The sequence below is a fragment of the Streptomyces sp. NPDC029151 genome, from assembly GCF_055564315.1.
Map to the genome: position 1 here is coordinate 792150 of NZ_JBVHWQ010000001.1, position 54613 is coordinate 846762.

Genomic DNA, 54613 nt, shown 5'->3' on the forward strand with positions numbered 1-54613 from the left:
TTGACGAAGCCGTCCGTGTCGAGCTGTCCGTTGAAGAACTGCTGGACGGCCTGGTGGATCGGCGTCATGGCCGACGGCGGGAAGGCCTGGTCCCAGGAGAGCTGGAAGGACTTGGCCTTGGCGACGAGGTCGTACTGGAAGCGGGAGTACGCGGGGCTGGCCGAGGTGTCGAGGAACTTCGGGGTGTTGGTGGTGGTGGGCAGGTTGCCGATGGCCATCTGTGCCTTGACGAACTCGTCGGAGTACATCAGCTTCAGGAACTCGGCGACCGCCTCGGGGTGTTTGGTCTTCTTCAGCACCGAGTAGAAGTTGTTGGTGTTGCCGACGACGTCGGACGGGTCGCCCTTGCCGCCGGGGACCGTCGGGAACGTGCCGTAGCCGAGGCCCTTGGCGGCGAAGTCCTTGGCGTCCTGCTGCTGTTGCGCGTAGTACCAGGACCCCATCAGCTCGAAGCCCGCCTTGCCCTGGGCCACCAGTGCGGGCGAGGCGCCGTTGGTGTACTTCACCGAGTCGTAGTTCTTGCCGAAGGCACCGGCGTCGACCAGTTCCTTGAGCATGCCGAGCGCCTTCTTGCTGTCCGCGCTCGCCCAGGCGTCCTTGTCGCCGCTCAGGGCCTTCTGGAACAGCTCCGGGCCGGCGACGCGGTCGTAGACGTACTCGAACCACATCAGCGTCGGCCACTGGTCACCGCCGCCCAGGGCGATCGGTGTGACGCCCTGGGACTTGAGCTTCTCGACGGCGTCGAGCAGTTGGTCCCAGGTCGCCGGCTGCTTGACGCCCGCCTTGTCGAGCACCTCCTTGTTGTCGAACAGCAGCACCGGCTGGGTGCCGCGCATGGGGATGCCGTACGGCTTCCCGTCGACGACCGCGCTGTTGTAGACGCTGGGCAGGAACTTGTCGTCGAGGTTCGGGTCCTTCTTGACGAAGTCGTCCAGCGGCATCAGCAGCCCGGCCTTGACGAACGGCTGGATGCTGCCGCCACCCCAGTTGAAGAAGATGTCCGGCGCCTGCGGTGTGTTGATGATCGTCTGCAGCTTCTGCTGGTAGTCGGCGCCTGGAATGGTGTCGAGGACGGCTTTGACCTTCGACTTCCTGTTGAAGGTGTCGACGATCTGCTTCTCGACCTTGTTGCTCGCGTCCCCGTAGACCAGCACGTGGATCCTGCCGTCGTCCGAGGAACCTCCGCTTCCGTTCCCGCACGCGGCGAGACTCGCCGCCAGGGCGAGCGTCGCTCCGCAGGCGAGCACCCGGGGCATCCGTGTACGCATGGTCATCCAACCTTCCGAAAGTTTCGGATTCTTAGCCGAAAGTCCTGCGGCTGGACAGTAGGAGGCCGAAGAAGAAATGGTCAACGGTCGTGCGTGTACGCAGCCAAACCGTTACCCGCGTCGTGGCCTATGCTGCGCCCATGCGTGAAGAAGCCCAGGTCGGTCGCAGAGTTACCTTGGCAGCCGTGGCCAGAGAGGCCGGCGTCTCGCTTCCGACAGTTTCGAAGGTTCTCAACGGTCGTTCGGATGTCTCCCCCACGACCCGAGCCAAGGTGGAGCGTCTTCTGGAGAGGCACGGCTACCGCCGACGGACCGCCGGACCACCGCAGGCCCCCCTGATCGAGATCGTCTTCCACGAGCTGGAGAGCGTCTGGGCGATGGAACTGATCCGCGGTGTGGAGAACGTCGCCAAGCGGAACGACGCGACCGTCGCGCTCACCGAGAGCGGGACCCGGCAGGCTCCCGGGCCGGAGTGGATCGAGGGCGTGCTGCGCCGCCGGCCCCTCGGCGTGCTGCTGGTCTTCTCCACCGTGCCGGAGGAGGTGAAGAGGCAACTGCGGTCCCGGGCCATCCCGTTCGTGATCGTGGACCCGGCGGGCGACCCCGACCCCGACGTCCCCTCCGTCGGCTCCGCCAACTGGGCGGGAGGCGTGGCCGCCACCCGTCACCTCACCGACCAGGGACACGAGCGCGTCGCCATCATCACCGGCCCCGAGGACCTGATGTGCTCACTGGCCCGGCTGGACGGATACCGTTCGGCGATGGCGATGGCGGGCCACGAACCGGACCCGCGGCTGGTGCGTTTCGGCGACTTCCACGTCCAGGGCGGCTTCGAGCACGCCATGGACCTGCTGCGGCGCCCGGACCGCCCGACGGCGATCTTCGCCGGAAGCGACCTGCAGGCACTGGGCGTCCTCGAGGCGGCGCGGGTGCTGGGCCTGAACGTGCCCGGGCATCTGTCGGTGGTGGGGTACGACGACGTACCGCCGGCCCGGTGGTCGAGCCCGCCCCTGACCACCGTGCAGCAGCCGCTCCAGCGCATGGCCGAGGAGGCGGCACGGATGCTGCTGCGCCCCACCGACCCCAGGAAGACCGCGCTGCGCATCGAACTCGCCACGCACCTGGTGGTACGACAGAGCACCGCGCCGCCCGCCCTCGGCTGAACCCGCGTGCCGGGACCGGCGCGTCGCGAGCGCACGGCGTCGGCCGCACGGACCGGAGCGGCACAGTGCCTCACCCGCCGTCGACGGGCGTCGGCCCGCGGGCGGAAGGCGCGCCACCGGGATCGCTCCGGCGGTGCGAGGAGGGCGCACGGATCCGGCGGAGTCTCCTGCCGGACCCGTGCGCCGGGTCAGGCGTGCACGCGGGCGGGCGGCCGGAAGCAGGCGATGACGGTCTTGCCGTGCGGGCAGGGCCGGGCCTCCCAGCGGTCGGCCAGGGCGTCCATCAGCAGCATGCCGCGCCCGCCGGGCTGGAGCGCCCCGGGCTGCCGGGGCTCGGGCAGCGCCGAGGAGGTGTCGTGCACCGCGATGTGCAGGCAGTCGTTGTCCCAGGACATCACCAGCTGGGCGGTGCTGTGCGCGTGCACGTGCGCGTTGGTGACCAGTTCGGACACCACCAGCAGCACGTCGTCCACCGTCTCGGGGGCCGTGCGGGTCCAGCCGAGTTCGGCCAGGTGGGCCCGTGCCCAGTCGCGTGCCGTCTTGACCTGACTGTTGAGCGGCAGTGAGCGGGCCCAGCCCACCGCGCGAAGCGAACGTCCGTCCACGTTCCTCCTTCTGTGCCGACCGGACCGTTTCCGTCCTTCCGGCTACCCGCGCACGGCTCCGCTACTGCTGCGACTTCGTTCCCGGGCGGCCGCCCGTCGCTATCCGGCCGCTCCGGCCCGCGCCCGGCCCGCGAGCTCGGCCTGGAGAGCGCGGTACGCCGGCTTCGGGCGGTAGTCCTCGTCGAAGAGGTTGGCCGCGCCCTCACCGGGGAAGGTGTCCGGGACCCAGGAGTACCGGTCGGTGAAGCCCCACACGGTGAACGAGACGCAGCGGCGGGTGGCCAGACACGCGTCGAGCAGCCGCCGGTACCCCTCGGCCTGGGTGGCGAGCTTGCCGGGGTCGGCCGGCACCGGCATGCGGACGTCCGCCTCCGTCACCGCGGTGGCCAGACCGAGCCTGCCGAAGCGGGCGAAGTTGGCCGCCATGCCGGTGGGCAGGTCGTACCGGATGCTCAGGTGCCCCTGGAAGCCGACGCCGTCGACGGGTACGCCCTCGGCACGCAGGCGGCGGACCAGGTCGTAGACGGCATCGCTCTTCGGTCCGGTCCACTCGGTGTTGTAGTCGTTGTAGAAGAGCAGGGCGTGCGGGTCGGCCTCGTGCGCCCAGCGGAAGGCGTCGGCGATGTAACCGGGACCGAGCTTGCGCAGCCACAGGGTGTCGCGCAGCGTCCCGTCCTCGTTGAACGCCTCGTTGACGACGTCCCACTGCCAGATGCGGCCCCTGAAGTGCCGCACGGTGTCGGTGATGTGCCGGCGCAGGACGGCGCGCAGCTGATCGGCGTCGAGGTCGGCCGAGGTGAGCCAGGACGGCAACTGGTTGTGCCACACCAGGACATGGCCGCGTACCTTCTGCCCGTGCCGGTGCGCGAAGTCCACCAGACGGTCGGCGGCGGCCCAGTCGTACTCGCCCTGGCGGGGTTCGAGGGACTCCCACTTCATCACGTTCTCCGGGGTGACGGTGGAGAACTCGGCGCCCGTGAGCCGGCGGTAGTCGGCGTCGTCGGCGAGCGCGGAGACGTCGACGGCGGTACCGACGCGCAGGTGGTCGTCGGCGGCGAGCTGCCGCAGCGGGCGGTCGGGCACCGCGGGTCCGCCGGACGCGGCGGAGGGGCTCGCGGCGGCGAGCGGAAGGAGAGCGAGGCAGCAGGTCGCCGCGAGGAGGCGGGGCAGGTTCACGGGCACTCCCGAAGAGAGTCGAAAGTTTCGTCACGCATTACGAGCGTTGCGTCACGCTAGGCAGACGGCTCCCGCGCGTCAACCACCGCGTACCGAGCCCTTTCCCGGACCCGTTCGCCCCATGGCGAAAGTTTCGCCCTATCACCCGCGCAATAGCCGCCAAGTTTCGATGAAGTTTCGGAAACAGACGCATTGACCGTCGTTTCGGGGCGGCCGCATACTCTCCAGCAATCGAGCCCTCCCCCGTCGGGGACGATCCTCGTAGGCCGCATGACGCGATCATGCCAATTCGTGTCGAACGCTCTCGTCCAGGAGGACGCCATGGACAACGACCACGCCCTTTCCCGCCCGATGAGCCGCAGGGGCTTCATCAACCGTGCCGGCGCCCTGGCGCTGGCCACGTCCGCCTCCGGGCTGCTGCTGCCCGGCACCGCCCACGCCGCCACGACCATCACCACCAACCAGACCGGCACCAACAACGGCTTCTTCTACTCCTTCTGGACCGACGCACCGGGCACGGTGTCCATGACCCTGAACTCCGGCGGCGGCTACAGCACCTCGTGGCGCAACACCGGAAACTTCGTCGCCGGCAAGGGCTGGAGCAACGGCGGGCGCCGGACCGTTTCCTACTCGGGCGGTTTCAGCCCGTCCGGCAACGCCTACCTGGCCCTGTACGGGTGGACCTCGAACCCGCTGGTGGAGTACTACATCGTCGACAACTGGGGCACCTACCGGCCCACCGGCACCTACAAGGGCACGGTCACCAGCGACGGCGGCACGTACGACATCTACCAGACCACCCGGTACAACGCCCCGTCCGTCGAGGGCACCAGGACCTTCAACCAGTACTGGAGCGTCCGCCAGTCCAGGCGCACCGGCGGCACCATCACCACCGGCAACCACTTCGACGCCTGGGCCCGCGCCGGCATGCCCCTCGGCAGCTTCAGCTACTACATGATCCTGGCCACCGAGGGATACCAGAGCAGCGGCAGCTCCACCATCACCGTGAACGGGTGACCGTCCCGCCCCGTCCCATCGCGCCCCGGCGCGGCCACGCCCGCCCCCGAGGAGGACCCACCCGCATGCGCGCCGCACCCCGCTCCCTGCTGACCGGCCTGGCCGTCGCCGCGACAGCCCTGGCCGGCACCGTCACCTCCGCCGTCGACGCCGTCCCGGCACACGCGGCCGCCTGCACCGGCTACGTCGGCCTCACCTTCGACGACGGCCCCTCGGGCGACCACACCCCCGCCCTGCTCAACGCCCTGACGCAGAACGGTCTGCGGGCCACGATGTTCAACGAGGGCCAGTTCGCGGCGGCCTATCCGGCCCAGGTCCGGGCCGAGGTGAACGCCGGTATGTGGATCGGCAACCACAGCTACACCCATCCTCATCTGACCCAGCTGAGCCAGGCGCAGATCGACTCCGAGGTCTCCCGCACCCAGCAGGCGATCGCCGCGGCCGGCGGCGGTACGCCGCAGCTGTTCCGTCCGCCGTACGGCGAGACCAACGCCACCGTCCAGGCCGTGGAGGCCAAGTACGGGCTGAAACAGATCATCTGGGACGTCGACTCCCAGGACTGGAACGGCGCGAGCACCGACGCGATCGTGCAGGCCGTGTCCCGGCTGACCAACGGGCAGATCATCCTGATGCACGAATGGCCGGCCAACACCCTCGCCGCCGTCCCGCGCATCGCCCGGACACTGGCCGGCAAGGGCCTGTGCGCCGGCCGCATCTCCCCGCAGACCGGCCGTGCCGTGGCCCCCTGACGGTGCGCACCCGCCGGGGCGGGCGGAGCCGCCGTCCCCGGCGGTCCGCGCGAACGGGTCGGGGATGGTTCGCCGTTCCTGCGGAACCACCCCCGACCCGGGGCCGGTCCGTCACCGCACGGGGTGAGGACGGAAGGGCCTCAGTGCTCGCAGAGGGAGAACTCTCGTTCGTAGAGCTGCTCGTTGTGCTCGTCGACGAAGAACTGGCGTTCCCGCATGAGCTGTTCGCGGTAGTTCCTGGCCTCGTCGAGCGTCATGGTCGATGTTTCGGACCACGGCTGCTGCGGTGGCACATCGGACGTCGAGACGATCCTTTCCGACGGGTCGACGAGGAAGAACGCGAGGATCTTGCGATGCCCCGGGCGGGTGGGGTCCACGAGGCGGAACGAGTCGACGCGGTGCTGCAGGATGTTGGGGAACGCCAGGCAGCGGCCCGCGGGGGTCGGTACCGACCCCCACACCTGGTTGAGTGCGTCCTCGTCCTCCAGGCCGTAGACCTCACGCAGACCGTTGTCGTCGTTCTGTTCGTAGCGGGGGTCGTCGAGCGCCGCCCGGAAACCCAGCCGGCTTTCGGTGATGTTCTCGCTGTCCCAGTAGTAGATGCCGGTCGAGACGATCCGCTCGTTCAGCATCCCCTCGACATGCCAGGAACCGCCGGGGTACTCGGGCTTGTCCGGGGTGAGGTGAACGGTGGCGAGCTTGACGATGACCTGAAGACGGCGGCCGCGCAGGTCGACGCGGGCGGATGCGTCGGGCACCGTGGGCGGGGTGAAGGGAGGGGCGTCCGGGATGACCGGACGGCGGTTCTCCCACCAGTCGTCGTGGGCCTCCTCCCACGCGCGGACGGCTTCGGCGTAGGCCTCCTCGTCGCCGTGGGAGGCCCTGTCCGGATACTCCGGTTCCGAGTCGTACCACCCGAAGGGATCGGCCTCGATCCGCGGGGGCCGCGGATGGCGCAGATCGGTGAGGACGTTCTCCAGGAGCGGGCGCATGCGCGCGAACACGTCCGGCAGGACCGAGAGCAGTTCGCGGTGGGTCTCGGGGTGGAGGTTGTTGACGTACGAGCGGAAGGTGACCTCACCGTCGTCGCTGACGTCGACGTCCGTGGGCAGCCACTGGAACTTCTCCGAGAACTCGTACTTGGAATAGTGGTTCGTGGGGTTCTGCCAAGCCCGCTCGGGCGCGCCGCTCACGTCTCTCACCAAGCAGAACAGGGAGGGATGGACCAGGTCCAGCACCTGGCCGTCGGATCCGGGATGCCAGTCCCGTTCCGCTTCGGGGACCTGCTCCAGCACCCGGACCGCCTCGCGCAGCCGGGATCCGAGAGGGTCGTCGACCAGGGTGTCCGACTGCCACACCCCGTCGACGGCGGACACCTCGATGCCGGTTCGTCCGTCCCGCAGCGCGGCGTAGTACCCGAGTTCGGCGAGCACGTAACGCACCTGCGCCTCGGTGAGGCCCTGGGCGAGCGCTTCCCGCGTCCACCTGGCCACGATGTCGGCGTCGTTCATCTTGTCGAACCACCCCGGCTTCGCCCGGATGTGCGCGCTGCACCGCATCATCTGGAGTTCCCGCAGCGTTCGGGGTTTCGCGAAGGACAGGGAACGGGAAGCTTGAAAGGGCAGCGGAAAAGGGGACAGGCCGGTCAATTCTCTTGATCCTCCGCGTCGTTGTACTGCGGCCGGAAGGATAGCCGGGCACACTGACATCGCCCTCGTGGCCCCTGTCACCAGGTGAGTTCTCCGAAACCTCGCGTTCACGACGGCGGGCGCCGACGGCAACACCCGCTTCCTAGCGTGACCGGCCGTGGGATCGGAGTCGTGTACACGGCCGAACGGAACACACGAAGGTCCGTCGGCTCCCCGTCCTGCCGATGACGCCAAACGGGGCCTCCCCTCCCACCCAGGCACCCGCACCAGCATCTTCGGGAGGCGCGGCATGAGCACCACCGAGTCACGGACACCGACGGCAGACGCGCCGGAGGCCGCCGCCGATCAGGCGGTCAGGGAGACGTTGGAGGACTACACCCTCCGTTTCGCTCCCCGCAGCTACCGCCGCTGGACCCCCATGGTCGTGGCGACCACCGCGCTCGGCGGCATCGCGTACATGGCCGACTTCTCCATCGGTGCCGGCATCGGCCTGGCGCACGGCACCGGCAACGCCCTCGTCGCCATCGCGGTGGCCGCCGTGGTCATCTTCATCACCGGCTTCCCCCTCGCCTATTACGGCGCCCGCTACAACATCGACCTCGACCTCATCACCCGCGGCGCGGGCTTCGGTTACTACGGGTCGGTCCTCACCAGCGTCATCTTCGCCAGCTTCACCTTCATCTTCTTCGCCCTCGAAGGCTCGATCATGGCACAGGGCCTCAAACTCGGCTTGGGGCTGCCCCTGTGGCTGGGCTACCTGATCTCCACGCTCATGGTCATCCCCCTGGTGATCTACGGCATGAAGGCGCTCAGCAAGCTCCAGGTGTGGACCACCCCGGTCTGGCTGCTGCTGATGGTCGGCCCGCTGGTCTACCTGATCGCCACCGACCCCGGCACCGTCGACCGTTTCCTCGGCTACACCGGCACGGACGGCGACGGCGGCGTCGACACGGCCTCGGTCCTGCTCGGCGCCGGCGTCTGCCTCTCCCTCATCGCCCAGATAGGCGAGCAGATCGACTACCTGCGCTTCATGCCGCCCAAGACCGAGACCAACAAGCGCACCTGGTGGACGGCCGTGGTCATGGCGGGCCCCGGCTGGGTGGTGCTCGGCGCGCTGAAGCAGGCCATCGGCGTCTTCCTCGCGGTGTACGTCCTCGCCAAGGTCGGCCCCGCTGCCGCGACCGAGCCCATCCAGCAGTTCCGCGGCGCCTTCGACGCGATGATGCCCTCCTGGATGGTCATCCCGCTCGCCGTGGCACTGGTGGTCATCAGCCAGATCAAGATCAATGTCACGAACGCCTACTCCGGCTCTCTCGCCTGGACGAACTCCTTCACCCGGGTCACCCGGCACTACCCCGGCCGCATGGTCTTCGTTCTGATCAACCTGGGCTTCGCGCTCGCCCTGATGGAAGCCGACATGTTCAGCTTCCTCAACAGCATCCTGGGCTTCTACTCGAACTGCGCGATCGCCTGGGTGGTCACCGTCGCCACCGACATCGGCGTCAACAAGTACCTGCTGAGGCTCTCCCCGCTCCAGCCGGAGTTCCGCCGGGGCATGCTCCACCCCGTCAACCCGGTCGGCGTCGTGGCCTTCGTCGCCGCCTCCGGCCTGTCCATCGCCATGTACTTCCACCTGCTGGGCGACGCCCTCCAGCCCTACTCCCCCGTCGCCGCCGCCGTCATCGCCTTCGCCCTCACCCCGGTGACGGCGATCGCCACCCAGGGCAGGTACTACCTCCGCCGCACCGACGACGGCATCGACGAGCCCCTGCTGGACCCGGACGGCAACCCGAGCGCGGCCATCCTGGACTGCCACGTCTGCCACCAGCCCTACGAGCGCCCGGACCTGACCGCCTGCGCGACTCACGACGCGGCCGTCTGCTCCCTGTGCCTGAGCACGGACAAGATCGGCGACCACGTGCTGCCTTCCCCTGCTTAGCCGGCGGCCTGGCCGCGTGTGCGGGCAGCCGAGTGCAGGGCCGGGCCCCCGGGGTCCCCGCTTGGCGCTTCAGCGCGGCACCTCCTGACGGACATGGGCTGACAGACCACACAGCACCCGGCCTGCCCACCCGGCCGGGCAGGCCCCGTGTGCCGAGGCGGCGCGGAGAACCGCGCTTCCCCGGCACACGCCGGGGAGCCTCGGACACCGCAACGCGGCCGCAGCCTCGCGGGGGGCGCCGACCGGATGGCGTGGGCCGAATGAGTGCGGGCCCTGCCGCGCGAGCGGGCGACGGCCGCTCAGCTCCTCGCCCCAGCCCCATCGCTCCGGCCGCAGCGCTCGAGACGGTGGCCATGCCCTCGGAGCGTGCCGATGTGAGGCGACCGGCATGGGCGGCCGGACTCCTCGGCGGCGCTGCCTCCGCACGTGGCCGTCGTCCTACCGGGAGCTGTAGGGCAGGAGCGCCATCTCGCGTGCGTTCTTGACGGCCTGCGCAATCCGCCGCTGCTGCTGACGCGTCACGTGGGTTACCCGACGACTGCGGATCTTGCCGCGGTCGGAGATGAACTTCCGCAGCACGTCGGTGTCCTTGTAGTCGATGTAGGTGATGCCGGCGGCGTCCAGCGGGTTGATGCGCTGACGCTGGACGGTCTGACGCCGCATGCCTGTGCGTCGGGACATGGTGAGGTCGGTCCTCTCTCTTCAGGTCACGGGGTCGAGCAAGTCGTGGAAGGCGTGAGGGAGTTGCTTCCAGTGGTCACTGCCCGCCGCGTACTCGTCGTCGGTGAGCAGACATGAGTCGAGCAGGGCCTGTAGGCCGTCGCGGTCCAGGCCGGGCGAGGTGAAGGTGAGGTACTGGCAGCGGTCGCCGTGTGCGGGGTGCCAGTCCACGGAGGCGGCGAGACGGCGTTCGGCGGGCACCATCTCCCAGGCGGCGTCGGGCAGAGCCGCCAACCAGGGCCCGGCCGACTCCACGCACAGCGCGCCGCCGGCGGCGTCCCAGGACAGCAGGGTGTCGGGGCGGTCCGCCAGCCAGAACCGCCCCCGGCTGCGCGCGGCGGCGCAGGTGAGGTCCTCGAGCGCCGCGTACAGGCGCTGCGGATGGAAGGGCCGTTCACGCCGCCAGACGAAGGTGCCCACACCGTGCTCGTCGCACGACTGCGGCAGCAGCGCGCTCGCCGGATGCACCCGGGCGGCGGCCGCTGCCACGTCGAAGCCCGCCGACAGCGCTGCTCCCAGGGCACCGCCGCTCTCCACCCGTACGCTTCGTGCGCCCGGCGTCAGCTGGGCAAGCAGGGCGTGGTCGGTGTCGTCGGCGCCCTCCCCGCGGGAATCGTCGTGGCCGAGGGCGATCACCGTGGGGTACTCCAGCTGCCGGGCGAAGGTGTCGGCGACCGTGCGCTGGTCGGTCGGCGCGGCGGCGAGACCGACGTCGGCCAGGTCGTCGCCGTTGGCCAGGTACGGCAGGACGAGTGCAGGGTCGACCGCGGTGGCGACCCCGGTCAGGGCCAGCGGTGCGCCGGTGGCGGCGATGACTGCGGCCATGGCCTGGGGCTCGACGGAGTCCCACAGTTCCACGACGGCCAGCCGGTACCTTCCCTCCTGGGCGAGCCGCAGCAGTTCGGGAACGAGATCCTCGCGCAGCGCGCAGCACGCGCAGTCGTTCACCAGGGGCGCGTCGCCCCTGCCCAGCAGGCCGTGGGCATCGCGCACCGTCCGGTGCACCGCGCCGTCGACGGCGGACGTCAGGTCGTGGTGCAGTGCGACCGAGCCGGGGACCGTACGCAGGATCTGCTCCACGGCGGCCCGGCGGGCGTCGGCGTGCAACCCGGCGACGATCGCGACCGGCAGCCGTGCCTCGTCCCGGTTCACGGCTTGCTCCGTCCGCGTCCGTACCGCCGCTCGAAGCGCTCGACCCGCCCCGCGGTGTCCAGGACCCGCTGGGTGCCGGTGTAGAAGGGGTGACTCGCGGAGGAGATCTCGACGTCGACGACCGGGTAGGTGGCGCCGTCCTCCCATTCGATGGTCTTGTCGCTCGTTGCCGTGGACCGGGTGAGGAAGGCGTAGTCGGCGGCGCGGTCGCGGAAGACGACCGGGCGGTACTCGGGGTGGATTCCGGGCTTCACGGCTCTCAGCGCTCCTCACGGAAGTCGGCGTGGCGGCCGGCGACCGGGTCGTACTTGCGCAGGGTGAGCCGGTCCGGGTCGTTACGGCGGTTCTTGCGGGTCACATAGGTGTAGCCGGTGCCGGCGGTGGACCTCAGCTTGATGATCGGGCGCAGTTCGTTACGGGCCATGGACAGCACCATACATGAGATTGATTTTCATTTTCATCTGACGCTAGTGTGCTGCTCCAGCCACTCCAAGGAGGAACAGTCATGTCCGCCCACTGCCAACTCACCGGCCGACAGCCCGGCTTCGGCCACCGCATCTCCCACTCGCACCGGCGCAGCAAGCGCCGCTTCGACCCCAACATCCAGAGCAAGCGCTACTGGCTGCCGAGCGAAAGCCGCCACGTCCGGCTCACGCTCTCCGCCAAGGGCGTCAAGACCGTCGACGCGATCGGCGTCGAGGCCGCCGTGGCCCGTATCCGCGCCCGGGGAGGAAAGGTCTGATGGCGAAGAAGAGCAAGATCGCGAAGAACGACCAGCGGCGCCTCGTCGTGGTCCGATACGCCGCGCGCCGGGCCGCGTTGAAGGCGATCGTCTCGTTCCCCGGAAGCTCCGACGAGGACCGCGCAGCCGCCCGGCGGGAACTGCGCCGGCAGCCCCGCGACGCCAGCGCCACCCGCCTGCGCAACCGTGATGCCGTGGACGGGCGTCCCCGTGGCCATCTGCGCGCCTTCGGCCTGTCTCGCATCCGCGTGCGCGAGATGGCCCACGCGGGCGAGCTCCCCGGCGTGACCAAGAGCAGTTGGTAACCCGGCACCAGGGGCACAACGGGCGCGCCGGCGACGCGGCCTGACTCTGTGCACGAAGGAGGCGCTGCACCTCGTCGGGGACACCGGCCGCCAGGCCCCGGGCGAACTGGGCCGGTTGCTCGGTGCCCTGCGCGAGGCCGACGGTCCGCCGGCCGAGCCCACAGCCCGGTCTCACGGACATCGACGCGCCGTGCGAGGGAGCGCGCGCCGCCGGCCTGGAGGTCGTCTGCCGTACGGCCGGAGACATCGACGCCCTGGACAGCGGGGTGCAGTTCGCGAACTACCGCATCGTGCGGGAGGCCCTGACGAACACGGCGCACCGTCGGCGCACGTGAGCGTGCCGCGCTGCCCGCCGAGTCCGAGCGTTGTCACGCGCCGGCGCGGTCAAGGTCGCTGTGCACAACCGGTCCCGCGAAAACGATCAAGGGCTGGTCTCGGAATCCTCCGAAACCAGCCCTTGATCCACGACTCTCGCAAGTCGGGACGACAGGATTTGAACCTGCGACCCCTTGACCCCCAGTCAAGTGCGCTACCAAGCTGCGCCACGTCCCGTTGCTCTCACTCGCGGTGCCCCGCGTGATCGTGCGAACAGAACTTTACCCCACGCCCGGGGGTGCGCCGAAGAAGCCCGGGTGGGTCGGGGGACAATCGGCGGTATGACGAACGCGGGCGGATCGGATGCCAGGGACCGGGACCCCACCGGGCGGGCCCGCAACGCGCGGCCCCGGGACGGGCTGGGGCGCCCGCTGCCGTACGGCGCCGAGGGGGTCCCCCGGCAGCCGGAGGGCATTCTGCGGGCGCCGCAGGACACGGTCGCCGAGGCACAGGAGCTGCTGGCCGCGGGGCGGCCGTTCCACGCGCACGAGGTGTTCGAGGACGCGTGGAAGGCCGGCCCGGAGGACGAGCGCGCCCTGTGGCGGGGGCTGGCCCAGTTGGCGGTGGGGCTCACCCACGCGGCCCGCGGGAACGCCGTCGGCGGTGCGCGGCTGCTGCGGCGGGGTGCGGGCGCGGTCGAGGAGTGGGCGGTCGGGCGGGGCGAGGACCGGCCGTACGGGCTGGACCTGCCGGGCCTCGGCCGGTGGGCGCGGGAGCTGGCCGGGCGGGTGGAGCAGGGCTCGGGGCCGGTTGACCCGTGCGCGGAGGCACCCCGGCTGGGCCCCTGACCGGGCCCAGGCGGGTCCGGCACCCCCGGCCGGTGGCCGTCGCAGCGCGTGCGGAGGCGGTGGACGCGCTGTCAGTGGCATGCGGCAGACTCGGGGCGTGCGAACAATTCATGTCATCGGTATCGGCGCGGGCGACCCCGACCAGCTGACCCTCCAGGCGGTCAAGGCGCTGCGGAGCACGGATGTGTTCTTCCTGCTCGACAAGGGCGAGGTGAAGAGCGATCTCACCCAGCTCCGCCGGGACATGCTGGACACCCATCTGCCCGAGGGGTCGTACCGGGTGGTGGAGGCCCGGGACCCCGAGCGGGACCGGGCGGCGGGCGGGGCCGCCTACTCGCCGGCCGTCGGGGACTGGCGCAGTGCCCGCGCCGGGATCTACGAGCGGCTGATAGCCGACGAACTGGACGAGGACGGCACCGGCGCCTTCCTGGTGTGGGGGGATCCGGCGCTGTACGACAGCACGCTGGCGATCCTGGAGGAGGTGCTGGAGCGTGGGGCGGTGCGGTTCGAGTACGACGTGGTGCCCGGCATCAGCAGTGTCTCCGCGCTGGTCGCCCGGCATCGCACGGGACTGAACCGGGTCGCCCGGCCGGTGCAGATCACCACCGGGCGGCGACTGGCCGAGGGCTTCCCGGAGGGCGTGGACGACGTGGTCGTGATGCTGGACGCGCACCAGGCCTTCCGGCGGTACGCCGGGGAGGACATGGACATCTACTGGGGCGCGTACATCGGCACGCCGGACGAGATCCTGGTGTCGGGGCCGATCGCGGAGGCCGCTCCGCGCATCGAGCGGGTCCGGGCGGAGGCACGGGAGCGGAAGGGCTGGATCATGGACACCTATCTGCTGCGCCGGCGCCCCGAGCGGGACCGGCCCGCCCGGGAGGGCTGACCGGGAGGGCCGACCGGGCCGGTACCGCCCCGGTGCGGCCTGGGCGGCGGAGTGCGGTGGATGCGGTACCGAGGCGCGGTGGTCAGCGGTCGGGCCGGGCTTCCGGTGCCGCGGTCCCCGCGAAGCCCAGCCGGGCCAGCACGCTCGGCACGTCCGGCTCGGCCCGCACGCCCTCCGGGAGCGGGGGCCGACGGACCACGACCACGGGCAGACCGAGGTCGCGCGCGGCGGTCAGTTTCGCGGCCGTGGCCTCACCTCCGCTGTCCTTGGTGACCAGGACGTCGATGCGGTGGGCGCGCAGGAGTTCGGTCTCGTCGGCGACCGTGAACGGGCCGCGGGCCAGGAGGACGTCGGTGTCCGGCGGCAGGGGCGGCTCGGGCGGCTCCACCGACCGGACGAGGAAGTGCAGGCCGGTCGCCCCGGCGAAGGCGGCCAGGCCGAGGCGCCCGGTACTGAGGAACACCCGGCGGCCCAGTCCGGGCAGGGCCTCGGCGGCCCCGGCCAGGGACGGGACGTCGTACCAGCGGTCTCCGGGGCCCGGCCGCCAGCCGGGCCGGCGCAGGACGACGGCGGGGACGCCCACGGCGCGCGCCGCCAGGGCCGCGTGGGCCGTGATCGACGCGGCGAAGGGATGGGTGGCGTCCACCAGGGCGTCCACCCCGTGGGCGCGCAGCCAGTCGGCGAGCCCCTCCGGCCCGCCGAAACCGCCGGTCCGCACCTCGCCGGGCAGCGCCGCCGGCCGGGTGACCCGACCCGCGAGCGAGGTGGTGACGCGGACACCCGGTCGCGCGGCGAGGTCGGCGGCGAGACGACGGGCCTCGGTGGTGCCACCGAGGACGAGGACGTGCGTGGGCGCGGGCGCGGCGGGTGCGGGCGCGGTGGGTGCGGGTCCAGCGGGTACCGGGCCACCGGCCGGCACGGGAGCGGACGGCACCGAAACTGCGGGCGGCGGACCGTCGGCCGGTACCGGAGCGGACGGCACCGGGGCGGCGGGCGGCGGGCCCTCGGCCGGCGCGGGGGTGGCGGGCATGGATGTGAGCGTACGAGGTCGTGCGGGGCGGTGCGGTGCCCGGGTCGCCGCGGAGACGCACGAGCGGGCGAGCGGCGCCCCGGGCCATGTGGTGGTCCCCGTCGCGGACGTGCCGCGCCTGCCGGGCTAGCGGAGCAGCAGTTCCAGTCCGCCCACGACCGTCGCCGCGATCACGAGTTGTTCGAAGAGGCGCTGGTTGATCCGGTCCACGGCCCACTTGCCGAACAACGCACCGGGCACGACGAACACCACGAGCGCGGCGTCGAGGAGCAGGGAGCGTCCGTCGATCAGGCCCAGGCCCGCGCTGAACGGCACCTTCGAGACGTTCACGATGAGGAAGAAGAAGGCGGAGGTACCCAGGAAGCCGAGCTTCCGGAAGCCCGCGGAGAGCAGGTACATCGACATCACCGGGCCGCCCGCGTTGGCGACCATCGTCGTGAAACCGCCGAGCACCCCGTACGAGCGGGCCTTCATCCGGCCCGCTCGGGTGCCGACCGCGTCCGGTTCCTCCGGGGTCTCGGCAGTCCGCCGGCGCCACACCGTCACTCCGGCCATCAGCAGCAGGATCGCGCCGATCGAGGTCCGTACGATCCCGTCGTCGGCCCACACCAGGAACAGCGTGCCGGCCACCACACCCACCGCCACGGCCGGGAACAGCCGCCACAGCGTGGGCCAGTGCGCGTGCCGCCGGTAGGTGAGGACGGCGAGCACGTCACCGGCGATCAGCACGGGCAGCAGCACGCCGGTGGAGGCGCGGGCGGGCAGCACCGCGGCGAAGATCGCGAGGCTGACCGTGTTGGCCCCGCTGACCGCCGTCTTGGAGAAGCCGACGAGCAGGGCCGCGACGGCGAGCGCCGCGAACCCCCAGCCGGACATGTGCCAGAGCGTCATCGTGTTCATGGAGTGACCGATGCTATGCGCACGCATCCACATGACGTAAGCGGCGTCCCGCCGACCGGCCCCGGCGCGGCCACCCGCTCACCACCACCGGGCCATGCACCACCCACCGGCCCGTGGACCACCGAACCCGCCGGGCCGGCGCCCCCGTGGACCACCGAACCCGCCGGGCCGCCGCCCCCGTCGACCACCGAACCCGCCGGGCCGGCGCCCCCTAACGGCCCGTGTACCGCGCCCGCAGCTCCCGCTTCAGCACCTTCATGCTCGGCCCGAGCGGCAGCGCGTCCGTGAACTCCACGCGTCGCGGGTACTTGTGCTTGCCGAGGTGCTCCTTGCACCAGTCGGTGAGCGCGGCGGCGTCCGGCGTGGTGCCCTGTGCCGGGACGACGACGGCGCACACCTCCTCGCCGTGCAGGTCGTCGGGCAGGCCGATGACGGCGACCTGGGCGATCTCCGGGTGGCGCATCAGCACCTCCTCGACCTCGCGCGGGTAGACGTTGTAGCCGCCGCGGATGATGACGTCCTTCTTGCGGTCGACGATCCGCAGGAAGCCGTCGTCGTCCTTGGTGCCGAGGTCACCGGTGCGGAACCAGCCGTCCACCAGGGCCTCGGCGGTGGCCTCGGGGCGGCCGAGGTAGCCGGAGAAGACGTTGTGGCCGCGGATGACGACCTCGCCCAGTGCCCCGGGCGGCAGCAGCTCGATGCGGCCCTCCACGTCGGCGCGGGCGATCTCCACGTCGACGCCCCACAGGGGGTGGCCGATGGTGCCGGCCCTGGTGCCGAACACCGGCTGGTTGACGGTGGCGGTCGGCGAGGTCTCCGACAGCCCGTACCCCTCGTAGATCTTCGCGCCGAACGCGGCCTCGAACCGCTCCAGGACGGCGACCGGGAGCGAGGCCCCGCCGGAGATGCACACCCGCAGCGCGGGGAGCCGGGCGGCGTCGGCCGCGGCCGCCGCGAGCGCGACGAACATGGTCGGCACGCCGTGGAAGGTGTTGACGCCCTCCTTCACCATCAGCTCGATGGCCCGGGCCGCGTCGAAGCGGGGCAGCAGCACGAGCGTGGCGCCGGCCCGCCAGGTGGAGTTCAGCGACACCGTCTGGCCGAAGGCGTGGAACAGGGGCAGCGCGCCCAGGGCGATGTCGTCGGCGCGGATGTCGTTGGCGTCGAAGGCGTTGACGGTCGCGTTCATCACCAGGTTGAGGTGGCTGAGGACGGCGCCCTTGGGGACGCCGGTCGTACCGCTGGTGTAGAAGACGACCGCGGGGTCGTCGGCGGCCCGGGTGACGTACGACGGGAGGGGCTCGGCGTCGGCCGCCAGCTTCTCGAACTCGCCGCCCAGCGTGACGACGCGGACGCCGGCCGCCCCGGCCGCGGCACGGCCGGTCTCCGCCTGCCCCGGGTGGACGAGCAGCAGGGTGGCCCCGCTGTCCCGCAGGACGTGCTCGACCTCGCCGGACGACAGCAGCAGGTGCACGGGGACGACGACCCCGCCCGCCGCCGCGATCGCGTAGTAGGCGACCGGGAACTCGGCGGTGTTGGGCGCCATGAGGGCGACCCGGTCGCCGGGCCGGACGCCGAGGCCGGTGAGCGCACCCGCCTGGGCCAGCGCGCGCTGCCAGACCTCGGCGAAGGTGAGCCGCAGATCGCCTTCGACGAGGGCGGCCTTGCCGGGGCGGCGCCGGGCGTTCTCGGCGAGGATGGTGGCGACGGACAGGGTGGCCATGGAGTGCTGCTCCGTTTCCTTGCTGCTGCGGCTCGTGTTGCGGATTCCCTTGTCGAAAGCCCCCCGTCGGTGACGCTCTAGGGCCTCTCGACCAGCACCGCGGTCCCCTGCCCCACGCCGACGCACATGGTCGCGAGTCCGCGCTCCGCGCCCGTGCGCCGCATCCGGTGCAGCAGGGTGGTGAGGATACGGGCGCCGGAGCAGCCGAGGGGGTGGCCGAGGGCGATGGCGCCGCCGGTGGGGTTGACCAGGTCGGGGTCGATGCCGAGTTGGTCGACGCAGGCCAGTGCCTGGGCGGCGAACGCCTCGTTGAACTCGGCCTCCTGGAGGTCGCCGGTCTCCCAGCCGGCCCGGGCCAGCACCTTGCGGGTGGCGGGTACCGGGCCGAGGCCCATCACGTCGGGGTGGACGCCGGCGGAGGCGCCCGCGACGTAGCGTCCGAGGGACTCCAGGCCCAGCTCGTTCAGCGCGTCCTCGCTGACCAGGAGGAGGCCGGCCGCACCGTCGTTCATCGGCGAGGCGTTCCCGGCCGTCACGGTGCCCCCCGCACGGAAGACGGGCTTCAGCCGGGAGAGCTTCTCCAGCGAGGTGTCCTCGCGGACGCACTCGTCCTGCTCGACCACGATGCCGTCGGGGCGCTCGACGGGGAGCAGTTCGTCGTCGAAGTGGCCGTTCTTGCGGGCGGCGGCGGCGAGTCGGTGACTGCGCAGGGCGAACTCGTCCTGGCGGGCACGGGAGATGCCGTGCCGGGCGGCGACCTCCTCGGCGGTCTCCCCCATGGAGAGCAGGCCGTGCAGTTCCTTCATGGCGGGGTTGACCAGCCGCCAGCCGAGCCGGGTGTCGTGGGTCTCGATGCGCTGCGGCAGCGCCTCGTCGGGGCGGGGCAGCACGAAGGGGGCACGGCTCATCGACTCGGAGCCGCCGGCGATCACGATGTCGGCCTCGCCCGCGGCGATGGTGCGGGCGGCGGTGGTGACCGCCTCGAGTCCGGAGGCGCACAGCCGGTTGACGGTGGCGCCGGGCACGGAGTCGGGCAGTCCGGCGAGCAGGGCGGCCATGCGGGCGACGTTGCGGTTGTCCTCGCCCGCCTGGTTCGCGGCACCCCAGTAGACGTCGTCGATCCGGGCCGGGTCGAGCGCGGGCACGCCGGCCACCAGGTGGCGGATCACGGTCGCGGCCAGGTCGTCGGGGCGGACGGAGGAGAGGGCTCCGCGCAGCTTGCCGATGGGGGTGCGGCGGGCGGCCGCGAAGTGGACGGGACGCACGGCTGGGACTCCTGACCTACGACGCTGTGGATCGGACTGCCTGCACAGCACTCTTAATTAGCACTGCTAGTTTTGGACTATAGACCCCCGACCGCCCTGCTGGGAAGATCCCCCAGGACCTTCACCGAGGCAGCTGGAGGAGAGATGCCCCACGCCCGCGCGCACGTCCTCGACGGTACTCACGGCCCCCTCGCCGTCCACGAGTGGCCGCACCCGGCACCCCGCTTCCTGGCCGTCGTGGTGCACGGGTACGGCGAGCACGCCGGCCGGTACGCGGAGCTGGCCGGCGTGCTCACCGGGCACGGCGCCGCCGTGTACGCGCCGGACCACGCCGGCCACGGCCGCTCGGCCGGGGAGCGGGTGCTGATCGAGGACTTCGAGGACGTGGTCACGGACGTGCACGCCGTGGCGGAGCTGGCCCGGACCGCACACCCCGGCCTGCCGCTGGTCCTGGTCGGCCACTCGATGGGCGGACTCGTCACGGCCCGCTACGCCCAGCGGTACGGAGGCGAGCCGAGCGCGCTGGTCCTGTCCGGCCCGGTGATCGGCGCCTGGGAGCTGCCGGGGCGGCTGCTGGCCCTGGACGAGATCCCGCACACCCCCGTCAGTCCCGCGGCACTCTCCCGGGACCCGGCGGTGCGCGCCGCGTACGCGGCCGACCCGCTGGTCTGGCACGGGCCGATGAAGCGGCCGACGGTGGAGGCGTTCGCCCGGACCCTGGAGACCGTGGACCGGGGCGGTGACGTCGGCCGGCTGCCGCTGCTCTGGCTGCACGGCGACGACGACCGGCTGGTGCCGCTGCCCGGCAGCCGGACGGGGGTGGAGCGGCTGAGCGGCGGGGCGCTGACCGAGCGGATCTTCGCGGGAGCCCGGCACGAGGTGTTCCACGAGACGTGCAGGGCGGAGGTCTTCGCGGAGGTGCGGGCCTTCCTGGACCGGGTGCTGCCCCGCTGATCAGCCGGTTTGCTCCCCCCGCCCAACGGGCACCCGCCCTTTCGGACATGACCGTGGAGACATGACGAAAGGGGACACGCACACCATGACCGTGGTCAAGAGCACGCTGCCCGAGGAGGCGCTCGGTGTCACCGGGACCGCCCTGCAGGAGACCCTCATCGATCTGCTCGGGCTGTCGCTGATCGGCAAGCAGGCGCACTGGAACATCGTGGGCCCGCGGTTCCGGTCCATCCACCTCCAGCTGGACGAGGTGGTCGCCACGGCCCGGGCCCACTCGGACACGGTGGCCGAGCGGGCCGCCACGCTGGGCGTGCCGCCGGACGGCCGGCCGGAGACCATCGCGGCGACCTTCGCGCTGCCCGGCACCAAGGACGGCTGGCTGCGCGACACCGAGGTGGTGGAGCTGATGGTCTCCTCGCTGGAGACGGCCGTCGGACGGCTGCGCGAGCGGATCGAGGCGACCGAGAAGGCCGACCCGGTCACCCAGGACCTGCTGATCTCCGTCACCGCCGACCTGGAGAAGCAGCGCTGGATGTTCCAGGCCGAGAACCACCCGCGCGACGACGCCGCCAGCTGACACACCGGAGAGGGGAGACCCATGGCCGACTCCCGGGAGATCGAAGCACTCTGGGAGGACTTCCACCGCGTCGTGAACATGACCTCGGCGGAGCTCTCGGCCTGGCTGAAGGTCCGGGACGCGGACGAGGAGACGGAACCGCTGCCGGAGCAGGCGGGCACGCCCACCGGGCAGCACGTCCTCGCCATCCTGCAGAAGCGCCGCACCGACCTCACCGACGCCGACATCCGGGTCATGCACAAGGTCGTGGACACCGTCGGGGACCTGGCCGACCTGGAGAACGAGCCCCAGCCGGAGCGGACCGCGGAGGACACCCGCCGCCGGCACCGGCTGATGACGCTGGGCCACGACCCGCTCAAGCCCTAGCCGGAGCGCCACCGTGAACCGGGACGAACGGGTCGTGCACGCGCTGGTGTCCGAGTACGGGCGGACCTACGCCGAGGAGGCGGGCATCCGTCTGAAGGACACCCCGCAGCCGCTCTACCGGCTGCTGGTCCTGTCGCTGCTGCTGAGTGCCCGGATCCGGGCCTCGGTGGCGGTGGCCGCCGCCCGGGCGCTGCACGAGGAACGCCTGGACAGCCCCCGTCGGATGGCGGAGGCCGGCCGGCAGCAGCGGGTGGACGCGCTCGGCCGCGGCGGCTACCGCCGTTACGACGAGCGTACGGCCACCCAACTCGGCGACGGTGCCGAGCTGTTGGCCGAGCGCTGGGGCGGTGACCTGCGCCGGCTGCACCGGGAGGCGGAAGGCGACGTCGGCACGCTCAGGGAACTGCTCCAGGAGGAGCCGGGCATCGGGCCGGGCGGCGCCGACATCTTCCTGCGCGAGGCACAGCGGGTGTGGCCGGACGTCGCTCCCTACCTGGACGCCAAGGCCCTGTCCGGCGCGGAACGGCTCGGCCTGCCGAAGGACCCGGGCAAGCTGGCCGAGCTGGCCGGGGACACCCATCCGGCCGTGCTGGCCGCCGCGTTGGTGCGGGCGGCCCTCGACAAGGAGGTGGCCGAGGACTGCCTGCGCCGCGCCGCGTGATCGTGTCAGACTGCTCCCGCACGTCCCGGACCGACCACCGGGACCCCAGGCGGTGAGGAGCGGCGCGTGACGGGGACCGGCCCGGAGACCCAGGAGACCATCGACACGAGCCGGCCCCACCCGGCCCGGGTGTACGACTGGTTCCTCGGCGGCAAGGACAACTACCCGGTCGACGAGGAACTGGGCCGCAGGATCGCGGCGATCGACGGAGGCGCCCCGAAGGCCGCCCGCGCCAACCGGGCGTTCATGCGCCGGGCCACGCGGGCGCTCGCCGCGGAATCGGGGATCCGCCAGTTCCTGGACATCGGCACCGGCATACCGACCGAGCCGAACCTGCACCAGATCGCCCAGTCCGTGGCCCCGGACGCCCGCGTCGTCTACGTCGACAACGACCCCATCGTGCTGGCCCACGCGAACGCGCTGCTGCACGGCACCCCGGAGGGCGTGACGGAGTACGTGCAGGCCGACGCCCGCGATCCGCACGCCATCCTGCGACAGGCCGCCGGCGTCCTGGACTTCGGCCGCCCGGTGGCCCTCTCCCTCGTCGCCCTGCTCCACTTCGTCGCCGACGAGGACGGCGCGCACGACCTGGTGGACACCCTGGTCGGCGCGCTGGCACCGGGCAGCGCGCTGGTCCTGTCCACCATGACCGCGGACTTCGAGCCGGAGAACGTGCAGCGGGGGATCGCCGCCTACGCGGCGGGCGGGGTGACGCTGGTGGCGCGCTCGCACGCGGAAGTGGGCGCCTTCTTCCAGGGACTTCGGCTGCTGGAGCCCGGGATCGTCTCGGTGGCCGAGTGGCGGCCCGAGGACGAACCGGACGGACCGGTCTCGCTGTACGGCGGCGTCGCGATCAAGCCCTGACGCTCAAGCCCCGACCCCGTCGTACGGAAGGCCTAGCACCCGGGCCACGGTCCGCAGCACGCCGTCGTCGTTGTTGGACGGGGCCAGGTGGCGGGCCCTGCGGATCACCTCCGGGTGGGCGCCCGCCATCGCGAAGGACCACTCGGCGGCGTCGAGCATCTCCAGGTCGTTCAGGTAGTCGCCGAACACCATGGTCTGCGCGGGCGTGATGCCGAGCGCCCGCTGGAGCCCGCGCAGGGCGGTGCCCTTGTTGACGGTCCGGTTCATCACGTCCACCCAGTGCTCGCCGGTGACGACGACCTGGTGGGTGGCGGCGAACGCGGCGAGGGCCGGGGCGGTGGTGTGCTCGGCCGGACCGAAGTCGAAGAGCGCCACCTTGATCACGTCGTCCTCGACGGCGGTGACGTCCTGCACGACCCGGTGCTCGACGTAGTACTTGCGCACCTCCGCGAGGAACGCCTCGTCGGTCCGCTCCACGTACGCCGCCCGCTTGCCGCAGACCACGGCGCCGACGTCGGCGCCGCCCGCGACCAGCCGCCGTACGGTCCGGGCGACCCCCGCGGCGACGGCCCGGTCGAGCGGGTCCGAGCTGATCTCCACGCCGTCGCGGACCACGTACGTGCCGTTCTCGGCGATGAACACCATGCCCTCGGCGACCTCCGCGAACTGCCGGTGCAGCGTCGCGTACTGGCGGCCGCTCGCCGGGCTGAACAGCACCCCGCGGCGGCGCAGTTCGGCGAGCATCGGCCACAGCCCACCCGGAATCCGCTTGTCGTCGTCCAGCAGCGTGCCGTCCATGTCGGTGACGATCAGCCGGATGTCGGCGGGGCCGGCGGGCGGGCGGGAGGGGTCGAGGAGGGACGTCGGCATGACGGGCGTGTCCTGCTTCCGGTCGGGGGCGGGGGTACCGGCCCAGTGTTCCTCACCCGCTCCGCGCGCCCGGAACCGCCCAGCCTGCCCGTTTCCCGGGACAGCGCGATCACCGGAGGGCACAATGACGACGGAGCACCGCGTGCGAGAAGGCGAGAAGGGCGGACAGGTGAGCGAGGGTCATTCCCCGGCGGCCGGACCGGCCCGGCTGGACACCGGCGTGGCGCACAACGCGCGGGTCTGGAACCACTGGCTCGGCGGCAAGGACCACTACGAGGTGGACCGGCAGGTGGGCGAGCGGGTCGCCGGGATGTTCCCGGTGATCCGGGAGGTGGCCCGCGCGGACCGGGAGTTCCTGGGGCGGGCGGTGCGCCTGCTGGCCGCCGAGTGGGGGATCCGGCAGTTCCTGGACATCGGCACGGGCCTGCCGACCGCGGAGAACACGCACGAGATCGCGCAGCGGATCGCCCCCGAGTCCCGGATCGTGTACGTCGACAACGACCCGATCGTGCTCGCGCATGCCCGCGCCCTGCTCACCAGCTCCCCCGAGGGCGTCACGGACTACCTCGACGCCGACGTCCGCGACCCGGACCGCATCGTGCGGCGCGCCGCCGAGACCCTGGACCTGAGCCAGCCGGTCGCGGTGCTGCTGCTCGGCGTTCTCAACTTCGTACCGGACACCGCCGAGGCCGGCGAGATCGTACGGAGGCTGATGGCGGCGGTGCCCGCCGGGAGCCCTCTCGTCCTCACCCATCCGACGTACGACCCCGACGTGGGCGGCGAGGGGAACGTGGCGGCCATGGAGTTCTGGAACGCCCACGCCACCCCGCCGATCACCGCGCGCAGCCGGGACGAGATCGCCGGGTTCCTGGACGGCCTGGAGCTGGTGGAGCCGGGCCTGGTGCCCTGCTCCCGGTGGCGCGCGGAGCCGGCGTCCGCCGCGCCGGTGCCGCAGTTCGGCGCGGTCGCCGTGAAACCCTGAGCCCGGCCGCGCGCGCCGCCGAGCCGGCCGGTCCACCGAGCCGGCCGAGCCCGCCGAGTCCGCCGAGTCCGCCGAGTCCGCCGAGGAGGACGTATGACGACGCTCGCCGACCCCGTGCCCGGCGGACGGCCCGGGGAACCGCGCCGGGCCGCCGCCCTCACCGCCGACCTGTCCGCGCGGGGCGTCCACGGGGTCGTGCTGGCGTACGTCGACACGGCGGGCGTCGGCCGGGTGAAGACGATCCCCACGGCCCGGCTGGGGGCGGCCGTGTCCTGGGGCGTCGGGATGTCCCCGGTGTTCGACACCTTCCTCGCCGACGACTCCACCGTCCGCACCGACGTCCTCGGCTCCCCCGACGGCGACCTGAGGCTCTACCCGGACCTGGACCGGCTGGTGGTCCTGGCCGGGCAGCCCGGCTGGGCCTGGGCGCCGGTGGACCGGATCACCCAGGAGGGCACCCGGCACCCCGGCTGCGCCCGGACCTTCCTGCGCCGGATCGTCTCCGGTGCCGCCGAGCGGCACGGCCTCGCCTTCAAGGCGGCGATCGAGATCGAGTGGGCCGTCGGGCTCGGCTCGGCACCGGCCGGGGAGTTCGTGCCGGCGGTCTCCGGTCCGGCGTACGGCGCGGTCCGGCAGGTCGAGCTGAGCGACTACGGCGCCGATCTGCTCGCCGCGTGCGCCGCGCAAGGCGTGGACGTCGACCAGCTGCATCCCGAGTACGCGCCCGGACAGTTCGAGATCTCGGTGGGCGCGCGGGACCCGGTGGCCGCGGCGGACCTCAGCGTGCTGGTCCGCCAGACCATCCGGGCGGTGGCCCGGCGACACGGCCTGCGGGTGTCGTTCTCCCCCGCGGTGTCCGCCGAGGGCGTGGGCAACGGCGGCCATCTGCACCTGTCCTGCTGGCGCGACGGAGTGAACCTGCACGCGGGCGGCGAGCGCCGGTACGGCATGACGGCCGAGGCGGAGTCCTTCGCGGCCGGCGTCCTCGCCCGCCTCCCGGCGCTCACGGCGGTCACCGCGCCGAGCCCGGCCAGCCACCTGCGGCTGAAGCCCTCGCAGTGGGCCGGGGTCTTCACCGCCTGGGGACGCGAGACCCGCGAGGCCGCGCTGCGGCTGGTCACGGGCACGGCCGGCCGCCACGACCAGGACGCCAACATGGAGGTGAAGCCCGTGGACCTGGCCGCCAACCCCTATCTGGCCCTCGGCTGTGTGATCGCCGCCGGGCTCGACGGCATCGCGGCGGCCCGGACCCTGCCCGACGAGATCACCGGCGATCCGGTCCGCTACGGCCCCGAGGAGGCGGCGGCCCGGGGCGTACGGCGGCTGCCGCGGTCGCTGTCCGAGGCCGTCGAGGAGTTCCGCGCGGACCAGGTGCTGCGCGAGGCGCTGGGCCCGGTCCTCGCCGACGCGGTGACCGCCGTACGGCTCGGCGAGGCGGCGGCCGTCTACGGACTCGACCCCGACCGGGTGGCCGCGGCCTACCGCTGGGTGTACTGACATGAGCGCCCCGGGACCGGTCCACGAGGCGCTCGCCGCGCTGCCGCTGGTGGACCACCACTGCCACGGCGCCGTCACGGCCGACCTGGGCGCCGGGGAGTTCGCGTCCCTGCTCACCGAGGGCACGGCCTGGCCGGGCGTCTCCCCCTTCGACAGCCCCGTTGGGGTGGCCGTGCGCCGCCACTGCGCGCCCCTGCTGGACCTCCCCCGGCACGCGCCGCCCGCCGACTACGTGGCCAGGCGCTCGGCACTCGGCTGGCAGGAGGTCAACCGCCGCTTCCTGACCGCCGCCGGAGCCGGGGTGTTCTGCGTGGACACCGGCTTCGCCGCGCACCCGCTCACCACGCCCGCCGAACTGGCCGCCGCGGCCGGCGCGGCCGCCTGCGAGGTCGTACGGCTGGAGGGGATCGCCGAGTCGGTGGCGGCGCGGGGTGTGACCGCGGGCGGGTACGCGGCCGCGTTCCGGGACGCAGCCGAGGACGCCGTACGCCGGCCGGGCGTGGTGGCGGTGAAGTCGGTCGCGGCGTACCGCTCGGGTTTCGCGCTGGACCCCGAGCGCCCGGGCGCGGCCGAGGTGACGGCGGCGGCCGGGCGCTGGCTGGCCCGGGGCGGACGCCTCGCCGACCCCGTGCTGGTACGGCACCTGCTGTGGACCGCCGTCGAACTGGAGCTGCCGCTGCAACTGCACACCGGCTTCGGTGACGCGGACCTGCGGCTGCACCGCGCCGACCCCGCCCTGCTCACCGACTGGCTGCACCGGACCACCGGCACGGTCCCGGTGCTGCTGCTGCACTGCTGGCCGTACCACCGCCAGGCCGCGTACCTGGCCGCGGTGTTCGAGCAGGTGTACCTGGACGTCGGTCTCGCCCTGCACCACACGGGCCCGGCGCGCTGTCGTGCGGTGCTGGAGGAGGCGCTGGAGATCACCCCGTTCCGGAAACTGCTGTACAGCTCCGACGCCTACGGTGTGGCCGAGTTCCACCACCTGGGCGCGCTGTGCTTCCGGGAGGGCCTCGCCGCTCTGTTGCAGGACCGCGTGGACGCCGACGAGTTGAGCCTGGCCGACGCCCTGCGGATCGTCGCCTGGACGGGCCGCGACAACGCCCGCCGACTGTACGGACCGCCCGTATCCGAACCGGCCCGCGATTCCAGCGGGCGCCCCACCCGGAAAGTATGATCAAGCAATGTCTGACATGACCGAAACCACGCCCGGCTGGCTGACCACGGACGAGCTGGAGATGGCAAGGGCCCGGATGCCGATCCTGTACGTCGAGGCCGTGCCCGTGCGCGTGGACGACAGCGGTGAGGTCACCAGCATCGGGCTGCTGCTGCGCATCGGACCGGACGGTACGGTCAGCCGGACCCTGGTCTCCGGCCGGGTCCTGCACCACGAACGGGTCCGGGACGCGCTGCTGCGCCACCTGGAGAAAGACCTCGGCCCGGTCGCCCTGCCGCGCGTCCCCGCCTCGCTGCAGCCGTTCACGGTCGCGGAGTACTTCCCGACGGCGGGCGTCACGCCGTACCACGACCCGCGCCAGCACGCGGTCTCCCTGGCCTACGTCGTGCCGGTGACCGGCGACTGCCGGCCCCGTCAGGACGCCCTGGACCTCGTCTGGTTCAGCCCGCAGGAGGCCGCGTCGCAGGCGGTGCAGAGCGAGATGCCGGGCGGGCACGGGGTGCTGCTGAAACAGGCGCTCGCGCATGTGGGGCTGGCCTTCTGACCGCTTCGACGTCGCCCTCTCTTCCGTGGGGAGGGTGCTTGTCCCGCGCCCTTCGCACGGAAGAGGAAGCGACTATTCCATAATTCCCGGGAAACCGGACTTCCACGGCGGCCGCCACGAGGTGAAAGGGCGGCCGCCCAGGAAAAGCACCAGTTTTCCCGGGAAGGGTTTTCCATGTCTGTGAGCCGCACGCTAGCCGCATCCGTGATCTGGGCGACCGCCGCCGTGGGCGCCGCGGGATGCTCGGACGACGGATCGTCGGACCAGCCGTTCAAGGGGCAGAGCGCGGACCAGGTGGCCGCCAAGGCGGTGACCGCCACCCGGAACGCCTCGTCACTGCGCATGGCCGGCAAGGTCTCCGCGGACGGACAGCCCCTCACCGTCGACTTCCACGTCGACACCCAGAAGAACTGCAAGGGCCGGATGGCGATGGACCAGGGCTCGGCCGACGTCATCCACGCAGGCCAGGCGACGTACATCAAGGGCGACAAGGAGTTCTGGGCGAACGCCGCCAAGGACTCGGCCGGCGGGGGGAAGGAGGCCCGGGCACTGACCGGCCGTTGGGTGAAGGTACCGGTCGGCGACTCCCGTACGACGGGACTGTGCGACAAACAGGGATTCCTGGCCGAGATGGACGGCGACAAGTCCGAGCGCAAGGGGATGACGAAGGGCGACGTCACCACGGTGAACGGCCGCAAGGCGATTCCCCTGAAGAAAAAGAAGGGCGGCGAAACCATCACCATGTACGTCGCCGCGGAGGGAAAGCCGTACATTCTGAAGCTCGACCAGTCCGGCGGTGAGAATCCCGGCACGGTCGTCTTCTCGGACTACGAGAAGCCGGTCAAGGCGACGCCTCCGCCGGCCGGACAGGTGGTCGACGGCACCAAGGGGAACAAGACGGCTTCCTGACCCGTCTAAGGGCTCCGCACGGCAGCGTGACGGACGCCTCTACCGAACGTGCGAGGGCCGGTTCCGGATGCTTCCGGAACCGGCCCTCACCGCCGACTCTCACAAGTCGGGACGACAGGATTTGAACCTGCGACCCCTTGACCCCCAGTCAAGTGCGCTACCAAGCTGCGCCACGTCCCGGTGCCGTTTGACCTGGGCTTTCCCCGGCCGAACGCGCAGGGAAACAATACCGCACTCGGCCCGTTGATCGCGCGCCCCTTCCCTTGTTGACCTCAAGTTTGGTCGAGGTTGCACGATCGTCGGCATGACGATCGCAACGGACCGCAGCCGCACGTACGGCTACGACGACCTGCCCCGCCTGATGGGGCTGATGACCGGTGACGAGAAGCACGGACCGGCGGCCACCTCCACGCTCGACGTGCTGTGGGTGCTGTACGACCGGGTGCTCCGGGTGACCCCGCAGCGGCGGGACGACCCCGCCCGGGACCGGTTCCTGCTGAGCAAGGGGCACGGACCCATGGCCTACTACGCCGTGCTCGCCGCGAAGGGGTTCGTGCCGGTGGAGTGGCTGCCGGGGTTCGGGTCCTACGACTCCCCGCTCGGGCACCACCCGGACCGGGTGCTGGTGCCGGGCGCCGAGATCGGCAGCGGGTCGCTCGGGCACGGCCTGCCGATCGCCGTGGGCACCGCGCTGGGGCTGCGGGCCCAGGGCCGGCCCGATCCGGCGGTGTGGGTGCTGATCGGGGACGCCGAGCTGGACGAGGGCAGCAACCACGAGGCGATCGCCTTCGCCGGGCCCTCGGGACTGGACCGGCTGCACACGGTCGTGATCGACAACGCCTCCGCCAGCCATGCGCGGCCCGGCGGGATCGCCGCCCGGTTCGAGGCCGCGGGCTGGTCCGCGGTGACCGTCGACGGACGCGACCACGAGGCGCTGTACGCCGCGTTCACCGCGCCGCATCCGGGCCGGCCGCACGTGGTCGTGGCCCGCGTCGAGCCGAAGAACGCCTGACTTCCCCGGAAAGGGTCTCATCGATGGACACCATGCGTGAACGTTTCGCCCCCGTCGTCTCCCGGCTGCTGGACGAGGACCCCCGGGTCGCGGTCGTCCTCGCCGAGATCGGTGTCGACGGCTTCCGGGACGCCATGAGCCGGCACCCCGACCGGGTGATCAACGTCGGCATCCGCGAACAGCTCCTGGTCGGGGCCGCGGCGGGGCTTGCGCTCACCGGGCTGCGGCCGGTCGTGCACACCTTCGCCAGCTTCCTCGTGGAGCGGCCGTTCGAGCAGCTCAAGCTCGACCTGGGGCACCAGGACGCGGGGGCGGTGCTGGTCAGCGCCGCCGCCTCCTTCGACTGGCCGGCCGGCGGGCTCACCCACATGGCTCCGGGGGACGTGGCCCTCCTCGACACGCTGGACGGCTGGACCGTGCACGTGCCCGGGCACCCCGACGAGGCCGACGCCCTCCTGCACCACGCGGTCGCCGCGGGTGACGACAAGGTGTACGTGCGGCTGTCGGTGCAGTCGAACCGGCAGGGCCGGGTGATCGACGGGCAGCACTTCAACACGGTCCGCGAGGGCCGCTCGGGTGTGGTCGTCGCCGTCGGCCCGACGCTGGACGCGGTCCTCGCCGCCACGGAGGGCCTGGACGTCACCGTGCTGTACGCGACGACCGTACGCCCCTTCGACGCGGCCGGACTGCGCCGGGCGACGGAGGCCGCCGGCACCGACGTGGCACTGGTCGAGCCGTACCTGGCGGGAACGTCCACGGCCGCGGTGAACGAGGCGCTGGCCGACGCGCCGCACCGGGTGCTCGGCCTCGGCGTCGCCCGCCGCGAGCTCCGCCGCTACGGAACGATCGAGGAACACGTCGCCGCCCACGGGCTGGACCCGGCCTCCCTGCGGGAACGCATCGGCCACTTCCTGGGCGCCGGGCAGCCGGCCACGGGCCGCGGGTGAGCCCCGCGGCCCGGTGAGCGGCGGGCGCGGGCGGCGCGTCGGCCCGGGCGCCCGCCGCTACGGCCCGCCCCGCGCGAGCGGCGCGGCGGCTCCTCGGCTCCGGGCAGGTGCCGGTCGCCGGCCCGGTGAGCTGGTGGGACCCGGCCTGCCCGGGCCGCTCCCCCACCGCATTCGTCAGGCCCCGGGCGGCAGCCCCACCTCGGGGTGGGCGTCCAGGAGTCCGGGCGGGGCGGCCTGGCGCCAGGAGTCGGCCAGGATGTCCCGCAGCTCCTCCTCGTCCTCCAGCGCGGCGAGTCTCGCTCTCACCCAGGCGAACTGCGCCTCGTGGTCGGCGATCCAGAACTTCTCCGGCTCGGCCAGCGCCAGTTCGTCGCGCTCCTCCTTGGGACAGCGCACGGCGATGGACGTCTCGTCCCCGGGCAGGGTCGCGAACATCTTCCCGGCGACCCGGAACGTGGGCATGCTCCAGGCGATCTTCTCGGTGGTGTCCGGCAGGGACAGGGCGATTCGGCGTACGTCTTCTGCATCCGGCATGCCAGGCAAGGTAGCCCCTGCCACTGACAGTCATCCTCCGGGTGACAGTCACCCTCCGAGCCGCTTGTAGTACAGCGTCGTCGGCCGCAGCTCCCCCGTGGGAGCGGCCGCGTAGTCGGGGATGGTGCCGACGGCGGTCCAGCCGGCCGAGCGGTACAGGTGCTCGGCGGGGCTGCCGGTCTCGGTGTCGAGGTGGAGCAGGGTGCGGCCGGCGGCCGCGGCGGCCTGTTCGACGGTGGTGAGGAGGAGGCGGCCGAGGCCCTGTCCGCGCGCCGAGCGGTGCACCATCAGCTTGACCAGCTCCGCGCGGTGGCCGCTGTTCGGCTTGTCGGGGAAGGCCAGCCCGACGGTGCCGGTGACCCGGTCCGCGGGGTCCAGGGCCGCCCAGACGGCGAGTTCGCCCGCCGTCGCGGCCGCCGCCCGTTCCCGCCACCAGGCGAGGGCCTCCGCGTGGCCGAGCGGTGCGAGGAAGCCGACACTGGCGCCCGAGGCCACGGTGTCGGTGAGCAGCTGCGCCAGGTCGTCGGCCCGGTCGCGCACGTGGGTACCGGTCCAGCGCTCCACCCTCATGGCCGCACCACCGCCGGGACGCGGCGGGCCGCGTCGGGGCCGGGGCGGCGAAGGCCGGTCGCGCCGGTGACGCGCGGCCACGGGCGGTCGCCCGCGTCGAGCCGGTGGGCCTGTCCGCCGACGGTCGCCTCCCGGGCTCCGGCCGGCGGCCACGGGTTCTGTCCGAGGCCGGGTGCGGGCGGGCGGTCACGCGCGATCTCCGCGCCCGGGACGAGCCGGCCCGCGACGGGTTCGCCGCACGGTCGGGTGTGCGGCGGGGGCACGGAGCGGCGGACGGAGGCGGGGGCACGGCCTTCGTTTCTCACGACCGGGACGCTATCCCCGGTGTGAGACGGCGCTGTTACGGACGCCTCACGCCTGCGCCGCCTCGCCGAGCGCCTGGAGCACCGGGCGGATCAGCGGGTGCCCCTCGGCGCCGCGCCGGACGGCGGCGAAGACCCTGCGGGTCGGCGCGACGCCGTCGACGGGACGTACGACCACGCCGGTGAGGTCCACGCCGCGCAGCGCGGAGCGCGGGACGAGCGCCACCCCGGCGTCGGCCGAGGCCAGGGCGACGACGGCGCGGAAGTCGTCGGAGGAGTGTTCAAGGCGGGGCTGGAAGCCGGCGCTCTCGCAGGCGAGCACCACCACGTCATGGCAGGGGTTGCCCGGGTACGGGCCGATCCAGGGGTCCTTGGCCAGTTCGGCGAGGGGCACCTCGAGGACGTCGGCCAGGCGGTGACCGAGGGGTACGACGGCGTCGAACGGCTCGGCGTAGAGCGGTACGTGGGTCAGCCGGGGGTCGTCGGCCGACGGCGCGCCCCGGTACTCGACGGCGACCGCGACGTCGACCTGCCGGTCCAGCACCATGGGCAGGCTCGCGTCGCCCTCCGCGTCCTGGACCCGGATCCTTATGCCGGGGGCGGAGCGGGCGAGGCCGGCCACGGCGGGGGCCACGACCTGGGCGATGCCGGTCGCGAAGGCCGCCACGGTGACCGTCCCCGCCTCGCCCGAACCGTAGGCGGCCAGTTCGGCCTCGGCGCGCTCCAGCTGGGCGAGGACCGCGTTGGTGTGGCTGAGCAGGATCTCGCCGGCCGGGGTGAGCCGTACGCCCTTGGCGCCGCGCTCGACCAGGCGGTGGCCGGTCTCCTGCTCCAGCGCCGTCAGCTGCTGGGAGACGGCGGAGGGCGTGAGGTACAGCGCGGCGGCTGCCGCCGTGACCGTGCGGTGGTCGGCCACCGCACGGAGGATGTGGAGCCGCCGTGCCTCGATCATGTCCCCATTATCCCAGGGCGTCCGCCCTGGTCAGGCCGCCAGCTCGGCACGCGCCGCGATGAACGCGTCGACCGCGCGGTCGACGTCGTCCGTCGAGTGCGCGGCGGACAGCTGCACGCGGATGCGGGCCTGGCCCTGCGGGACGACCGGGTAGGAGAAGCCGATCACGTAGACCCCGCGCTCCAGCAGCAGCTCGGCCATGCGGGCCGCCTGCGCCGCGTCGCCGATCATGACGGGGGCGATGGCGTGGTCGCCGGGGAGGACGTCGAAGCCCGCCTCGGTCATCCGGCTACGGAACAGCTTGGTGTTCTCGGCGAGCCGCACCCGCAGGTCGTCGGCGGACTCCAGCAGGTCGAGGACCTTCAGGGAGGCGGCGGCGATCACCGGGGCGAGGGTGTTGGAGAACAGGTACGGGCGGGAGCGCTGGCGCAGCAGGGCGACGATCTCGGCGCGGGCGGCGACATAGCCGCCGGAGGCGCCGCCGAGGGCCTTGCCGAGGGTGCCGGTGATGATGTCGACGCGGTCCATCACGCCGTGCAGCTCGGGGGTGCCGCGGCCGGTCGGGCCGACGAAGCCGACGGCGTGCGAGTCGTCGACCATGACCATCGCGTCGTAGCGGTCGGCGAGGTCGCAGATCTCGGCGAGCGGCGCGACGTAGCCGTCCATGGAGAAGACGCCGTCGGTGACGATCAGGCGGCGCCGCGCGTCGGACGCCTCCTTCAGCTTCGCCTCCAGGTCCGCGAGGTCGCGGTTGGCGTAGCGGAAGCGGCGGGCCTTGGACAGCCGGATGCCGTCGATGATGGAGGCGTGGTTGAGGGCGTCGGAGATCACCGCGTCCTCCTCGCCGAGCAGGGTCTCGAAGACGCCGCCGTTGGCGTCGAAGCAGGAGGAGTACAGGATCGTGTCCTCCTGGCCGAGGAACGCCGACAGCCGGGCCTCCAGCTCCTTGTGGACCTCCTGGGTGCCGCAGATGAAGCGTACGGAGGCCATGCCGTAGCCCCAGCGGTCCAGGGCCTGGTGGGCGGCGGCGATCACCTCGGGGTGGTCGGCGAGTCCGAGGTAGTTGTTGGCGCAGAAGTTGAGGACCTCGCCGGGGCGGCCGCCGGCGGTGACGTTCACGGTCGCGGACTGCGGCGTGCCGATGACCCGCTCGGGCTTGTGCAGGCCGGCGGCGCGGATCTCGTCCAGGGTGGCGCGCAGGTCGTCACGGACGGTGTCGAACATCGAAGAAGCTCCTAGAGTGCTTGCGCGGAAGGGGATGTGCGTCGCTCACGCGGTCCAGTCGAGGATGACCTTGCCGCCCTTGCCGCTCGCCGCGTCGGCGAAGGCCGCCTCGAAGTCGCGGTAACCGTAGCGGCCGGTGATCACGGGGGCGAGGTCCAGGCCGCCCTCCAGCAGAACCGACATCGCGTACCAGGTCTCGAACATCTCCCGGCCGTAGATGCCCTTGATGGTGATCATCGAGGTGACGATCCGGGACCAGTCGACCGGGAACTCCTCGGCGGGCAGGCCGAGCATGGCGATCCGGCCGCCGTGCGTCATGTTGGCGATCATGTCCCGCATGGCCTCGGCGCGGCCGGACATCTCCAGGCCGATGTCGAAGCCCTCGCGCAGGCCCAGTTCGCGCTGTCCGTCGGCGATCGTGGACTCGGCGACGTTCAGGGCGAGGCTCACCCCTATCTTCCGGGCGATGTCCAGGCGCTCCTCGCTGACGTCGGTGACGACGACGTTGCGGGCGCCGGCGTGCCGGGCGACGGCGGCGGCCATCAGACCGATCGGGCCCGCACCGGTGATCAGCACGTCCTCGCCGACCAGCGGGAAGGAGAGCGCGGTGTGCACGGCGTTGCCGAACGGGTCGAAGATCGCGGCGACGTCGAGGTCGACGGGGACGCGGTGCACCCAGACGTTGGACGCGGGCAGGGCGACGTACTCGGCGAACGCGCCGTCGCGGCCGACGCCGAGGCCGACGGTGGCCCGGCACAGGTGGCGGCGGCCGGCCAGGCAGTTGCGGCACTTCCCGCACACCAGGTGGCCCTCGCCGCTGACCCGGTCGCCGATGCGGATGTCGGTGACGTCCCGCCCGGTCTCGACCACCTGCCCGACGAACTCGTGGCCGACCACGAGGGGCGTGGTGATGGCCTGCCGGGCCCAGCCGTCCCAGGCCCGGATGTGCAGATCGGTACCGCAGATACCGGTCCGCATGACCTTGATCAGGACGTCACCGGGGCCGATGGCGGGCTCCGGGACGTCCGTCAGCCAGAGTCCCGGCTCCGCCTTCTGCTTGACCAGCGCCTTCAACGCTACGGCTCCTGTGGGTGAGGCCCGGCCCGCGGGCAGACGTAAGAGACCCGCACCGGGTCAGAGGGGTGGAATCACCCTGCAATCTGCCGCATGCGCGGTCCCGGGTCCATCGAGCTTTTCTTAACCGGCGCCTCAGCTTTCCTACACGCCTTCCCGGCGTGTCAGAAACACCCTTCCGGCGTGTCAGAGCGGCAACCCGTCCTCCGCACTCCGTTCGAGGCGTACGACGAGATCGGCGGCGAGCGCCTTGATGGTCTCCAGTCCGGGTTTGCCCCAGGCGCGGGGCGCTGTGTCGGCGGCACAAACGGTTCCCAGAGCCATGCCGTGGCGGTCGATGAGCGGGGCGCCGAGGTAGGAGCGGATGCCGTACGCGTCCACGACCGGGTTGCCCGCGAACCGGGGATAGTCGCGGACGTCCTCCAGGACCAGCGCCTTGTGGCGCACCACCACATGGGGGCAGAAGCCGTGGTCGCGCGGCAGCACCCGGCCGATCTCGGCCCTGGTGCCGTCGTCCCGGACGACGGGGGCCGTGGCGGGGGCGCTCAGTCCCGCGAAGAACTGGTGGTCCTCGCCGATGAAGTTGACCATGGCGTAGAGCGCGCCGGTGAGCTGGGCGAGGTGCGCGGCGAAGGCGTCGAGCACCGGGTCGGGCCGGTCGGCGAGGCCGAGTCGGCGCAGCCGGTCGACACGGGCGGGGGCCTCCTTGTCCTCGGGGGTGAGCAGCAGACCCCGGACCGGCCGGGGCGGCTCGTAGCTCATGGCCGGGCTCCGTCGCGGTGGGCGTACCTCATATAGCGGCTCCGTGGGCGGTAGTACGGGATCACATGTGGGCGCCGTGGCTGGGCGCGGTCGCCGGGGTGTGGGCGAGGAGGTGGCGGACGAGGACGAGCAGGGTCTGGACGCCGGAGCTGGAGATCCGGGCGTCGCAGCGCACCACCGGGATCCGCGGGTCGAGGTCGATGGCGGCCCGCACCTCCTCCGGGTCGTAGCGGTGGGAGCCGTCGAACTCGTTGACGGCGACGATGAAGGCGAGACCGCGCTCCTCGAAGAAGTCCACGGCGGCGAAGCAGTCCTGGAGGCGCCGGGTGTCGGCGAGGATCACCGCTCCGAGGGCGCCCTCGGACAGCTCGTCCCACATGAACCAGAACCGCTCCTGCCCGGGTGTGCCGAACAGGTACAGCACGTGTTCCCGGTCGAGGGTGATCCGGCCGAAGTCCATCGCGACCGTGGTCTCCATCTTGTTCTCGACGCCGTCGAGACTGTCCGTGCCGACACTGACCGTGGTGAGCAGCTCCTCCGTGCTGAGCGGCGCGATCTCGCTGACCGCGCCGACGAAGGTGGTCTTGCCGACCCCGAACCCGCCCGCGACCAGGATCTTGAGCGCGGTCGGGAACGGGTCAGAGCTGTCGTCGTAGTCCATCGAGCACTGCCTCCAGCAGAGACCGGTCAGTGGGAGTGTGGTGGTACACGGGCGGCTTGGTGGTCAGCGCGCCGCAGTCGACCAGGTCCGAGAGCAGCACCTTGGTGACCACGGCGGGCAGTTTCAGCTGGGCGGCGACCTCGGCGACCGAGACGGGCGCGCGGCACAGGTCGAGTGCCTGGGCGTGCTCGGGGCCGAGGTAGCCGAGCGGGGTGACGCCGGTGTCCATCACCTGCGACATCAGGTCGAGGGCGATGCTGGGCTCGGTCCGGCCGTTGCTGACCGCGAACGGCCGCACCAGCCGCCCGGCCGCGTCGTCCAGCCAGGGCCCGTCGCCGGCTGCGGCCACGCTCAAGGCCTCGTCGCCGTGGGTTCGACGGCGTGCTGCCGGGGCGCGGTCACCAGGTAGGGGCGGACGCTCTTGACCAGCATGGCCATCTCGTAGCCGAGCACGGCCGCGTCGGCCTCGCGGGCGGCCAGCACGGCGAGGCAGGTGCCGGATCCGGCGGTGGTGACGAACAGCAGGGTCGCGTCGAGTTCGACGACCACCTGGCGGACGTCGCCGCCGTCGCCGAACCGGGCGCCCGCGCTGCGGCCGAGGGAGTACAGGCCGGAGGCCAGGGCCGCCATGTGGTCGGCGCTGTCGGTGTCCAGACCGTGCACGGACTTCACCAGTCCGTCGCAGGACAGGAGCACCGCGCTGGTGGTGTGCGGCACGCGCTGCACGAGGCCGCTCAGCAGCCAGTCGAGGTCGCTCGCGTGGACGGTCGGCGCATCGCTCGCCATGGTGGATCGACTCCTTGGGGGTACGAGGATCCGCGCGGGGCGCGGGGGGTGGGGGCGGGGGTGGAGCTGCGGCGCACGGGGGCCGGGGGTGGTCATCCGGCCGGGGTGCTCCCCTCGGACCGGCCGATGTCGTGGACGCCGTCGGACGCGGGTGCGGGGGTGTGCGTCCGGGATATGGGGGCCGGGGACATGTCGTCGTGAGACATGTGTGTGCCGGACATGTCTGCGCGGGACATGTGGGGGGCGGCCATGGGGGTGGGGTCCATGTGGTCGGGTCCCCTGTGGTGCGTGTCCTGGTGGGGGGCGCCGGCGGGTTCCGTGCCGCCGCCGTGTTCGGGGCGCGTGCGTACCGGCTCGCTGGTGTCGGGCGCGGAGGCCGGAAGGTGGGCGCCGTGGCCCGGGGTGCCGTACGCCGAGGAGTCGTGGCCGGAGGTGTCGTACGCCGACGCGTCGTACGCCGACGACGTCCCGTACCCCGGTTCCCGGTACTCGGACTCCAGGCTCTGCTGGGCCTCGGCGAGGCCGATGCCGCGTTGGAAGGCGGCCATCAGGCCGGGATCGTGGCCGACGACGGTGCCGGCGTCCTGACGGGGGGCGGGGCCGCCGCGCAGTTGGGGCACGAGGTGCTCCTGGGCGCGTCGGCGGGGCAGTCGCGGCTTGTCCATGGTGCCGCGGACCGTGCCGACGCGCGGGGTGGGCAGGACGCCCGTGTGTGCCTCGACCACCGCCCGGTCCTCGGCGCTGACGCCGGGGGCGGCGTCGGAGGGGGTGGGCCGCGCCTCCTGGGCGCCGCGCACGGGCAGCGGGGGCGGGGCGGTGGCGTGCCGTCCGTGCGCGCCGCTCTCGGTCCCGCGCCGTCCGGATCCGCGCTGGGCGTGCCGCCGCCGGCCGGCGCCGGCACCGGTCTCGGAGCCGTCCCTCGCCTCGGCCCCGCCCGCAGCGGCGTTCACGGCCGGGCCGATGTTCCCGGTCCTGTCGGTGCCGCCGGTGCCACCCGCGCCTGGGGTTCCGGCGGCGTCCCCGGTTCCGGCAGCGCCCGCCCGTCCCGTCGCACCCCCGGCTCCGGTCCCACTCCCTGGCCCGGTCGCACTCCCTGGCCTGGTCGCGGTTGCCGGTCCGGCGGCAGTGGCGGCACCGGTCGTGTCTCCGGCCCCCGCACCGCTCCCGGCCCCCGCCGCACCCCCGTTGTCCGGCGTCTGCGCGAACGGCGGCACGGGGGTCCCACCGGTTCCGGCGGTCCCGGCGGCTGCCTCCGGCACGCCCAGTGCGTTGCCCAACAGCGCCTGCGGGACCACGAGTACGGCCTGCACACCGCCGTAGATGTTGGTCTGCAGCCGCACATGGATGCTGTGCCGGCGGGCGAGCTGCGAGACGACGTAGAGGCCGATGCGGCCGTCGGCCAGCAGGCTGGCGACGTTGACCTGGTCGGGGTCGGCGAGCAGGGCGTTCATCCGGTTCTGCTCGGCGACGGGCATGCCCAGCCCGCGGTCCTCGACCTCCACGGCGAGCCCGGAGGTGACGAGGTTGGCGCGGAGCAGCACCTGGGTGTGCGGAGCGGAGAACACGGTGGCGTTCTCGATGAGTTCGGCCAGCAGGTGGATGACGTCGGCCACGGCGTGCCCGCGCAGTTCGCCGTCGATGGGAGGGACCAGCTTGACCCGGGAGTACTGCTCGACCTCGGCGATGGCGGAGCGCAGCACCTCGGTCATGCTGACCGGGTTGCTCCACTGGCGGCGGGAGACGGCCCCGCCGAGCACGGCGAGGTTCTCGGCGTGCCGCCGGATGCGGGTGGCCAGATGGTCCACGTGGAAGAGGCCCTTGAGCAGGTCGGGGTCCTCGATCTCGTTCTCCAGGTCGTCGAGGATCGAGATCTCCCGGTGCACGAGCGACTGGAGCCGGCGCGCGAGGTTGACGAACACCTCCAGCTTCTGTTCGCTGCCGGTCTGGCTGGAGAGCTGGGCCGCCCGGACGACGGCGGTGACGGCGCCGTCGTACGCGCGGGCCAGGTCGGCGGCGAGGAGCTCGAAGTCGTCGGCGTCCGCGGGCGGCCGGCGGCGCGGCCCCCGCTGCGCCGGGGCCTCGCCCTGGCGCAGCGCGTCGACCAGGGCGTGCAGGTCGGCCTCTCCGCGCGCGGCGGTGCGGCGGAGCGCGTCGACCCGGTCGGCGACGGAGCGGGCGGCGCGGTCGGCGGCCACGGCGGCGATCAGGATGCCGGCGACGGTCACGGCGACCGCTCCGGCGAGCACGGCCCACAGGAGGGGGCCGGTGCGTGCGCCGGAGGAGCGGACGCTGAAGATCACCGCGGCCGCGGAGCTGAGCGCGACCGCGAGCGGCGGCAGCACGGCGAGCCGCATGAGCTGGGGCCGTATGTGCCTTTCGGGCAGTGCGGGAGCGGGTCGCGCTACCGGCCGCCCGTGCCGGCCGCCCTCGCGGCGGTCGGCACGGGCGGCCGGTGCTCGGAGGTGAGACATCTGCGTCCTCGTACTGGTCCGTCGGGCCTGTGTCCTCGCGGTGCGCGGTGCGGGCATGCGTCGATGCGGGCGTGCGTCATCGCGGCGTCGGCCGGCGGGACCGGGGCCCGGCCGCGCGTCGACCGACGGACACTCACCGTAGTTGGCCGAGCATCATGTGCGGTGGGCAGTTGACAAAGTCCCCCGAGCAGCGTCCCGCTCTGGTATGAGGTGTCGCACGCAGGTCCGATGACCGCTGTGCGACGTACGATCGCACCCCGGAGCGGTCCGGTCCGACCTGGTCAGAACCGGTCGCCAACGGAACGGCGGACCGATCGCTCCCTGCGCCGCGGGTGCCCCGCCGAGAGGCCCGTTCCCGCGCGGGCGACCCCCTCGCGACCGGCTCCCGGGCTCCCCTCCTCCGGTCCCCCCGCACGCACGGCCATCACTCAGCGTGCTCACTCTGGCCTTGGCTTCAGTGCGGGCCGGCGCTCAGTGCGCGTGACCGCCCGTGCCGCGCGTGGGCGGCTCCGCGACGAAGGCCCCGACCGAGCGCCAGGTGCGCCGGACCTCCCCGGACACGCCCCGCCACCACGCCTCGGCCGGCAGCTTGCCCGCCGGTTCGAAGGGCTCCCCCGGCCGGGGCAGGGCCACGGCCTGGCCGGCCTCCTCGGCGGCCTCCTTGGTCCACTCCCCCGGCTCGGCCCACGGGTGCGGTGCGAGGTTGAAGGTGCCCCAGTGGATCGGGAGCAGCACGCCGTGCGGCGCTCCGCCCTGCAGGTCGAGGTGGGCGCGCAGGCCCTCCTCGGGGGTCATGTGGATGTCGGGCCAGAACTCGCTGTACGCGCCGATCTGGATCATCGTGGCGTCGAACGGGCCGTGTACGGCCCCGATGTCCGTGAAGCCGTCGAAATAGCCGGTGTCGCCGCTGTGGTAGACGCGGTGTTCATCGCCGGCGACGGCCCAGGACGCCCAGAGCGTGTGCTGGGTGTTGCGGAGCCCGCGGCCGCAGAAGTGGCGGGCCGGGGTGGCGGTGAGGGTGAGCCCGCCGATCCGGGTGGACTCGTGCCAGTCGAGTTCGCGCAGCCGGTCCGGGGAGACGCCCCAGTGCTCCAGGTGGGCGCCGACGCCGAGCGGGACGGCGAACAGGGTGTCCGTCCCCGCCAGCGCCTTGATGCTGGGCAGGTCGAGGTGGTCGTAGTGGTCGTGCGAGATCACGACGACGTCGACGGGGCCGAGCGCGGCCAGCGGCAGCGGCACCGGGTGCAGCCGCTTGGGCCCGGCGAACGGGAACGGGGAGCAGCGCTCGCCCCAGACCGGGTCGAACAGCACCCGGTGGCCGTCGATCTCGGCGAGCACGCTGGAGTGGCCCATCCAGGTCAGCCGCAGTCCCGTCGCGGGTGGCTTGGCCAGGTCGGCGAAGGTCGTGGGGTGGACCGGGACGGTGCCCTGGGGGGCGCGCAGCGGGCGGGTGTCCTTGTCCAGGAAGACCTTGGCGAGGTCCATCGTGGAACCGGACGGCCGGGTGCGGGCCGGGCCACCGGGGTTCTGGAAGACGCCGTCCTGGAAGTGCGGGGAGCGGCGCATGCGTGCCAGGCGCTCACCGCCGGGGTCCGCGCCGAAGGCAGCAGGCCGCAGCGCGCGGAGTCCGGTGCTCGGAGAACGCAGACCGGTCACGGTACCTCCCGGTGGAGTGGGTGAGGGCCTCCATTATGGTCGGCCCCCGCTACGGTCCGGGCGGTCGGCCCCCCGCGACCGGCCTGCGCACTCCGCACCCCGGGCCGTGTCCGGCCCGCGCCGCCGGCCGGCCGCGGGCCGTGGTGTCCGCCCGACGGCCCGAAGTCCACGGCGCGGCCACGACGCCGCCGGCCTCGCGGTGCGGTGCCCGGGCGGTCGTGAACTGCCGGGCGGATCCCGGGTGTCCGCGGGGGCGGGGCGCCGCCGGCCGTGCACGACCTGGTCCGCGACCAGGCGGCGGTGGTCGCGGAACGCTTCGACGTATAACGGTGACGGACCGCTTCTGATCGGTACCGCTCGCATGCGATCGACTACGACTAGGGTGAGCGCGTGGCGAGAGTGCGGTTGAGCGTGGCGGAGCGGCGGGAGGAGCTGCTGCGGGCAGCCATCGAGCAGATCGAGGCGCGGGGCGTGGCGGCGGTGCGGATCGCCGACGTGGCCGCGTCGCTCGGGGTGAGCAACGCGCTGGTGCTGTACCACTTCTCGACCAAGGAGAAGCTGGTCGCCGCCGCGTTCGCGTACGCGGCCGAGGACGACCTCGCGCACCTGCGCAAGGTGGTGGGCCGGCGGACCACCGCGCTGCGCCGGCTGCGGGCCGCGGTGCGCTGGTACGCGCCGACCGGGCAGGCCAAGGGCTGGCGGCTGTGGATCGAGGGCTGGGCCGTCGCCCTGCGCGAGCCCGCGCTGCGGGAGGTCACCCGGGAGCTGGACAAACAGTGGAAGGCGGCCATCTCCGAGGTCATCGCCGAGGGCGTCGCGGCCGGTGAGTTCGCGTGCGCCGACCCGGCCGGTACGGCGTTGCGGCTGACCGCGCTGCTGGACGGCCTGGCGGTGCAGCTGACGTCGTACCCGGGCGGGGTGGCCCGGTCCCGGGCGCAGGAGTGGGTGGACGAGGCCCTCGCCCGGGAACTGGGCCTGGAGCGCGAGGCGTTGACCGACCGGGAGCGGTGAGCGCACGCACGCCCGCGCCCCGGACCGCGCAGGCGGGCGGCGCGGACGGGGGCCGCAGGCGGCGGTGTCAGGCCACGGAGGCGATGCGCATCTTGATGTCGTCCGGGGACAGCGTGCCCTTGGCGGTCACGTGGTCCCCCGAGGACTCGCCGCGCAGCCGGCGTCCGATCCAGGGGACGAGGAACTCGCGGGCCCACTGGACGTCGTCGCGGCGGACGTCCAGGGTGCCCCGGGGCGGCAGCGGCGGCCACGGCTGCTCCGGGTCGGCCGGTACCTCCAGACCGAGGACCTGCCCGGCGCGCAGCGCCACGCGCGTGTGGCCCTCGGGCGACAGGTGCAGCCGGTCGCTGTCCCAGGCCCTGCGGTCCTGCACGGACTTCAGGGACCACAGGTCGAGGACGGGGCAGCCGTACCGGTCGGCGATGGCCCGGACGTGTCCGTTGTAGGTGGCGATCTTGCCGCGCAGGTGCTTGAGCACCGGGACGCCCCGGGTGTCGAAGCCGGTCGTCACCATCACCGTGCCGACGGCCTCGGTCAGCCGGGACACGGCGCGTTCGAAGCGTTCGGCCACCTCGTCCGGGTCGGTGCCGGGGCGGATGATGTCGTTGCCCCCCGCGCAGAAGGAGACCAGGTCCGGGGCCAGTTCGACGGCCTTCGGGAGCTGGTCGGCCACGATCTGGTCCAGCAGCTTCCCCCGCACGGCGAGGTTGGTGTACTGGAAGTCGCCCTCGGGGCGCCGGTCGGCGAGCAGCACCGCGAAGCGGTCGGCCCAGCCTACGAACGCCCCGTCGGGCCCGGGGTCGCCGACGCCCTCGGTGAAGCTGTCCCCCACCGCCACGTACGACCCGATCACTGATGTGTCGTCATTCTTCGAATCGTCTGCCACGTCGGACCATGATTCACCTTCCGATGTGACCTACGCGACCGTAGGGCGGGGTTGACGAACGGTGAGATGAGACACCCTTAAATAATTTGCCAATCCAGGAATAGGCAGGGCGGGTGTCAGCCGACGGCGACTCCGTGCGCGCGGAGGTAGGCGACCGGATCCACGTCCGAGCCGTAGTCGGGCGTGGTGCGGATCTCGAAGTGCAGGTGCGGTCCGGTGACGTTGCCGGTGGCGCCGGACAGCCCGACCCGCTCTCCCGCGGTCACGGTCTGGCCGGCCGAGACGGAGAGCTGCGAGAGGTGGGCGTACTGGGCGTAGTGGCCGTCGTTCAGCCTGAGGACGACCTGGTTGCCGTACGCGCCGCCCCAGCCGGCGGAGACGACGGTGCCCGCGGCGACCGCCTTGAGGGGGGTGCCGGCGGGGACGACGAAGTCGACGCCGGTGTGGTGGCCGCTGGACCACATGCTGCCGGCGACGTGGTAGCCGGTGCCGATGGTGGCGCCGGCCACCGGCAGGACGTGGTCGGCGGAGGCGGCCTGCGGGGCGCCGGAACCGGAGGCCTGCGAGGCGGGGGCGGGCCGGGACGGCTTCGGGGCGGCGGACTCGGTGCGGGCCGGCGCGGCCTCCGCGCCGAGGGTGAGTTTCAGGCCTGGGTGGATGAGCGCCGGGTCGGCACCGATGGCCTGCCGGTTGTCGTCGTACAGCCGCTGCCAGCCGCCGCCGACCCGCTGGTCCTCGGCGATCTTCGAGAGGCAGTCGCCGCCGCGCACGGTGTAGGTGCGCACGCCCGCGTCCTGCGGGGCGGCGCTCTGCCGCGCGGTGTCCGGAAGGGACCGCACGGCCGTTCCGGACACGGGGTGCGCGGGGGTCGCGGCGTGCGCTCCGGTGGTCCCGACGAGCGGGAGGGCCAGGGCGGCTCCGCCGGTTCCGGCGACGGCGAGGGAGCGGGAAAGACGCGGGGTCCTGGGGCGTCGGTGCTTACCCTTGGCGGGCATGGCGCGATTCCTCTCCGGCGCCTGCGGGGTCGGCTGCCGGGGGCGGGCTGGAGCCGCCGGGCCGTGTGCGGCACGGCAGCACCCCTGGCCGGTCGCGGAGACCGGGACGGGCAGTCGTACCCGGTGGGTCCCCCGCTCCTGCCGACGCGGGTCATGTGTGGGGACTCCGGGCGGCGGCAGGATCAGGCGTTCCGTCCGGATGGGTTCGGAACGTAGGCGAGCGGGACGCGGCGGAACAAGCAGCCGCTTCCCGCTGTTCCCGTCCGGGGTGATCCACTGCCGGAATTCGCGGTCACCCAGCGTGAATTCCGGCGTCGTCGGCTTTTCGGTTTCCCTTTTCCGTCCGGGCATTACGTGGACATGACCGGCAACGCTCGGTCACGGCTATGACACTCCTCACGCCGCGTCCCCCCAGGGGCCCTTCCTCCACGGCGAATAGGAAAGAAGAGCCCGATAAAGGAGAGAAGGGTCAGATGCGGCGAAGGCGGATCACCGTCGCATCCAGGTCACCCTTGAGGCCGGTGCGCAGTCCGTGGTGCAGCAGGACGGCACCTCGATGCACTTCGCCCGTTTCACGGCATGCGTACGACGCCGTCGGGTCGAGTCCGCGCAGCCGCACCGCCGGCACCGGCTCGCCGTGGCTCTGGGCCTGCAGCCAGGCGAGGACGACGGCCTCCCCGCCCCGGAGGTACTGGACGGCGCTCAGGCCGCCCGTCGGGGGCCGCAGCCGGTACAGCTCGCCGTGCTGCACGACCGGGCGGATCTCCTTGTACAGCTCCACCCAGCGGCGGGCCTCGGTCAGCTCCTCCGCGGTCCACCGCGTCAGGTCGCCGCCGACCCCGAGCACGCCGGCCATGGCGCTGACGAACCGGAAGCGCAGCGAGCTGACCCGGCCGTTGAGCTGGGTGTTGGGGCTGTCCGTGACCCAGGCCGCCATGACGCGCGCGGGGTGGATGTGGGTGAAGCCGTGCTGGATGGCGAGCCGGTCCAGCGGGTCGGTGTTGTCGGAGGTCCACACCTGGTCGGTGCGGCTCAGCACCCCCAGGTCGATCCGGCCGCCGCCGCCCGAGCAGGACTCGAAGGCGACCCGGGGGTGAGCCGCGCGCAGCCGGTCCAGCAGGGCGTACAGGCCGCGGACGTGGTCCACCCACAGGCGCTGCGGGTACGGCTCGCCCGGCCAGCCGGCGTCGGTGAAGCAGCGGTTGAAGTCCCACTTCACGTAGTCGATCGGGGCGCCGGCGAGCAGGGCGTCCAGCTGCTCCCAGAGGTACTCCCGGACGTCCTCGCGCGCGAGGTTGAGCACGAGCTGATGGCGCAGCTCCGTACGCTTTCGCCCCGGTTGGTACTGCACCCAGTCGGGGTGGGCGCGGTACAGGTCGCTGTCCGGGTTGACCATCTCGGGCTCCACCCAGATGCCGAACCGCATGCCCAGGCCGTGCACCTGGTCGGCGAGGGGCCGCAGGCCGTGCGGGAAGCGGTCCGGGTTGGGCGTCCAGTCGCCGAGGCCGGCGCGGTCGCTGGTGCGGGCGCCGAACCAGCCGTCGTCCACCACGAACAGCTCGACGCCGATCTCGGCGGCCCGGCGGGCGAGGGCGAGCTGCTGTTCCTCGGAGATGTCGAAGAACGTCGCCTCCCAGGAGTTGAACAGCACGGGCCGGTCCCGCTCGGCCTCCGGGATGACGTACGCGCGCTGGTAGGCGTGCCAGGCGCGGCTCGCGCCGCCGAAACCGCCGTCGCTCCACAGGCCCGCGAAGACGGGGGTGGTGTACGACTCCCCGGGCGCGAGGAGCAGCAGGCCCGAGTCGTCGTAGCCTGCGCCGCCGGTGATCTGCACGCGCGCGTCCGGGAGCTGGGCGACGGCGATGCGCCACGAACCGGACCAGCCGAGCGCGCAGCCGTAGACCTCGCCACGCTCCTCGGTGGCGTCGGTGTCGAGGGCGACCCAGGGCAGGTGCTGGTGTCCGGTGTGGCCGCGGCGGCTGCCGATGACCTTCTCGCCGTAGGTGAGGGGCGCGGTGGTGAGCCGGGACTCGGCGGCCCAGCGGCCGTGCAGCTGGGACAGCCGCCATCCCTCGCGGTCGGGGAGGGTCCAGGTGGCCGCGTCGGCCCGCAGCAGCTCCACACGCGTGTGGCCGCCGTTCTCGACGGTCACCCAGCGCTCGACGACGTCGCCGCGCATCCGGTAGTGCAGCGTCGTCCCCACACCGTCGTCGTCGAAGCGCAGCCGCAGTGCACCGCCCTCGGTGTCGTACGACACGAAGCGCCACTCGGTGCCGCGCCGCTCCTCGGTGCGGACGGACAGGGCGGGGCGGACGAAGCGGGGGCCGCCCTCGACCGGATACTCCTCGCGGCCGTCGAGGGGGGACTCGAAGGGCCGGTCGGGCAGGGGGCGCTCGGCGAGGGCCTCGGCGTCGGGGAGGGCGATCCGCGGGCCCCAGTGGAGGTGGAGCAGTTCGTCCGCGTCGGTGAGATGTACGGCGTAGCTGCTGTAAGGGCCCGACAGGAGCCAGGTACGACCGTCTTCGGCGATGTCCACCATCGAGACCTCACAGGTGCCAACAGATCCGCGCAAGTGCCAACATCATCAAGGGCCGCCGACCCGGTGTCCATGCCTGTGGACAACTCATTGCCCAAGGAAATCGATGCCGTATGGTCGTCACAGGCGCCCGCCGACGAGCCGCGACGGCGGGGAACGACCGGGAGGAGCCCCCGTGACGCAGCAGGTCCCGTCGACCGAGCCGGAGCTGGCCGGAGTGCGCAATTTCCGTGACGTGGGCGGCCTGCCGACCACGGACGGGCGGCGGGTGCGGTACGGCGTCCTGTTCCGCAGCGGGCACCTGGCGCACGCGACCGGCGAGGACGCGGCCTTCCTCGCCTCCCTCGGCCTGCACACGATCTTCGACTTCCGCAACGCGGCCGACCAGAAGCTGGAGGGGCCCGACGTCGAGCTGCCCGGCGTGCGGAACGTGAACCTCCCGCTGAGCGACCCGGCGGACGGCGCCGAGTTCTGGCAGATGGTCCGCGACGGCGACCTCGACCAACTGCGCGCGATCCTGGACGACGGCAAGGGGGCGGCCCGCATGATCGCCTCCTACCGGAAGATCGTCACCGAGCGCACCGCCGAGCACTCCCGGGTGCTGCACGCGCTCGCCGAGGACAGCGTGCCCGCGCTGATGCACTGCGCCGCCGGGAAGGACCGGGCGGGCATCTCGATAGCGGTGACGCTTCTCGCCCTGGGCGTGGAACGGGACGCGATCATCGCCGACTACCTGGAGTCGGCCGCCAAGCACCGCCGCTACAAGGTCCGGCGCAGCGGCAGCGCGGACACCGCGTACACCCCCGAGGTGATGGAGCTGCTCAATCCGCTCTTCGACGCGCGCGCCGAGTACCTGGAGGCGGCCTTCACGAGCATCGAGGACACCTGGGGCGACACCGACACCTACCTGGCCCGGGGCCTGGGCCTGTCCCCCGACTCCCGCGAGCGCCTGCGCGCACGCCTGCTGGACTGACGGGACGAGGGCGGTTCACCCTCCTGCGCCCGCGCGGTGTCAGGACGCCCAGGGCAGGCGCACGGTCTCGATCCCGGCGTCCCGCAGCAGGGCCTCGACGGCGCGGCGGGGCCCGGCACCTTGGTGGCCCACAGGTCGTAGTCGGTGCACAGGGCCGAGGAGCGGTCCTCGGCCCCGCGGTTGGACGGGCTGAAGTCCCGTTCGGTACATGCGGGTCGCCGAAGTCCGGGGCCCTCAGCTCCCTCGGCATCAGCGGGCCGTAGCAGGCCGGGCAGCGGGTGTCCGGACCCTGCGGGCCGTGTTCGGCGGCGCCGGTCAGCCGGTTCCAGGTCCCCCGGTCCGGGCCGCCCTCGGTGGGCGGCGCGATGCGCAGCGGCCGGCTGCCGTCCCTCCTGGCCGACGCCAGGCACCGGTACGGCGGCAGCAGCCCCTCGGGCACCAGCGGGTCGCCGGTCCGTGCGGCGAGTTCCGCCCGGCGCAGCCGCCGGCCGGGGCCGGGGTGCCCGGCCCGGACCGGCGCGCATCCGGGCGCCGCGGCCGTCGTCGGCGGGCAGCGGATCACCGTCGCCCAGCTGGAGAACCGGGTCGAGGAGGTCCGCCGGGCCCAGCGGGTCCCGGTGCCGGACGAGACGCGGCGCGCCGGTCGCCGTCGCCACGCCGGACAGGTCGGTCCCGCCGGCGGCCCCCCGTCCGCGCCCGCCCCCCGCCGCCCGGATCCGGTGGTGGTCGTCGTACGTCACGTCGGCCGGGAGCCGGCCGCGCTCGTCATGGCGCCCAGAACCCAGGACCCAGGCCGCGTCCGGCAGCGGCGGCGGCATGAACCCGGCGACCCCGTCGCCGGCCAGCTCGCGCGGCCTGTCGGCCGTGCGGGGCGGGGCCAGCGGCGGGCGGGCGGTGACCGGGTCGGGCGGCCCGGAGATCCGCGCGTCCTGCCACGCGGTGCGCCGTGTCAGCCCTTGCCGCCCACCGCGAACAGCAGGTAGAGGAACGCGGCCAGGACGTGCCCGAGCGCGATGTAGATGATCAGCCGGATCCACAGGGAACGCGGGAACTTGGTCTCGTAGTCGCTCATGACGGCTCTCCGGTCAGCGGGCCCAGGCACAGTGCGGCCGTGGGGCTCTGCAGCAGGGTGTGGACGAACAGCAGTTCCACGCCGTCGTGGTCCTCGGCGGCGAGGCGGTGCGGGGTGAGCGAGTCGAAGTGCGCGCTGTCCCCGGGGCCGAGCAGGTGGGCGGTGTCGCCGAGCCGCAGCCGGAGCCGCCCCTTGAGGACGTACAGCCACTCCTCGCCGGGGTGGACGCGCACGATGTCGCCCTGCGAGCCGTACGGCACCCGCACCCTGAGGGCCTGCATGCCACGGCCGGGCGCCCCGGCCTGGAGGTACGTCCAGCCGCCCGCCCGGGTCGGCTCCATGTCGGCGGCCCGTACGATCGCGTCCCGGTCGGCGACCGTCTCGCCGAGCAGCTCGGAGACGGTCGTACCGTAGATACGGGCGAGCGCCAGGAGCATCGGCAGCGAGGGCTGGCGCTGTCCGGTCTCCAGGCGGGACAGATGGGCCGCGGAGAGCCCGGCGGCACGGGCCGCCGCCTCCAGGGTGAGGCCGGCGCGCCGCCGCAGGGCGCGCAGCTGCGGCGCGACGGCGGGCAGGCCCTCGTCCGGGGCCGGATCCGCCGGCGGCCCGGCGTCTGAGGCGTTCATGCCTCCATTGAGCCCGATCCTTACCTCTCGGGCAATTTTTTTGCCTGGCAGGCAAATACGGTCCGCACGGGTGGCGAGCCGCCGGCCCTTCTCCGCCCCTGTTACGATCAAGCCGAGGATTTGAACACGTTCAAACCACGGGGGATCCCATGCCTGCGCACACCACGCCCGACCGAGCCCACACGCCCGCCGACTCACCCGCCGGGGCCCTCGGCCCGACCGCGCTCGTACTGGGCGTCATGGCCGCCGCCTGCATGTGGCCCACGCTCATGCTGCTTCCGGTGATGTTCCTCGCCGGAGGGCTCGCCGTCACGTTCGGACTGATGGGCCTCCATTACGCCCACCGCGGCATCGGCCGGATGTGGACCGCCGTGACGGGAACCGTCCTGGGCGCGATCGGGCTGTTCTTCCCTCTCGTGTTCCTCCTGGCGCCCTAGGGCCCGTCTGACGGTTCGCGGCGGACGGGAACGGCCGGACAGGCCCTGGGCACCGGCTCTCAGCGGTTCGCCACCGCCTGCTTGATCAGGGTCTTGCCGAAGTCCCACATCAGGCCGCCGCCGCTGTGCGCGTCGTCCATCACCGCGGTGAAGGCGTCCACGAACCGGTCGACGTCGGCCTCGTCGACGACCAGCGGCGGGATCAGCTTGATCACTTCCAGGTGGTCGCCGGAGACCTGGGTGAGGATCCGGTGCTTCTGCAGCAGCGGTACGACGACCATCTGAGCGAACAGGCCCTTGCGCGCGGCCTGGAGCATCGTCCAGCGGCCGCGCAGCTTCAGCGAGGAGGGCCTGCCGAACTCGATGCCGATCATCAGGCCCCGGCCGCGGACGTCGGCGAGCAGTTCGTACCTGTCGATCAGCGCGGCCAGCCGGGACTTCAGCCGCTCGCCCGTGCGGCGCACGCCGGCGACGATCTGCTCGTTCTCCATGACCGACAGCACGGCGAGGCCGCACGCCATCGCCTGGGCGTTGGACCCGAAGCTCGCCGAGTGCACCAGCACGCGGTCCATGGACGAGTAGACCTTCTTGAAGATCCACTCCTTGCCGAGGGTGGCGCCGACGGGCACGTAGCCACCGGACAGGGCCTTGGCCACGCACACCAGGTCCGGCTCGACGCCGTCCTCGTGCTGGTAGGCGTAGAAGTCGCCGGTACGGCCGAGGCCGGTCTGCACCTCGTCGGCGATGAGCAGCGCCTTGTGCTTGTGCAGCAGCTCCTGCGCGGCCCGCAGATAGCCGGGCGGCGCCTCGTGCACGCCCTTGCCCTGGATCGGCTCCACGATCAGCGCGGCCACGTCGCCCTTCGCCAACTCCCGTGCCAGGGCGTCGAGATCGCCGAGCGGTACGGCGGTGTCGGGCAGCAGCGGGGCGAAGCCGTCCCGGAAGCCGCGCTCGCCGTTGACCGACAGCGAGCCGGTGGTCAGCCCGTGGAAGGCGTGGTCGCAGTAGAGGACACGAGGCTTGCCGGTTGCGTACCGGGCGAACTTCAGGGCCGTCTCCACCGCCTCGGTGCCGCTGTTGCCGAAGAACACCCGGTCCAGGTGCGGGCTGTGGGCCAGCAGCCGCTCGGCGAGCAGGCCGGGCAGCGGCTGGCAGTCGAAGCGGGTGAGGTCGGCCAGGTCCAGGTCCAGCACGTCGTGCAGCGCCTTGCGGACGACCGGGTGGTGGCGGCCCAGGCCCATCACTCCGAACCCGGCGAGCATGTCCAGGTAGTCGTTGCCGTCCGCGTCGAAGAAGTGGGCTCCCTCGGCACGTTCGTAGACCTTGTCGAAGCCGATGGTGTGCAGCATGCGCGGGAGCTGCGGGTTGAGGTGCCTGGCGTGCAGCTCGTAGCGTTCGGCTCCGCGCTCGGCGAGCAGGGCGCCGAGGTCGAACTCGGTGGTCATTCACTCTCCTTGGCTGTGCCGTCGACGTCCTTGACGGCCAGGCTCGCGCTGATCCGCCCGGCGATCTCGACGGGCGTGAGGCCGATGTCGGCCAGCACCTCGCTGCGCTTGGCGTGCGGCAGGAACTGCTCCGGTATGCCGAACCGCCGCACCGGCACGTCCACGTCGGCGTCACCGAGGGCCAGGGCGACGGCCGAACCGACCCCCGCGGCGCGGCTGTTGTCCTCCACCACGGCCACCAGCCGGTGTCCGGCCGCCAGACCGGGCAGCTCGGGGTCGACGGGCTTGACCCAGCGCGGGTCGACCACCGTGCAGCCGATCCCGCGGGCCTGGAGCAGTTCGGCGGCCTGGAGGCACACCGAGGCCATGACGCCGACGGCCACCAGCAGCACCTCGGGGTGTTCGGCGCGGTGCAGGACGTCCATGCCGCCGACCCGGTCGACGGCCGGGACCCGCGGGCCGGCGGTCTCCTTCGGGAAGCGGACCAGGGTGGGCGCGTCGTCCACGGCGACGGCCTCGCGCAGCTGGGCGCGCAGTTGGCCGGCGTCGCGCGGGGCGGCGATCCTCAGGCCGGGGACGACCTGGAGGACGGACATGTCCCACATGCCGTTGTGGGAGGCTCCGTCGGTACCGGTGACGCCGGCCCGGTCCAGGACGAAGGTGACCCCGCAGCGGTGCAGGGCGACGTCCATCAGCAGCTGGTCGAAGGCCCGGTTGAGGAAGGTGGCGTAGACGGCGACGACCGGGTGCAGGCCACCGGTGGCCAGGCCCGCAGCGGAGACGGCCGCGTGCTGTTCGGCGATGCCCACGTCCCACACCCGGTCCGGGAAGCGCTCGGCGAACTTCCCCAGCCCGACCGGGTGCAGCATGGCCGCCGTGATCGCCACGACGTCCTCGCGCTCCTCGCCGATCCGCACGATCTCGTCACCGAACACCGACGTCCAGGACGGGCCGCTGGACGGCGTGAGCGGCTCGCAGGTGAGCGGGTCCATCACGCCGACGCTGTGGAAGTGGTCCTCCTCGTGCGCGAGGGCGGGCTCGTAGCCGCGGCCCTTCTCGGTGAGGCAGTGGACCAGCACGGGGCCGTGGAAGCGCTTCGCGCGGCGCAGCGCGGACTCGACGGCCTTGATGTCGTGGCCGTCGATCGGGCCGAGGTACTTCAGGCCCAGGTCCTCGAACATGCCCTGCGGCGCGAAGGCGTCCTTGAAACCCTTCTTGGCGCCGTGCAGGGACTCGTAGAGGGTGCCGCCGACGACCGGGGTGCGCTGGAGGACCTCCTTGCCCCAGGCGAGGACCTTCTCGTAACCGTCGGTGGTGCGCAGCGTGGCCAGGTGGTTGGCGAGGCCGCCGATCGTGGGCGCGTAGGAACGCTCGTTGTCGTTGACCACGATGATCAGCGGCCGGTCCCGGGCCGCGGCGATGTTGTTGAGCGCCTCCCAGGCCATGCCGCCGGTCAGCGCGCCGTCGCCGATGACCGCGACCACATGGCCCTTCCCGCCCTGTACCTGGCGGGCCTTGGCGAGGCCGTCGGCCCAGCCGAGCGCGGTGGAGGCGTGGCTGTTCTCGATGACGTCGTGCTCGGACTCCTCGCGCGAGGGGTAGCCGGACAGTCCGCCCTTGCCGCGCAGTTTCGAGAAGTCCTGACGGCCGGTCAGCAGTTTGTGCACATAGCTCTGGTGGCCGGTGTCCCACAGGATGCGGTCGACCGGCGACTCGAAGACCCGGTGCAGGGCGACGGTCAGTTCCACCACGCCCAGGTTCGGGCCGAGGTGGCCGCCGGTCCTCGACACCGCGTGCACCAGGAACTCACGTATCTCCTCGGACAGTTCGCCGAGTTCCGCCTCGGACAGCGCCTTCAGGTCGCGTGGTCCCCGGATGTTCTCCAGAATGGTCACGCTCGGGCCCCCTCTCGGTCCGTGCCTCTGCCTCAACTCAACTGTCTGCGGGGGTCGTCCGCTCGGCGATCTTCATGGCCTCCTCGATGAGGGTCTCCACGATCTCGGACTCGGGGACGGTCTTGACGACCTCGCCCTTGACGAAGATCTGGCCCTTGCCGTTGCCGGAGGCGACGCCGAGGTCGGCCTCGCGGGCCTCGCCCGGACCGTTGACCACGCACCCCATCACCGCGACCCTGAGCGGTACCTCCATGCCGTCCAGGCCCGCGGTGACCTCCTCGGCGAGCTTGTAGACGTCGACCTGGGCCCGGCCGCAGGACGGGCAGGAGACGATCTCCAGGCGCCGCTGCCGCAGCCCCAGCGACTCCAGGATCCGGATGCCGACCTTGACCTCCTCGGCGGGCGGCGCGCTCAGCGAGACGCGGATGGTGTCGCCGATGCCCTGGGAGAGCAGGGCGCCGAAGGCGACCGCCGACTTGATCGTGCCCTGGAAGGCGGGGCCGGCCTCCGTGACGCCCAGGTGGAGGGGGTAGTCGCACTGCTCGGCGAGCCGGCGGTAGGCCTCGATCATCACGACCGGGTCGTTGTGCTTGACGGAGATCTTGATGTCCCGGAAGTCGTGCTCCTCGAACAGCGACGCCTCCCACAGCGCGGACTCGACCAGCGCCTCCGGGGTGGCCTTGCCGTACTTCCGGAGCAGCCGGCGGTCCAGTGAGCCGGCGTTGACGCCGATGCGGATCGGGGTGCCGTGGTCCTTGGCGGCCCTGGCGATCTCCTTGACCTTGTCGTCGAACTGCTTGATGTTGCCGGGGTTCACGCGGACCGCGGCGCAGCCGGCCTCGATGGCCGCGAAGACGTACTTGGGCTGGAAGTGGATGTCCGCGATCACCGGGATCTGCGACTTGCGCGCGATGGTCGCGAGGGCGTCCG

56 protein-coding genes, 2 tRNA genes and 2 pseudogenes (2 of these 60 only partly in view) are annotated in these 54613 nt (G+C 72.6%); 25 read left to right on the forward strand and 35 right to left on the reverse strand.

The annotated features are described in order from the left end of the window. Positions 1 to 1274, reverse strand: partial view of an ABC transporter substrate-binding protein gene (locus ACZ4VF_RS02910; RefSeq protein ID WP_467922751.1) — the 5' portion only. 28 nt of this gene lie to the left of the window's left edge; the window shows 1274 of its 1302 coding nt (coding positions 1-1274); it begins with the start codon at positions 1272 to 1274; the stop codon falls past the left edge of the window. Between the two features lie 134 nt (positions 1275 to 1408). Between ACZ4VF_RS02910 and ACZ4VF_RS02915 the strand changes: the two genes are divergently transcribed. Then, positions 1409 to 2431 carry a LacI family DNA-binding transcriptional regulator gene (locus ACZ4VF_RS02915; RefSeq protein WP_467922752.1) on the forward strand — a complete coding sequence of 341 codons (1023 nt, stop codon included), beginning with the start codon at positions 1409 to 1411 and terminating at the stop codon, positions 2429 to 2431. A gap of 188 nt (positions 2432 to 2619) precedes the next feature. Here the strand turns inward: ACZ4VF_RS02915 and ACZ4VF_RS02920 are convergent, their stop codons facing one another. Next, a complete protein-coding gene (locus ACZ4VF_RS02920) occupies positions 2620 to 3036 on the reverse strand; it encodes an ATP-binding protein (RefSeq protein WP_467922753.1) in 417 nt (138 codons plus the stop codon). A gap of 99 nt (positions 3037 to 3135) precedes the next feature. Beyond that, positions 3136 to 4212, reverse strand: a complete 1077-nt coding sequence (locus ACZ4VF_RS02925) for an endo-1,4-beta-xylanase (protein ID WP_467922754.1) — start codon at positions 4210 to 4212, stop codon at positions 3136 to 3138. A 321-nt stretch (positions 4213 to 4533) separates the two neighbouring features. On the opposite strand from ACZ4VF_RS02925, the gene ACZ4VF_RS02930 reads away from it, so the two are divergent. Both ACZ4VF_RS02930 and ACZ4VF_RS02935 read left to right on the forward strand, forming a co-directional pair. After that, positions 4534 to 5229 (forward strand): glycoside hydrolase family 11 protein, encoded by a 696-nt coding sequence (locus ACZ4VF_RS02930; protein WP_467923752.1) that lies wholly within the window; start codon positions 4534 to 4536, stop codon positions 5227 to 5229. A gap of 65 nt (positions 5230 to 5294) precedes the next feature. Next, a pseudogene (locus tag ACZ4VF_RS02935) lies at positions 5295 to 5975 on the forward strand (polysaccharide deacetylase family protein); the annotation flags it as partial. Between the two features lie 143 nt (positions 5976 to 6118). Here the strand turns inward: ACZ4VF_RS02935 and ACZ4VF_RS02940 are convergent. Continuing rightward, a complete protein-coding gene (locus ACZ4VF_RS02940) occupies positions 6119 to 7627 on the reverse strand; it encodes a DUF4246 domain-containing protein (protein ID WP_467922755.1) in 1509 nt (502 codons plus the stop codon). A gap of 289 nt (positions 7628 to 7916) precedes the next feature. Between ACZ4VF_RS02940 and ACZ4VF_RS02945 the strand changes: the two genes are divergently transcribed. After that, the gene (locus ACZ4VF_RS02945; protein WP_467922757.1) at positions 7917 to 9566 is read left to right on the forward strand and encodes an allantoin permease; all 1650 of its coding nucleotides are present in this window, start codon (positions 7917 to 7919) and stop codon (positions 9564 to 9566) included. 438 nt (positions 9567 to 10004) lie between these two features. Here ACZ4VF_RS02945 and rpsR read toward each other — a convergent pair whose 3' ends face one another. From rpsR to rpmG, 4 genes are read right to left on the reverse strand one after another with little or no spacing between them, the layout of a single operon-like run. Beyond that, positions 10005 to 10247 (reverse strand): 30S ribosomal protein S18, encoded by a 243-nt coding sequence (gene rpsR / locus ACZ4VF_RS02950; protein ID WP_467922758.1) that lies wholly within the window; start codon positions 10245 to 10247, stop codon positions 10005 to 10007. Positions 10248 to 10268: 21 nt separating this feature from the next. After that, complete coding sequence (locus ACZ4VF_RS02955; RefSeq protein ID WP_467922760.1) at positions 10269 to 11438, reverse strand: CobW family GTP-binding protein; 1170 nt, start codon at positions 11436 to 11438, stop codon at positions 10269 to 10271. Continuing rightward, the gene (locus ACZ4VF_RS02960) at positions 11435 to 11692 is read right to left on the reverse strand and encodes a type B 50S ribosomal protein L31 (RefSeq protein WP_467922761.1); all 258 of its coding nucleotides are present in this window, start codon (positions 11690 to 11692) and stop codon (positions 11435 to 11437) included. The genes ACZ4VF_RS02955 and ACZ4VF_RS02960 overlap by 4 nt, the downstream gene beginning before the upstream one ends. A 5-nt stretch (positions 11693 to 11697) precedes the next feature. After that, positions 11698 to 11862: a 50S ribosomal protein L33 gene (gene rpmG / locus ACZ4VF_RS02965; RefSeq protein ID WP_467922763.1), complete on the reverse strand. Its 165-nt coding sequence runs from the start codon at positions 11860 to 11862 to the stop codon at positions 11698 to 11700. Positions 11863 to 11943: 81 nt separating this feature from the next. On the opposite strand from rpmG, the gene rpmB reads away from it, so the two are divergent. From rpmB to ACZ4VF_RS02980, 3 genes are all read left to right on the forward strand, one after another. Further along, the gene (gene rpmB / locus ACZ4VF_RS02970) at positions 11944 to 12180 is read left to right on the forward strand and encodes a 50S ribosomal protein L28 (RefSeq protein WP_467922764.1); all 237 of its coding nucleotides are present in this window, start codon (positions 11944 to 11946) and stop codon (positions 12178 to 12180) included. Beyond that, positions 12180 to 12485, forward strand: coding sequence for a 30S ribosomal protein S14 (gene rpsN / locus ACZ4VF_RS02975; RefSeq protein ID WP_467922765.1), 306 nt, complete (start codon positions 12180 to 12182; stop codon positions 12483 to 12485). The genes rpmB and rpsN overlap by 1 nt, the downstream gene beginning before the upstream one ends. Positions 12486 to 12607: 122 nt before the next feature. Further along, complete coding sequence (locus ACZ4VF_RS02980; RefSeq protein WP_467922766.1) at positions 12608 to 12820, forward strand: hypothetical protein; 213 nt, start codon at positions 12608 to 12610, stop codon at positions 12818 to 12820. A gap of 143 nt (positions 12821 to 12963) precedes the next feature. Here the strand turns inward: ACZ4VF_RS02980 and ACZ4VF_RS02985 are convergent. Next, positions 12964 to 13037 (reverse strand) — tRNA-Pro (locus ACZ4VF_RS02985). Positions 13038 to 13141: 104 nt separating this feature from the next. On the opposite strand from ACZ4VF_RS02985, the gene ACZ4VF_RS02990 reads away from it, so the two are divergent. Beyond that, entirely contained in the window at positions 13142 to 13648 is a 507-nt protein-coding gene (locus ACZ4VF_RS02990) for a DUF309 domain-containing protein (protein ID WP_467922768.1), read from the forward strand. 97 nt (positions 13649 to 13745) lie between these two features. After that, on the forward strand, positions 13746 to 14537 hold the full coding sequence (cobF, locus tag ACZ4VF_RS02995) for a precorrin-6A synthase (deacetylating) (RefSeq protein WP_467922769.1): 792 nt from the start codon (positions 13746 to 13748) through the stop codon (positions 14535 to 14537). 82 nt (positions 14538 to 14619) lie between these two features. Here the strand turns inward: cobF and ACZ4VF_RS03000 are convergent, their stop codons facing one another. The 4 genes from ACZ4VF_RS03000 to ACZ4VF_RS03015 all read right to left on the reverse strand — a co-directional run bounded on the left by ACZ4VF_RS03000 (position 14620) and on the right by ACZ4VF_RS03015 (position 19455). Continuing rightward, the gene (locus ACZ4VF_RS03000) at positions 14620 to 15567 is read right to left on the reverse strand and encodes a cobalt-precorrin-6A reductase (protein WP_467922770.1); all 948 of its coding nucleotides are present in this window, start codon (positions 15565 to 15567) and stop codon (positions 14620 to 14622) included. 126 nt (positions 15568 to 15693) lie between these two features. After that, a complete protein-coding gene (locus ACZ4VF_RS03005) occupies positions 15694 to 16467 on the reverse strand; it encodes a sulfite exporter TauE/SafE family protein (protein WP_467922772.1) in 774 nt (257 codons plus the stop codon). A 211-nt stretch (positions 16468 to 16678) separates the two neighbouring features. Further along, positions 16679 to 18190, reverse strand: a complete 1512-nt coding sequence (locus tag ACZ4VF_RS03010; RefSeq protein WP_467922773.1) for a long-chain-fatty-acid--CoA ligase — start codon at positions 18188 to 18190, stop codon at positions 16679 to 16681. Positions 18191 to 18267: 77 nt separating this feature from the next. Continuing rightward, positions 18268 to 19455 carry a thiolase family protein gene (locus ACZ4VF_RS03015; RefSeq protein WP_467922774.1) on the reverse strand — a complete coding sequence of 396 codons (1188 nt, stop codon included), beginning with the start codon at positions 19453 to 19455 and terminating at the stop codon, positions 18268 to 18270. 144 nt (positions 19456 to 19599) lie between these two features. Here ACZ4VF_RS03015 and ACZ4VF_RS03020 point away from each other — a divergent pair, with 144 nt between their 5' ends. From ACZ4VF_RS03020 to ACZ4VF_RS03040, 5 genes are all read left to right on the forward strand, one after another. After that, entirely contained in the window at positions 19600 to 20409 is an 810-nt protein-coding gene (locus ACZ4VF_RS03020; protein WP_467922776.1) for an alpha/beta hydrolase, read from the forward strand. Positions 20410 to 20494: 85 nt separating this feature from the next. Beyond that, positions 20495 to 20986, forward strand: a complete 492-nt coding sequence (locus tag ACZ4VF_RS03025) for a Dps family protein (RefSeq protein WP_467923753.1) — start codon at positions 20495 to 20497, stop codon at positions 20984 to 20986. A gap of 21 nt (positions 20987 to 21007) precedes the next feature. Further along, positions 21008 to 21352, forward strand: coding sequence for a DUF3140 domain-containing protein (locus ACZ4VF_RS03030; RefSeq protein ID WP_467922778.1), 345 nt, complete (start codon positions 21008 to 21010; stop codon positions 21350 to 21352). Positions 21353 to 21365: 13 nt separating this feature from the next. Continuing rightward, positions 21366 to 22013 (forward strand): endonuclease, encoded by a 648-nt coding sequence (locus ACZ4VF_RS03035; RefSeq protein ID WP_467922780.1) that lies wholly within the window; start codon positions 21366 to 21368, stop codon positions 22011 to 22013. 66 nt (positions 22014 to 22079) lie between these two features. Next, a complete protein-coding gene (locus tag ACZ4VF_RS03040) occupies positions 22080 to 22877 on the forward strand; it encodes an SAM-dependent methyltransferase (protein ID WP_467922781.1) in 798 nt (265 codons plus the stop codon). A gap of 3 nt (positions 22878 to 22880) precedes the next feature. Here the strand turns inward: ACZ4VF_RS03040 and ACZ4VF_RS03045 are convergent, their stop codons facing one another. Next, positions 22881 to 23747 carry a Cof-type HAD-IIB family hydrolase gene (locus ACZ4VF_RS03045; RefSeq protein ID WP_467922782.1) on the reverse strand — a complete coding sequence of 289 codons (867 nt, stop codon included), beginning with the start codon at positions 23745 to 23747 and terminating at the stop codon, positions 22881 to 22883. 169 nt (positions 23748 to 23916) lie between these two features. Between ACZ4VF_RS03045 and ACZ4VF_RS03050 the strand changes: the two genes are divergently transcribed. The 5 genes from ACZ4VF_RS03050 (at position 23917) to ACZ4VF_RS03070 (ending at position 28856) form a co-directional block, all read left to right on the forward strand. Beyond that, the gene (locus ACZ4VF_RS03050; protein WP_467923754.1) at positions 23917 to 24729 is read left to right on the forward strand and encodes an SAM-dependent methyltransferase; all 813 of its coding nucleotides are present in this window, start codon (positions 23917 to 23919) and stop codon (positions 24727 to 24729) included. A 93-nt stretch (positions 24730 to 24822) separates the two neighbouring features. After that, positions 24823 to 26226, forward strand: a complete 1404-nt coding sequence (locus ACZ4VF_RS03055) for a type I glutamate--ammonia ligase (RefSeq protein ID WP_467922784.1) — start codon at positions 24823 to 24825, stop codon at positions 26224 to 26226. 1 nt (position 26227) lies between these two features. After that, positions 26228 to 27403, forward strand: a complete 1176-nt coding sequence (locus ACZ4VF_RS03060) for an amidohydrolase family protein (protein WP_467922786.1) — start codon at positions 26228 to 26230, stop codon at positions 27401 to 27403. Between the two features lie 16 nt (positions 27404 to 27419). After that, positions 27420 to 27947, forward strand: coding sequence for an NUDIX hydrolase family protein (locus ACZ4VF_RS03065; protein ID WP_467923755.1), 528 nt, complete (start codon positions 27420 to 27422; stop codon positions 27945 to 27947). 204 nt (positions 27948 to 28151) lie between these two features. Further along, entirely contained in the window at positions 28152 to 28856 is a 705-nt protein-coding gene (locus ACZ4VF_RS03070; protein WP_467922788.1) for a hypothetical protein, read from the forward strand. Positions 28857 to 28962: 106 nt separating this feature from the next. Here ACZ4VF_RS03070 and ACZ4VF_RS03075 read toward each other — a convergent pair. Next, positions 28963 to 29036, reverse strand: a tRNA-Pro gene (locus tag ACZ4VF_RS03075). 124 nt (positions 29037 to 29160) lie between these two features. Between ACZ4VF_RS03075 and ACZ4VF_RS03080 the strand changes: the two genes are divergently transcribed. Together ACZ4VF_RS03080 and ACZ4VF_RS03085 are read left to right on the forward strand one after the other, a co-directional pair. Then, on the forward strand, positions 29161 to 29868 hold the full coding sequence (locus tag ACZ4VF_RS03080; RefSeq protein WP_467922789.1) for a transketolase: 708 nt from the start codon (positions 29161 to 29163) through the stop codon (positions 29866 to 29868). Between the two features lie 23 nt (positions 29869 to 29891). Beyond that, positions 29892 to 30815, forward strand: coding sequence for a transketolase family protein (locus ACZ4VF_RS03085; protein ID WP_467922791.1), 924 nt, complete (start codon positions 29892 to 29894; stop codon positions 30813 to 30815). Positions 30816 to 30989: 174 nt separating this feature from the next. On the opposite strand, the gene ACZ4VF_RS03090 is transcribed toward ACZ4VF_RS03085, so the two are convergent. From ACZ4VF_RS03090 to ACZ4VF_RS03145, 12 genes are all read right to left on the reverse strand, one after another. After that, positions 30990 to 31349: an MmcQ/YjbR family DNA-binding protein gene (locus ACZ4VF_RS03090; protein WP_467922792.1), complete on the reverse strand. Its 360-nt coding sequence runs from the start codon at positions 31347 to 31349 to the stop codon at positions 30990 to 30992. Between the two features lie 48 nt (positions 31350 to 31397). Beyond that, positions 31398 to 31919 (reverse strand): GNAT family N-acetyltransferase, encoded by a 522-nt coding sequence (locus ACZ4VF_RS03095; RefSeq protein WP_467922793.1) that lies wholly within the window; start codon positions 31917 to 31919, stop codon positions 31398 to 31400. After that, positions 31916 to 32224, reverse strand: a complete 309-nt coding sequence (locus tag ACZ4VF_RS03100) for a hypothetical protein (protein ID WP_467922795.1) — start codon at positions 32222 to 32224, stop codon at positions 31916 to 31918. Before ACZ4VF_RS03100 ends, ACZ4VF_RS03095 begins: the two co-directional genes overlap by 4 nt. A 46-nt stretch (positions 32225 to 32270) precedes the next feature. Beyond that, positions 32271 to 33173: a LysR family transcriptional regulator gene (locus tag ACZ4VF_RS03105; RefSeq protein ID WP_467922796.1), complete on the reverse strand. Its 903-nt coding sequence runs from the start codon at positions 33171 to 33173 to the stop codon at positions 32271 to 32273. 30 nt (positions 33174 to 33203) lie between these two features. Beyond that, on the reverse strand, positions 33204 to 34397 hold the full coding sequence (locus ACZ4VF_RS03110) for a glycine C-acetyltransferase (protein ID WP_467922797.1): 1194 nt from the start codon (positions 34395 to 34397) through the stop codon (positions 33204 to 33206). 45 nt (positions 34398 to 34442) lie between these two features. After that, on the reverse strand, positions 34443 to 35471 hold the full coding sequence (gene tdh, locus ACZ4VF_RS03115; RefSeq protein ID WP_467922799.1) for an L-threonine 3-dehydrogenase: 1029 nt from the start codon (positions 35469 to 35471) through the stop codon (positions 34443 to 34445). 186 nt (positions 35472 to 35657) lie between these two features. Next, complete coding sequence (locus ACZ4VF_RS03120) at positions 35658 to 36233, reverse strand: GAF domain-containing protein (protein WP_467922800.1); 576 nt, start codon at positions 36231 to 36233, stop codon at positions 35658 to 35660. Between the two features lie 61 nt (positions 36234 to 36294). After that, entirely contained in the window at positions 36295 to 36894 is a 600-nt protein-coding gene (locus tag ACZ4VF_RS03125) for a GTP-binding protein (protein WP_467922801.1), read from the reverse strand. After that, on the reverse strand, positions 36872 to 37243 hold the full coding sequence (locus ACZ4VF_RS03130) for a DUF742 domain-containing protein (RefSeq protein ID WP_467922802.1): 372 nt from the start codon (positions 37241 to 37243) through the stop codon (positions 36872 to 36874). The genes ACZ4VF_RS03125 and ACZ4VF_RS03130 overlap by 23 nt, the downstream gene beginning before the upstream one ends. A gap of 2 nt (positions 37244 to 37245) precedes the next feature. Further along, complete coding sequence (locus tag ACZ4VF_RS03135) at positions 37246 to 37680, reverse strand: roadblock/LC7 domain-containing protein (protein WP_467922803.1); 435 nt, start codon at positions 37678 to 37680, stop codon at positions 37246 to 37248. Positions 37681 to 37772: 92 nt separating this feature from the next. Further along, the gene (locus ACZ4VF_RS03140) at positions 37773 to 40151 is read right to left on the reverse strand and encodes a sensor histidine kinase (RefSeq protein ID WP_467922804.1); all 2379 of its coding nucleotides are present in this window, start codon (positions 40149 to 40151) and stop codon (positions 37773 to 37775) included. A gap of 471 nt (positions 40152 to 40622) precedes the next feature. After that, positions 40623 to 41807 carry an MBL fold metallo-hydrolase gene (locus ACZ4VF_RS03145; RefSeq protein WP_467922806.1) on the reverse strand — a complete coding sequence of 395 codons (1185 nt, stop codon included), beginning with the start codon at positions 41805 to 41807 and terminating at the stop codon, positions 40623 to 40625. Between the two features lie 390 nt (positions 41808 to 42197). Between ACZ4VF_RS03145 and ACZ4VF_RS03150 the strand changes: the two genes are divergently transcribed. After that, positions 42198 to 42818, forward strand: coding sequence for a TetR/AcrR family transcriptional regulator (locus ACZ4VF_RS03150; protein ID WP_467922807.1), 621 nt, complete (start codon positions 42198 to 42200; stop codon positions 42816 to 42818). Positions 42819 to 42885: 67 nt separating this feature from the next. Here ACZ4VF_RS03150 and ACZ4VF_RS03155 read toward each other — a convergent pair whose 3' ends face one another. From ACZ4VF_RS03155 to ACZ4VF_RS03165, 3 genes are all read right to left on the reverse strand, one after another. After that, the gene (locus tag ACZ4VF_RS03155; RefSeq protein WP_467923756.1) at positions 42886 to 43671 is read right to left on the reverse strand and encodes an SGNH/GDSL hydrolase family protein; all 786 of its coding nucleotides are present in this window, start codon (positions 43669 to 43671) and stop codon (positions 42886 to 42888) included. Between the two features lie 149 nt (positions 43672 to 43820). Then, positions 43821 to 44699 (reverse strand): M23 family metallopeptidase, encoded by an 879-nt coding sequence (locus ACZ4VF_RS03160; RefSeq protein WP_467922808.1) that lies wholly within the window; start codon positions 44697 to 44699, stop codon positions 43821 to 43823. 469 nt (positions 44700 to 45168) lie between these two features. Beyond that, positions 45169 to 47238 carry an alpha-galactosidase gene (locus ACZ4VF_RS03165; RefSeq protein ID WP_467923757.1) on the reverse strand — a complete coding sequence of 690 codons (2070 nt, stop codon included), beginning with the start codon at positions 47236 to 47238 and terminating at the stop codon, positions 45169 to 45171. 172 nt (positions 47239 to 47410) lie between these two features. Here ACZ4VF_RS03165 and ACZ4VF_RS03170 point away from each other — a divergent pair, with 172 nt between their 5' ends. Together ACZ4VF_RS03170 and ACZ4VF_RS03175 are read left to right on the forward strand one after the other, a co-directional pair. Next, positions 47411 to 48208 carry a tyrosine-protein phosphatase gene (locus ACZ4VF_RS03170; RefSeq protein WP_467922810.1) on the forward strand — a complete coding sequence of 266 codons (798 nt, stop codon included), beginning with the start codon at positions 47411 to 47413 and terminating at the stop codon, positions 48206 to 48208. Positions 48209 to 48726: 518 nt separating this feature from the next. Beyond that, positions 48727 to 48843, forward strand: a pseudogene (locus ACZ4VF_RS03175) (SurA N-terminal domain-containing protein); the annotation flags it as partial. A 314-nt stretch (positions 48844 to 49157) separates the two neighbouring features. On the opposite strand, the gene ACZ4VF_RS03180 reads toward ACZ4VF_RS03175, so the two are convergent. Both ACZ4VF_RS03180 and ACZ4VF_RS03185 read right to left on the reverse strand, forming a co-directional pair. Next, entirely contained in the window at positions 49158 to 49280 is a 123-nt protein-coding gene (locus tag ACZ4VF_RS03180; protein ID WP_467922812.1) for a DUF6126 family protein, read from the reverse strand. After that, a complete protein-coding gene (locus ACZ4VF_RS03185; RefSeq protein ID WP_467922813.1) occupies positions 49277 to 49906 on the reverse strand; it encodes a helix-turn-helix domain-containing protein in 630 nt (209 codons plus the stop codon). Before ACZ4VF_RS03185 ends, ACZ4VF_RS03180 begins: the two co-directional genes overlap by 4 nt. Before the next feature lie 149 nt (positions 49907 to 50055). Between ACZ4VF_RS03185 and ACZ4VF_RS03190 the strand changes: the two genes are divergently transcribed. Then, a complete protein-coding gene (locus ACZ4VF_RS03190) occupies positions 50056 to 50343 on the forward strand; it encodes a hypothetical protein (protein WP_467922815.1) in 288 nt (95 codons plus the stop codon). Positions 50344 to 50402: 59 nt separating this feature from the next. On the opposite strand, the gene ACZ4VF_RS03195 is transcribed toward ACZ4VF_RS03190, so the two are convergent. The 3 genes in view from ACZ4VF_RS03195 to ispG are tightly spaced (at most 37 nt apart) and all read right to left on the reverse strand, a layout consistent with a single transcriptional unit that may run on beyond the window. After that, a complete protein-coding gene (locus ACZ4VF_RS03195; protein ID WP_467922816.1) occupies positions 50403 to 51788 on the reverse strand; it encodes an aspartate aminotransferase family protein in 1386 nt (461 codons plus the stop codon). Further along, the gene (gene dxs, locus ACZ4VF_RS03200) at positions 51785 to 53683 is read right to left on the reverse strand and encodes a 1-deoxy-D-xylulose-5-phosphate synthase (protein WP_467922817.1); all 1899 of its coding nucleotides are present in this window, start codon (positions 53681 to 53683) and stop codon (positions 51785 to 51787) included. The genes ACZ4VF_RS03195 and dxs overlap by 4 nt, the downstream gene beginning before the upstream one ends. Before the next feature lie 37 nt (positions 53684 to 53720). Beyond that, positions 53721 to 54613, reverse strand: the 3' portion of a protein-coding gene (gene ispG, locus ACZ4VF_RS03205) for a flavodoxin-dependent (E)-4-hydroxy-3-methylbut-2-enyl-diphosphate synthase (RefSeq protein ID WP_467922819.1). 235 nt of this gene lie beyond the right edge of the window; the window shows 893 of its 1128 coding nt (coding positions 236-1128); its start codon lies off the right edge, out of view; its stop codon occupies positions 53721 to 53723.

Bases quoted from the DNA above. Each gene is read 5' to 3' on its own strand.
- ACZ4VF_RS02915 (WP_467922752.1), top strand. From the start codon at position 1,409: ATGCGTGAAGAAGCCCAGGTCGGTCGCAGAGTTACCTTGGCAGCCGTG.
- ACZ4VF_RS02930 (WP_467923752.1), top strand. From the start codon at position 4,534: ATGGACAACGACCACGCCCTTTCCCGCCCGATGAGCCGCAGGGGCTTC.
- ACZ4VF_RS02945 (WP_467922757.1), top strand. From the start codon at position 7,917: ATGAGCACCACCGAGTCACGGACACCGACGGCAGACGCGCCGGAGGCC.
- rpsR (WP_467922758.1), bottom strand. From the start codon at position 10,247: ATGTCCCGACGCACAGGCATGCGGCGTCAGACCGTCCAGCGTCAGCGC.
- rpmG (WP_467922763.1), bottom strand. From the start codon at position 11,862: ATGGCCCGTAACGAACTGCGCCCGATCATCAAGCTGAGGTCCACCGCC.
- rpmB (WP_467922764.1), top strand. From the start codon at position 11,944: ATGTCCGCCCACTGCCAACTCACCGGCCGACAGCCCGGCTTCGGCCAC.
- rpsN (WP_467922765.1), top strand. From the start codon at position 12,180: ATGGCGAAGAAGAGCAAGATCGCGAAGAACGACCAGCGGCGCCTCGTC.
- ACZ4VF_RS02990 (WP_467922768.1), top strand. From the start codon at position 13,142: ATGACGAACGCGGGCGGATCGGATGCCAGGGACCGGGACCCCACCGGG.
- ACZ4VF_RS03000 (WP_467922770.1), bottom strand. From the start codon at position 15,567: ATGCCCGCCACCCCCGCGCCGGCCGAGGGCCCGCCGCCCGCCGCCCCG.
- ACZ4VF_RS03005 (WP_467922772.1), bottom strand. From the start codon at position 16,467: ATGAACACGATGACGCTCTGGCACATGTCCGGCTGGGGGTTCGCGGCG.
- ACZ4VF_RS03010 (WP_467922773.1), bottom strand. From the start codon at position 18,190: ATGGCCACCCTGTCCGTCGCCACCATCCTCGCCGAGAACGCCCGGCGC.
- ACZ4VF_RS03020 (WP_467922776.1), top strand. From the start codon at position 19,600: ATGCCCCACGCCCGCGCGCACGTCCTCGACGGTACTCACGGCCCCCTC.
- ACZ4VF_RS03025 (WP_467923753.1), top strand. From the start codon at position 20,495: ATGACCGTGGTCAAGAGCACGCTGCCCGAGGAGGCGCTCGGTGTCACC.
- ACZ4VF_RS03030 (WP_467922778.1), top strand. From the start codon at position 21,008: ATGGCCGACTCCCGGGAGATCGAAGCACTCTGGGAGGACTTCCACCGC.
- ACZ4VF_RS03045 (WP_467922782.1), bottom strand. From the start codon at position 23,747: ATGCCGACGTCCCTCCTCGACCCCTCCCGCCCGCCCGCCGGCCCCGCC.
- ACZ4VF_RS03055 (WP_467922784.1), top strand. From the start codon at position 24,823: ATGACGACGCTCGCCGACCCCGTGCCCGGCGGACGGCCCGGGGAACCG.
- ACZ4VF_RS03060 (WP_467922786.1), top strand. From the start codon at position 26,228: ATGAGCGCCCCGGGACCGGTCCACGAGGCGCTCGCCGCGCTGCCGCTG.
- ACZ4VF_RS03065 (WP_467923755.1), top strand. From the start codon at position 27,420: ATGACCGAAACCACGCCCGGCTGGCTGACCACGGACGAGCTGGAGATG.
- ACZ4VF_RS03080 (WP_467922789.1), top strand. From the start codon at position 29,161: ATGACGATCGCAACGGACCGCAGCCGCACGTACGGCTACGACGACCTG.
- ACZ4VF_RS03085 (WP_467922791.1), top strand. From the start codon at position 29,892: ATGGACACCATGCGTGAACGTTTCGCCCCCGTCGTCTCCCGGCTGCTG.
- ACZ4VF_RS03090 (WP_467922792.1), bottom strand. From the start codon at position 31,349: ATGCCGGATGCAGAAGACGTACGCCGAATCGCCCTGTCCCTGCCGGAC.
- ACZ4VF_RS03095 (WP_467922793.1), bottom strand. From the start codon at position 31,919: ATGAGGGTGGAGCGCTGGACCGGTACCCACGTGCGCGACCGGGCCGAC.
- ACZ4VF_RS03105 (WP_467922796.1), bottom strand. From the start codon at position 33,173: ATGATCGAGGCACGGCGGCTCCACATCCTCCGTGCGGTGGCCGACCAC.
- ACZ4VF_RS03110 (WP_467922797.1), bottom strand. From the start codon at position 34,397: ATGTTCGACACCGTCCGTGACGACCTGCGCGCCACCCTGGACGAGATC.
- ACZ4VF_RS03120 (WP_467922800.1), bottom strand. From the start codon at position 36,233: ATGAGCTACGAGCCGCCCCGGCCGGTCCGGGGTCTGCTGCTCACCCCC.
- ACZ4VF_RS03125 (WP_467922801.1), bottom strand. From the start codon at position 36,894: ATGGACTACGACGACAGCTCTGACCCGTTCCCGACCGCGCTCAAGATC.
- ACZ4VF_RS03135 (WP_467922803.1), bottom strand. From the start codon at position 37,680: ATGGCGAGCGATGCGCCGACCGTCCACGCGAGCGACCTCGACTGGCTG.
- ACZ4VF_RS03140 (WP_467922804.1), bottom strand. From the start codon at position 40,151: ATGTCTCACCTCCGAGCACCGGCCGCCCGTGCCGACCGCCGCGAGGGC.
- ACZ4VF_RS03160 (WP_467922808.1), bottom strand. From the start codon at position 44,699: ATGCCCGCCAAGGGTAAGCACCGACGCCCCAGGACCCCGCGTCTTTCC.
- ACZ4VF_RS03165 (WP_467923757.1), bottom strand. From the start codon at position 47,238: ATGGTGGACATCGCCGAAGACGGTCGTACCTGGCTCCTGTCGGGCCCT.
- ACZ4VF_RS03180 (WP_467922812.1), bottom strand. From the start codon at position 49,280: ATGAGCGACTACGAGACCAAGTTCCCGCGTTCCCTGTGGATCCGGCTG.
- ACZ4VF_RS03185 (WP_467922813.1), bottom strand. From the start codon at position 49,906: ATGAACGCCTCAGACGCCGGGCCGCCGGCGGATCCGGCCCCGGACGAG.
- ACZ4VF_RS03190 (WP_467922815.1), top strand. From the start codon at position 50,056: ATGCCTGCGCACACCACGCCCGACCGAGCCCACACGCCCGCCGACTCA.
- ACZ4VF_RS03195 (WP_467922816.1), bottom strand. From the start codon at position 51,788: ATGACCACCGAGTTCGACCTCGGCGCCCTGCTCGCCGAGCGCGGAGCC.